This window comes from Micromonospora sp. NPDC047187 (assembly GCF_040643355.1).
In the GTDB taxonomy this organism is placed as follows: Bacteria; Actinomycetota; Actinomycetes; order Mycobacteriales; family Micromonosporaceae; genus Micromonospora; species Micromonospora salmantinae.
In genome coordinates this window covers 1-55,930 of record NZ_JBEYUF010000027.1, presented here as the reverse complement: position 1 = coordinate 55,930, position 55,930 = coordinate 1, and the positions used below count along the sequence as shown (strand labels likewise).

55 protein-coding genes are annotated in these 55,930 nt (G+C 71.2%); 29 read left to right on the top strand and 26 right to left on the bottom strand.

Annotated elements, in window-relative coordinates; translation table 11 throughout:
• Positions 1-81: 81 nt before the first annotated feature.
• The gene (locus ABZ794_RS29205; protein ID WP_357518532.1) at positions 82-891 is read right to left on the bottom strand and encodes a CPBP family intramembrane glutamic endopeptidase; all 810 of its coding nucleotides are present in this window, start codon (positions 889-891) and stop codon (positions 82-84) included.
• Positions 892-928: 37 nt separating this feature from the next.
• Positions 929-1,672, bottom strand: a complete 744-nt coding sequence (locus tag ABZ794_RS29200) for a methyltransferase domain-containing protein (protein ID WP_357518530.1) — start codon at positions 1,670-1,672, stop codon at positions 929-931.
• A gap of 62 nt (positions 1,673-1,734) precedes the next feature.
• On the opposite strand from ABZ794_RS29200, the gene mug reads away from it, so the two are divergent.
• Positions 1,735-2,304 (top strand): G/U mismatch-specific DNA glycosylase, encoded by a 570-nt coding sequence (gene mug / locus ABZ794_RS29195; RefSeq protein ID WP_357518528.1) that lies wholly within the window; start codon positions 1,735-1,737, stop codon positions 2,302-2,304.
• On the opposite strand, the gene ABZ794_RS29190 is transcribed toward mug, so the two are convergent.
• Together ABZ794_RS29190 and ABZ794_RS29185 are read right to left on the bottom strand one after the other, a co-directional pair.
• A complete protein-coding gene (locus ABZ794_RS29190) occupies positions 2,301-2,804 on the bottom strand; it encodes an SRPBCC family protein (RefSeq protein ID WP_210781696.1) in 504 nt (167 codons plus the stop codon). The genes mug and ABZ794_RS29190 overlap by 4 nt on opposite strands.
• Entirely contained in the window at positions 2,801-3,163 is a 363-nt protein-coding gene (locus ABZ794_RS29185) for a metalloregulator ArsR/SmtB family transcription factor (RefSeq protein ID WP_238688832.1), read from the bottom strand. The genes ABZ794_RS29190 and ABZ794_RS29185 overlap by 4 nt, the downstream gene beginning before the upstream one ends.
• A gap of 110 nt (positions 3,164-3,273) precedes the next feature.
• Here ABZ794_RS29185 and ABZ794_RS29180 point away from each other — a divergent pair, with 110 nt between their 5' ends.
• Positions 3,274-4,374 (top strand): ionic transporter y4hA, encoded by a 1,101-nt coding sequence (locus ABZ794_RS29180; RefSeq protein ID WP_210781698.1) that lies wholly within the window; start codon positions 3,274-3,276, stop codon positions 4,372-4,374.
• A gap of 136 nt (positions 4,375-4,510) precedes the next feature.
• On the opposite strand, the gene ABZ794_RS29175 is transcribed toward ABZ794_RS29180, so the two are convergent.
• Positions 4,511-5,794, bottom strand: coding sequence for a DUF6596 domain-containing protein (locus ABZ794_RS29175; RefSeq protein WP_357518525.1), 1,284 nt, complete (start codon positions 5,792-5,794; stop codon positions 4,511-4,513).
• Positions 5,772-6,164: a YciI family protein gene (locus tag ABZ794_RS29170; protein WP_238661275.1), complete on the bottom strand. Its 393-nt coding sequence runs from the start codon at positions 6,162-6,164 to the stop codon at positions 5,772-5,774. Before ABZ794_RS29170 ends, ABZ794_RS29175 begins: the two co-directional genes overlap by 23 nt.
• A gap of 809 nt (positions 6,165-6,973) precedes the next feature.
• On the opposite strand from ABZ794_RS29170, the gene ABZ794_RS29165 reads away from it, so the two are divergent.
• The gene (locus ABZ794_RS29165) at positions 6,974-7,717 is read left to right on the top strand and encodes a neutral zinc metallopeptidase (protein ID WP_238688836.1); all 744 of its coding nucleotides are present in this window, start codon (positions 6,974-6,976) and stop codon (positions 7,715-7,717) included.
• A gap of 121 nt (positions 7,718-7,838) precedes the next feature.
• Complete coding sequence (locus ABZ794_RS29160) at positions 7,839-8,495, top strand: HAD family phosphatase (RefSeq protein ID WP_357518552.1); 657 nt, start codon at positions 7,839-7,841, stop codon at positions 8,493-8,495.
• Between the two features lie 48 nt (positions 8,496-8,543).
• On the opposite strand, the gene ABZ794_RS29155 is transcribed toward ABZ794_RS29160, so the two are convergent.
• From ABZ794_RS29155 to ABZ794_RS29135, 5 genes are all read right to left on the bottom strand, one after another.
• Entirely contained in the window at positions 8,544-8,921 is a 378-nt protein-coding gene (locus ABZ794_RS29155; protein WP_238688837.1) for a carboxymuconolactone decarboxylase family protein, read from the bottom strand.
• 156 nt (positions 8,922-9,077) lie between these two features.
• Positions 9,078-11,633: an FtsX-like permease family protein gene (locus ABZ794_RS29150; protein ID WP_357518522.1), complete on the bottom strand. Its 2,556-nt coding sequence runs from the start codon at positions 11,631-11,633 to the stop codon at positions 9,078-9,080.
• The gene (locus ABZ794_RS29145) at positions 11,633-12,400 is read right to left on the bottom strand and encodes an ABC transporter ATP-binding protein (protein ID WP_210781706.1); all 768 of its coding nucleotides are present in this window, start codon (positions 12,398-12,400) and stop codon (positions 11,633-11,635) included. The genes ABZ794_RS29150 and ABZ794_RS29145 overlap by 1 nt, the downstream gene beginning before the upstream one ends.
• A gap of 355 nt (positions 12,401-12,755) precedes the next feature.
• The gene (locus tag ABZ794_RS29140; protein ID WP_112673568.1) at positions 12,756-13,442 is read right to left on the bottom strand and encodes a response regulator transcription factor; all 687 of its coding nucleotides are present in this window, start codon (positions 13,440-13,442) and stop codon (positions 12,756-12,758) included.
• A 209-nt stretch (positions 13,443-13,651) separates the two neighbouring features.
• Positions 13,652-14,566, bottom strand: a complete 915-nt coding sequence (locus ABZ794_RS29135) for a PD-(D/E)XK nuclease family protein (RefSeq protein ID WP_210781708.1) — start codon at positions 14,564-14,566, stop codon at positions 13,652-13,654.
• Between the two features lie 77 nt (positions 14,567-14,643).
• Here ABZ794_RS29135 and ABZ794_RS29130 point away from each other — a divergent pair, with 77 nt between their 5' ends.
• The 3 genes from ABZ794_RS29130 to ABZ794_RS29120 are packed head-to-tail and all read left to right on the top strand — an operon-like array spanning position 14,644 to position 17,415.
• Complete coding sequence (locus ABZ794_RS29130; protein ID WP_357518519.1) at positions 14,644-15,798, top strand: site-2 protease family protein; 1,155 nt, start codon at positions 14,644-14,646, stop codon at positions 15,796-15,798.
• Positions 15,799-15,842: 44 nt separating this feature from the next.
• The gene (locus ABZ794_RS29125; protein WP_112587916.1) at positions 15,843-16,796 is read left to right on the top strand and encodes a tRNA (adenine-N1)-methyltransferase; all 954 of its coding nucleotides are present in this window, start codon (positions 15,843-15,845) and stop codon (positions 16,794-16,796) included.
• Between the two features lie 46 nt (positions 16,797-16,842).
• Positions 16,843-17,415: a hypothetical protein gene (locus tag ABZ794_RS29120; RefSeq protein ID WP_091408625.1), complete on the top strand. Its 573-nt coding sequence runs from the start codon at positions 16,843-16,845 to the stop codon at positions 17,413-17,415.
• A 48-nt stretch (positions 17,416-17,463) separates the two neighbouring features.
• Here the strand turns inward: ABZ794_RS29120 and ABZ794_RS29115 are convergent, their stop codons facing one another.
• Positions 17,464-17,757 carry a ferredoxin gene (locus ABZ794_RS29115; RefSeq protein ID WP_091408893.1) on the bottom strand — a complete coding sequence of 98 codons (294 nt, stop codon included), beginning with the start codon at positions 17,755-17,757 and terminating at the stop codon, positions 17,464-17,466.
• Between the two features lie 178 nt (positions 17,758-17,935).
• On the opposite strand from ABZ794_RS29115, the gene arc reads away from it, so the two are divergent.
• Positions 17,936-19,720 carry a proteasome ATPase gene (arc, locus tag ABZ794_RS29110; protein ID WP_210781710.1) on the top strand — a complete coding sequence of 595 codons (1,785 nt, stop codon included), beginning with the start codon at positions 17,936-17,938 and terminating at the stop codon, positions 19,718-19,720.
• Positions 19,721-19,785: 65 nt separating this feature from the next.
• On the opposite strand, the gene ABZ794_RS29105 is transcribed toward arc, so the two are convergent.
• Positions 19,786-20,139: a GtrA family protein gene (locus ABZ794_RS29105; protein ID WP_266305161.1), complete on the bottom strand. Its 354-nt coding sequence runs from the start codon at positions 20,137-20,139 to the stop codon at positions 19,786-19,788.
• Positions 20,140-20,349: 210 nt separating this feature from the next.
• Here ABZ794_RS29105 and ABZ794_RS29100 point away from each other — a divergent pair, with 210 nt between their 5' ends.
• From ABZ794_RS29100 to prcA, 7 genes are all read left to right on the top strand, one after another.
• Positions 20,350-21,918 (top strand): DUF2142 domain-containing protein, encoded by a 1,569-nt coding sequence (locus ABZ794_RS29100; protein ID WP_357518517.1) that lies wholly within the window; start codon positions 20,350-20,352, stop codon positions 21,916-21,918.
• 37 nt (positions 21,919-21,955) lie between these two features.
• Positions 21,956-23,473, top strand: coding sequence for a depupylase/deamidase Dop (dop, locus tag ABZ794_RS29095; protein WP_357518515.1), 1,518 nt, complete (start codon positions 21,956-21,958; stop codon positions 23,471-23,473).
• Between the two features lie 225 nt (positions 23,474-23,698).
• Positions 23,699-23,866, top strand: coding sequence for a hypothetical protein (locus ABZ794_RS29090; RefSeq protein ID WP_238688840.1), 168 nt, complete (start codon positions 23,699-23,701; stop codon positions 23,864-23,866).
• Between the two features lie 130 nt (positions 23,867-23,996).
• Entirely contained in the window at positions 23,997-24,212 is a 216-nt protein-coding gene (locus ABZ794_RS29085) for a ubiquitin-like protein Pup (RefSeq protein ID WP_088948111.1), read from the top strand.
• Between the two features lie 7 nt (positions 24,213-24,219).
• On the top strand, positions 24,220-24,921 hold the full coding sequence (locus tag ABZ794_RS29080) for an endonuclease VII domain-containing protein (RefSeq protein WP_238688841.1): 702 nt from the start codon (positions 24,220-24,222) through the stop codon (positions 24,919-24,921).
• Complete coding sequence (prcB, locus tag ABZ794_RS29075) at positions 24,840-25,679, top strand: proteasome subunit beta (RefSeq protein WP_210781714.1); 840 nt, start codon at positions 24,840-24,842, stop codon at positions 25,677-25,679. The genes ABZ794_RS29080 and prcB overlap by 82 nt, the downstream gene beginning before the upstream one ends.
• A gap of 58 nt (positions 25,680-25,737) precedes the next feature.
• Positions 25,738-26,577 carry a proteasome subunit alpha gene (prcA, locus tag ABZ794_RS29070; RefSeq protein ID WP_357518512.1) on the top strand — a complete coding sequence of 280 codons (840 nt, stop codon included), beginning with the start codon at positions 25,738-25,740 and terminating at the stop codon, positions 26,575-26,577.
• A gap of 49 nt (positions 26,578-26,626) precedes the next feature.
• Here prcA and ABZ794_RS29065 read toward each other — a convergent pair whose 3' ends face one another.
• From ABZ794_RS29065 to rfbB, 6 genes are read right to left on the bottom strand one after another with little or no spacing between them, the layout of a single operon-like run.
• Positions 26,627-27,655, bottom strand: coding sequence for a glycosyltransferase family 2 protein (locus tag ABZ794_RS29065; protein WP_210781716.1), 1,029 nt, complete (start codon positions 27,653-27,655; stop codon positions 26,627-26,629).
• Positions 27,652-28,962, bottom strand: a complete 1,311-nt coding sequence (locus ABZ794_RS29060) for a polysaccharide biosynthesis protein (RefSeq protein ID WP_357518510.1) — start codon at positions 28,960-28,962, stop codon at positions 27,652-27,654. Before ABZ794_RS29060 ends, ABZ794_RS29065 begins: the two co-directional genes overlap by 4 nt.
• Positions 28,959-29,660 carry a glycosyltransferase family 2 protein gene (locus tag ABZ794_RS29055; protein WP_210781718.1) on the bottom strand — a complete coding sequence of 234 codons (702 nt, stop codon included), beginning with the start codon at positions 29,658-29,660 and terminating at the stop codon, positions 28,959-28,961. Before ABZ794_RS29055 ends, ABZ794_RS29060 begins: the two co-directional genes overlap by 4 nt.
• Positions 29,653-30,024: a DUF2304 domain-containing protein gene (locus ABZ794_RS29050; RefSeq protein WP_112587313.1), complete on the bottom strand. Its 372-nt coding sequence runs from the start codon at positions 30,022-30,024 to the stop codon at positions 29,653-29,655. The genes ABZ794_RS29055 and ABZ794_RS29050 overlap by 8 nt, the downstream gene beginning before the upstream one ends.
• Complete coding sequence (gene rfbD / locus ABZ794_RS29045) at positions 30,021-30,908, bottom strand: dTDP-4-dehydrorhamnose reductase (protein ID WP_357518508.1); 888 nt, start codon at positions 30,906-30,908, stop codon at positions 30,021-30,023. Before rfbD ends, ABZ794_RS29050 begins: the two co-directional genes overlap by 4 nt.
• A complete protein-coding gene (gene rfbB / locus ABZ794_RS29040) occupies positions 30,905-31,906 on the bottom strand; it encodes a dTDP-glucose 4,6-dehydratase (RefSeq protein WP_357518506.1) in 1,002 nt (333 codons plus the stop codon). Before rfbB ends, rfbD begins: the two co-directional genes overlap by 4 nt.
• 85 nt (positions 31,907-31,991) lie before the next feature.
• Here rfbB and rfbA point away from each other — a divergent pair, with 85 nt between their 5' ends.
• From rfbA to ABZ794_RS29020, 4 genes are all read left to right on the top strand, one after another.
• A complete protein-coding gene (gene rfbA / locus ABZ794_RS29035; protein WP_210781721.1) occupies positions 31,992-32,882 on the top strand; it encodes a glucose-1-phosphate thymidylyltransferase RfbA in 891 nt (296 codons plus the stop codon).
• Positions 32,879-33,502, top strand: a complete 624-nt coding sequence (gene rfbC, locus ABZ794_RS29030) for a dTDP-4-dehydrorhamnose 3,5-epimerase (RefSeq protein ID WP_357518503.1) — start codon at positions 32,879-32,881, stop codon at positions 33,500-33,502. Before rfbA ends, rfbC begins: the two co-directional genes overlap by 4 nt.
• A 68-nt stretch (positions 33,503-33,570) precedes the next feature.
• Positions 33,571-34,929, top strand: a complete 1,359-nt coding sequence (gene pafA / locus ABZ794_RS29025) for a Pup--protein ligase (RefSeq protein WP_210781723.1) — start codon at positions 33,571-33,573, stop codon at positions 34,927-34,929.
• A 78-nt stretch (positions 34,930-35,007) separates the two neighbouring features.
• Positions 35,008-35,211, top strand: a complete 204-nt coding sequence (locus ABZ794_RS29020; RefSeq protein ID WP_210781724.1) for a hypothetical protein — start codon at positions 35,008-35,010, stop codon at positions 35,209-35,211.
• Between the two features lie 130 nt (positions 35,212-35,341).
• Here ABZ794_RS29020 and ABZ794_RS29015 read toward each other — a convergent pair whose 3' ends face one another.
• Positions 35,342-36,427 (bottom strand): DUF3866 family protein, encoded by a 1,086-nt coding sequence (locus tag ABZ794_RS29015; RefSeq protein ID WP_238688846.1) that lies wholly within the window; start codon positions 36,425-36,427, stop codon positions 35,342-35,344.
• Between the two features lie 48 nt (positions 36,428-36,475).
• Positions 36,476-37,480 carry a cation diffusion facilitator family transporter gene (locus tag ABZ794_RS29010; RefSeq protein WP_238688847.1) on the bottom strand — a complete coding sequence of 335 codons (1,005 nt, stop codon included), beginning with the start codon at positions 37,478-37,480 and terminating at the stop codon, positions 36,476-36,478.
• A gap of 117 nt (positions 37,481-37,597) precedes the next feature.
• Here ABZ794_RS29010 and ABZ794_RS29005 point away from each other — a divergent pair, with 117 nt between their 5' ends.
• The 6 genes from ABZ794_RS29005 (at position 37,598) to ABZ794_RS28980 (ending at position 42,411) form a co-directional block, all read left to right on the top strand.
• On the top strand, positions 37,598-38,596 hold the full coding sequence (locus ABZ794_RS29005) for a WYL domain-containing protein (RefSeq protein ID WP_091408906.1): 999 nt from the start codon (positions 37,598-37,600) through the stop codon (positions 38,594-38,596).
• Positions 38,593-39,648, top strand: coding sequence for a YafY family protein (locus tag ABZ794_RS29000; RefSeq protein WP_357518500.1), 1,056 nt, complete (start codon positions 38,593-38,595; stop codon positions 39,646-39,648). The genes ABZ794_RS29005 and ABZ794_RS29000 overlap by 4 nt, the downstream gene beginning before the upstream one ends.
• Positions 39,649-39,658: 10 nt before the next feature.
• Entirely contained in the window at positions 39,659-39,904 is a 246-nt protein-coding gene (locus ABZ794_RS28995; RefSeq protein ID WP_210781729.1) for a hypothetical protein, read from the top strand.
• Between the two features lie 159 nt (positions 39,905-40,063).
• Positions 40,064-40,378: a Sec-independent protein translocase subunit TatA gene (tatA, locus tag ABZ794_RS28990; protein WP_210781730.1), complete on the top strand. Its 315-nt coding sequence runs from the start codon at positions 40,064-40,066 to the stop codon at positions 40,376-40,378.
• A gap of 18 nt (positions 40,379-40,396) precedes the next feature.
• Positions 40,397-41,350: a twin-arginine translocase subunit TatC gene (gene tatC, locus ABZ794_RS28985; protein ID WP_210781731.1), complete on the top strand. Its 954-nt coding sequence runs from the start codon at positions 40,397-40,399 to the stop codon at positions 41,348-41,350.
• 137 nt (positions 41,351-41,487) lie between these two features.
• The gene (locus ABZ794_RS28980; RefSeq protein ID WP_210781732.1) at positions 41,488-42,411 is read left to right on the top strand and encodes a diacylglycerol kinase; all 924 of its coding nucleotides are present in this window, start codon (positions 41,488-41,490) and stop codon (positions 42,409-42,411) included.
• On the opposite strand, the gene ABZ794_RS28975 is transcribed toward ABZ794_RS28980, so the two are convergent.
• Both ABZ794_RS28975 and ABZ794_RS28970 read right to left on the bottom strand, forming a co-directional pair.
• Positions 42,374-43,291, bottom strand: coding sequence for an EamA family transporter (locus tag ABZ794_RS28975; protein WP_238688848.1), 918 nt, complete (start codon positions 43,289-43,291; stop codon positions 42,374-42,376). The genes ABZ794_RS28980 and ABZ794_RS28975 overlap by 38 nt on opposite strands.
• Before the next feature lie 67 nt (positions 43,292-43,358).
• A complete protein-coding gene (locus ABZ794_RS28970; RefSeq protein WP_210781733.1) occupies positions 43,359-44,129 on the bottom strand; it encodes an HAD-IA family hydrolase in 771 nt (256 codons plus the stop codon).
• A gap of 86 nt (positions 44,130-44,215) precedes the next feature.
• Between ABZ794_RS28970 and ABZ794_RS28965 the strand changes: the two genes are divergently transcribed.
• Both ABZ794_RS28965 and ABZ794_RS28960 read left to right on the top strand, forming a co-directional pair.
• On the top strand, positions 44,216-47,017 hold the full coding sequence (locus tag ABZ794_RS28965; RefSeq protein WP_210781734.1) for a DEAD/DEAH box helicase: 2,802 nt from the start codon (positions 44,216-44,218) through the stop codon (positions 47,015-47,017).
• Between the two features lie 166 nt (positions 47,018-47,183).
• Entirely contained in the window at positions 47,184-48,068 is an 885-nt protein-coding gene (locus tag ABZ794_RS28960; protein ID WP_210781735.1) for an MHYT domain-containing protein, read from the top strand.
• Positions 48,069-48,145: 77 nt separating this feature from the next.
• Here ABZ794_RS28960 and ABZ794_RS28955 read toward each other — a convergent pair whose 3' ends face one another.
• The 3 genes from ABZ794_RS28955 to ABZ794_RS28945 all read right to left on the bottom strand — a co-directional run bounded on the left by ABZ794_RS28955 (position 48,146) and on the right by ABZ794_RS28945 (position 52,580).
• Complete coding sequence (locus tag ABZ794_RS28955) at positions 48,146-49,015, bottom strand: endonuclease/exonuclease/phosphatase family protein (RefSeq protein WP_357518496.1); 870 nt, start codon at positions 49,013-49,015, stop codon at positions 48,146-48,148.
• Between the two features lie 133 nt (positions 49,016-49,148).
• On the bottom strand, positions 49,149-50,087 hold the full coding sequence (locus ABZ794_RS28950; RefSeq protein ID WP_238688850.1) for a superoxide dismutase: 939 nt from the start codon (positions 50,085-50,087) through the stop codon (positions 49,149-49,151).
• 159 nt (positions 50,088-50,246) lie between these two features.
• Entirely contained in the window at positions 50,247-52,580 is a 2,334-nt protein-coding gene (locus tag ABZ794_RS28945) for a beta-L-arabinofuranosidase domain-containing protein (RefSeq protein WP_238688851.1), read from the bottom strand.
• Between the two features lie 690 nt (positions 52,581-53,270).
• Here ABZ794_RS28945 and ABZ794_RS28940 point away from each other — a divergent pair.
• Entirely contained in the window at positions 53,271-55,046 is a 1,776-nt protein-coding gene (locus tag ABZ794_RS28940) for a family 43 glycosylhydrolase (protein WP_210781739.1), read from the top strand.
• 339 nt (positions 55,047-55,385) lie between these two features.
• Positions 55,386-55,930: endo-1,4-beta-xylanase (locus tag ABZ794_RS28935; RefSeq protein ID WP_357518493.1), on the top strand; the 545-nt coding region annotated here is incomplete at its 3' end.

Below are 55,930 nucleotides of genomic sequence, written 5' to 3'. Positions count from 1 at the left end.
CGCTCGTCGACGACAGCTCTCGCCCGCCACTCTTCCCCACGCCGGTCGGGGCGGTGGGCCGAACGCCCAGGCTTCAGCCCCTCAACGCACCGTTTCCGGTGCGCGGGCGCGCCAGTTCAGGCGGTCCCGGTAGTGGTGTCGCAGGACCAACCAGCTGACCGAGAACGGGATGGCCCCCATGGCGACGACTCCCAGGACGTTCGCGCCGGCCACGTCGAAGACCGCCCCGACGTCGCCGAACAGCTGAGCGACCGTCTGGAACGCGACGTGCAGGCCGATGCCGGCCCAGATGTCACCGGTGGCGGCACGGAAGGCGCCCAGCAGCAGCGCGAAGACGAGAAAGAGCGCCAGTCGGTCGACGGATCTGGCCGCCCCGATGAGGAACCCGAACACTGTGAACAGCACTGCCTGCCCGACGACGGCCTGCCAGGCGGGCAGCCGGGTGGCGAGGTGGTGTTGCAGGTACCCGCGGAAGACCAGCTCCTCCGGCAGCGCCTCCTTCAAGAAGACGAGCACGACCAGCAGCGCCGCCACCCGCAGCACGTCCCCGACGGACGTCCGGACACTGATCTCGACCCAGCCGAGACCGAGGCAGAGCGCGAACCCCGCCGCGGCGGGAACGAGCCAGCAGGCCATGCCGAACAGCAGACGCCGCCAGCCGGCGCGCAGCGACGGCAACCCGAGGCCGGCCCAGGGCCGTCGGTCCAGGACGCGACGGGCGACGACCACCAGGGGTACGACGACAGCGGTGGTGAGGACCGCCCCGATCGCGTGGGTGGGCCGGTCGTAGTCACTGTCGAGAAGGGCGCCCAGCAACAGCCAGACCAGCACTGCGGCGGTGGTCACGACGAGGATCCGCCAGGGCAGGGCGAGACGAGATCCGGCGCTCACCACGCGCAGCGTAGCCGGCGGCGTCAAGGGCGGACGGTCAGCGCCCCAGGACGAGATAGCCGAGGCCGAGGACACCCCGGTAACCGCCGACGTACTGGCGCAACCTGTCGTCGAGTTCCGCGCGGACCTCGGCCGCACGGGGGTCCTCCGGGTACGCCAGCAGCCACTCCTGCCGTCCGGCGAGCCAGGTGGACTCGAAGTCGTCCCATTCCCGCTGGTCGGCGGTGCTCAGGTGCAGCAACCGCCAGCCCCGCCGGCGGGCGGCCTCGACCAGCCCGGGCAGGGTCGGGACCTCCGGGCCGAAGACCTCGGCGATCTCCGCGGTGGGGGACCGATCCCAGTACGCGTCGCCGAACAGCAGCCGCCCACCGGGCCGGACCACGGCGGCGAGGGCGTCGAGGGCGGCCTCGGTGCCGCCGAAGGCGTGTGCCGAGCCGATGCAGAGGACCCGGTCGGCCGGCTCCTGCCAGGCCGCCGCTTCCCCCATCACGAAGGCGACGTGCCGGTTCAGCGACCGCCCCGCGGCCAGCCGCCGCCCTCGGGCGAGCGATGCCTCGTCGGTGTCGACGCCGACGCCGCGGGTCGCGACCGGGCCGGAGACACCGCCGGCGGCGACCGCCCGCAGCAGCAGCTCACCCCAGCCACAGCCGAGGTCGAGCACCCGCGCGCCGGGGCGGACGTCGAGCCGTTGCAGCAGCAACGCGGCGTGCTCCGGCGAGAGCGGAGTGTTCCAGCGCATCCGCGCGTAACGGCTGGCGGCGAGGTGGTCGGTTGACTGCATCCGTTGAGGGTCCCAAGCCGTGTGTCGGGTCCGGCACCCGGGCGTACGGCAGGATCGGTGGAATGGACGCGGAGCCTGCGGGGCCGGCGCGGCGGCCGACCCCGCAGGAGGTGGCGGCGGCGGCCGGTCGGGGTCTGCCGGACATCATCGGCCCCGGGCTGCGCGTGCTGTTCTGCGGCTACAACCCCGGCCTCTACTCGGCCGCCGTGGGGGAGCCGTTCGCCCGCCGGGGCAGCCGATTCTGGCCGGCCCTGCACGGGGCCGGCCTCACCGACCGCCAGCTGCACTCGTGGGAACGCGACGAACTGCTGCGGCAGGGCCTGGGCATCACCAGCCTGAGCAACCGGGCCACCGCCCGCGCCGACGAGCTGACCTCGGAGGAGTTGGTGGCCGGGGTCACCGGGTTGGCGGTGAAGGTCGAGCGCCACCGGCCGCAGTGGGTGGCGATCCTCGGGGTGACCGCGTACCGGATCGCCTTCGTTCGACCGAAGGCCGGGCTGGGCCCGCGACCGGACCGGCTGGGGCCGGCCCAGGTCTGGGTGCTGCCGAACCCCAGCGGCCTGAACGCGCACTTCCCGCTGCCGGCGTTGACCGCCGAGTTCGCCAAGCTGCGGCGGGCCCTCGACCGCTAGCCGGCCGTGGCGACCAGCCCCTGGTAGTAGGGCTGCATGGCCGGGTGGTACTCGTCGAACTCCGGGCGGGGCGAACCGTCCCGGGAGGCGACCAGCAGGTCCAGGTAGTACTCCCAACCGGCGCCCACCTCGGCGATGCCCTCCACGCTGCTCAGGTGCTGCACGAACCGCAGCTCGGTGGTGCCGTCGGTCTCGGTCAGCGACAGCTCCAGCAGCCAGCTGCCGTAGTCGTCGACCATCGACACGGCGAGACGCCGCTGCGGTTCGCACGCGTCGATGCGTACGTCACACCAGGGCTGCTGCTCCTCGTACGCCATCTGGACCCGGATGGTCCGTCCGGGCCCGGCGTCGCCCTCCCACGGGCCGAACCAGCGGGCCGTACGGTCCGGCTCGGTCAGGCTGGCCCAGACGTCGGCCGCCGGGGCGCGGAAGGTCCGGGTGAGGACGAGATCGTGGCCGGTGTCGGTCTGAAACAGGCGTCCGGCGGGTGTGCGGGTCATGCCGTGTGCTCCCTTCGGTGCTCCGCCGGGCCGCGGCTGCGGCGCTCTCGGCGGGTGCGATAGACCTCGGTCTCCAACGCGTCGAGGTGCCGGCCCCACCGGTCGACTGTGGTGAGCCCGGTGAGCCAGTCGAGCAGCGGGGCGAGCGGGCCCGGGTCGAGCCGGTAGATCCTCCGCCGTCCGACCAGCTCGTCACGGACCAGCCCGCAGTCGCGCAGCACCCGCAGGTGGCGGCTGATGGCGGGCCGGCTGATCGTGAACCGCTGGGCGATGTCGCCGGCGGAGAGGGGTTCGGCGCGCAACATGGTCAGGATGTGCCGGCGTACCGGGTCGGCGATCGCGACGGCCACCTCATCCACCCAGGAAGCGTAACCCATAGGTTACGGGTTTGCCGGTTGTGGACCGTCGACACCGCGGATCAGTGGTCGGTGGTGGGCACATGATCACCTGACCTGGCACTCTTTACGGCATGGCCGCCCTGCTTCGCTCCCGCTGGACCGACTGGACCTTCGTCGTACCCGTGCTCGCCGTCCTGGTATTGATGGTCACCTGGGGGCGGAGCCTGCCCGGCCCGATCATCGTGGTGGTCGCGGTGCTGCTCGGAGGTGCCGTGCTCGCGGCAGTGCACCACGCGGAGGTGGTCGCCCACCGGGTGGGGGAGCCGTACGGGTCGCTGGTGCTCGCCGTCGCGGTCACCGTGATCGAGGTCGCCCTCATCGTCACGCTGATGATCAGCGGCCCGGAGAAGACCCAGTCGCTCGCCCGGGACACCGTCTTCGCCGCCGTCATGATCACCTGTAACGGGATACTCGGCCTGTCCCTGCTGCTCGGGGCGCTGCGCCGTCGTGTCGCGGTGTTCAACCCGGAGGGCACCGGCGGAGCCCTGGCCACCGTGATCACCCTGGCCACCCTGAGTCTGGTCATCCCGACCTTCACCACGGCCCGGCCCGGCCCGGAGTTCAGCCCGGCCCAGCTCGCCTTCGCCGCCGTCGCCTCGCTGGCGCTCTACGGGCTGTTCGTGCTCGTGCAGACCGGCCGGCACCGCGACTACTTCCTGCCGGTCGACAGCCGGGGGCAGGTGATCGACGCGGAGGAGCACGCCAAGCCGCCCACCACCCGCGCGGCGCTGATGAGCCTGGGGCTGCTGCTGGTGGCGCTGGTCGCGGTGGTCGGCGACGCCAAGACCGTCTCGCCGACCATCGAGGCCGGCGTCGCCGCGGCGAACCTCCCGCACGCGTTCGTCGGCGTGATCATCGCCCTGCTCGTGCTGCTGCCGGAGACCCTGGCCGCCGCTCGCGCCGCCCGCCGCGACCGCGTGCAGATCAGCCTGAACCTCGCGCTCGGCTCGGCGATGGCCAGCATCGGTCTGACCATCCCGGCCATCGCGATCGCCTCGATCTGGTTGGACGGCCCGCTGCTGCTCGGCCTCGGCGGCACCCAGCTCGCCCTGCTCGCGCTCACCGCCGTGACCGCCGTCCTCACCGTGGTGCCCGGCCGGGCCAACGTGTTGCAGGGCGGCGTGCACCTGGTGCTGATGGCCGCCTTCGTCTTCCTGGCCGCCAGCCCGTGACCCGCACGGCCCGCCGGCTCGGCCCGTGACCCGCACGGCCCGCCGGCTCGGCCCGTGACCCGCACGGCCCGCCGGCTCGGCCCGTGACCCCGCGTGGCCTGTCGGCTCAGCCCGCGACCCGCACGGCCCGTGCGGGTCAGCCGGTGGGCGGCGGGTCGCCCGCGAGACGCTCCGCGCGGGCGTTCAGGTAGCGCTGCTGCGCCAGGTTCGTCGAGCGCGCCGCTGCCATCCGGTACGCCTCCCGCGCCGCGACCCGCTCACCCTCCAGCTCCCACAGGTGGGCGCGGGCGGCCGGCAGCCGAGGGTCGTCGGCGAGACGGGGGTCGTCGGCCAGGTCGGCGAGCAGCGCCAACCCGGCCGGCGCGCCCCGGCTCATGGCCACCGCCACCGCGTGGTTGAGCGTCACCACCGGGTTGTCGGACATCCCGAGGAGCACCTCGTACAGCGCGGTGATCTGCGCCCAGTCGGTGGCCGCCGCGCTGGGCGCCTCGTCGTGCACGGCCGCGATGGCCGCCTGGAGCTGGTACGCCCCGACCACCCCGTGCGGCAGCGCCCCGGTGATCAGCTCGACCCCCTCGGCGATCTGCTCGGCCCGCCACCGGGAGCGGTCCTGCTCGGCCATCGGCACCAGCTCACCGTGCGGGCCGATCCGCGCCGGCGCGCGGGCATCGGTGAGCAGCATCAACGCGAGCAGCCCGGTGACCTCGGGGTCCTCGGGCACCAGCCGGCGCACCAGCCGGGTCAGTCGGATCGCCTCGGCGGTCAGGTCGGCGCGCAGCAACCCGGGCCCGGCGGTGCGGGCGTACCCCTCCGTGAAGATCAGGTAGAGCACGTGCAGCACGGCGGCGAGCCGGTCGGCACGCTCCGGGCCGGTGGGCGGCGCGAACCGCAGGCCACTGTCACGGATCCGCTGCTTACCCCGACTGATCCGCCGGGTCATCGTCGCCTCCGGCACCAGGAACGCGCGCGCCACCTCGGCGGTGCTCAGCCCGCCCACCGCCCGCAGGGTGAGCGCGATCTGCGACGCCGCCGACAGCGCCGGGTGGCAGCACAGGAACAACAGGATGAGCGTGTCGTCGGCGTCCGCCGCTGGATGGTCGGCGGCGGGGGCGCGCCACTGCTCCGGCAGCACCCAGCGGGCCACCGTGTCCTCCCGCCGCATCCGGGCCTGCTCGCGACGCAGCAGGTCGGTCAGCCGACGGGACGCCACGGTGATCAGCCAGCCACGCGGATTCTCCGGTACGCCGTCGCGCGGCCAACCCTCCGCCGCGGCGATCAGCGCCTCCTGCACCGCGTCCTCGGCCGTGTCGAAGTGCCCGTAGCGGCGGACCAGCGCCCCGAGGACCCGCGGCGCCAGCTCGCGCAGCAGGTCCTCGGCGGGAGTCTCCGGCACCGGGTCAGCCGGCCAGGTCCTCGACACCGTCGAGCACCGGCCGCACGTCCACGTACCCACCGGGGGCGTCCGGGTCGACCAGGCCGGCGGCGATCTCGGTGGCCCGGTCGAAGCTGGCGCACTCCACGATGGTGTAACCGGCGAGGACCTCCTGCGTCTCCGGGTACGGGCCGTCGGTGACCACTGGTGCCCCCTCGCGCACCTGCACCCGGCGGGCGTGCACCGGCTCGCTCAGCCCTCGGGCGTCGACCAACTCCCCGGACTCGGCCAGCGCCTGGTGGAAGGTCTCCATGTGCTTGTGCATCGCCGCGATCTGCTCGGCCGACATCGCCGGCCGGTCGGAAGCCCGCCCGGACAGCACGTCGTAGTCCTGCTGCGACCCATAGAGCAAAATCATGTACTTCACGGTTCTTCCCCTCCTCCTGCCAGAGCACCACCCCGGTGCCCACAGGAAACGTCGAACCCAACCCCCGGTCCCGGACACGCCAACCCCACCTGATCTGTTGATCAAGAGGTTTCTGTCACGACACGCCGGACGGGACGACGCGAACCTCTTGATCACCGGAGCGCAGGGGGTGGTGGGTGGGGCCTAGGTTGGTGGGATGACGGTGGTGTGGGTGGTGGTGGGTGTTTTCGTTCTTGTGGCGGGGGTGGCGTTTGGCGTTGTCGTGCGGCGGGGGCGGGTCGCTGAGGTCGGGGGCGACGACTCTCGGGCTGGGCGGGACGCTCGGGAGCGCCAGCAGCGGTACGAGGCCGAGCGGCACGGTGACCAGGGTGACACGTGGCAGCGCGGTCGGGAGTCGGGCGGATGAGCGACCCTACTGGCCGTACGAGCGGCGCAGCCGGCCGTTGATCAGGTAGTTGAGGCGGGTGGCGTAGGTGGCCGAGGGTGCTCTCGCTCGGCAGCTCCCCGTCGGTGGTGAGCATCCAGCGCAGCGTGCAGTCCCCGCCGGGCAGCCCGGGAGTCACGTCGAAGCGGATCCGGTCCAACGGTCGGTGCGGCCACAGCGACGACGGTGCCCCGCGCCCACCCGGGCCCGCCGCGCGACACCACCCCAGCCCACCCGGGCCCGCCGCGCGACAGCCCATCCGGGCTCAGGGCCGTGAACCGTCCGGCCGTGCCGTACGTGAAACCGGTGACGGGCGTTTCGGTCCTATCGTCGGGGTACTAGTACCAGGCCGAGCACCGATGTCTGGGGAGGCACAGTGGGGGCACGGTTCGGACGCGACGCGCGAGGCCCGGTGGCGGGTCTGCTGATCGCCGCCCTGGTCTCCCTCGCCTGCGCCGGCGGTGGTCTGGCCGAGCCGGAGGCCGAGCGTCCCGGGGCGACCCCGTCGGCAGCGTCACCGGGACCGAGCACCACCCGGGCCGACAGCACCACCAGCGTCGCCGAGTTCGAGCAGGACGTCGCCGACGCGCAGGCGGTCGCCGAGCGGTACTGGGCGGCCCAGTTCAAGGAATCCGGGCAGCGGTTCCGACCGATCCGGCGGATCATCCCGTACCAGCGCGACGGCGAGGTGTCCTGCGGCGGCCAGTCGTTGCCCCGCAACAACGCCGTCTACTGCTCGCAGGGCGACTTCATCGCGTACGACGTCGCCTGGTCGGTGGCGGCGTTCCGCCAGGTCGGCGACGCGTTCGTGTTCTACCTGCTCGGGCACGAGTACGCGCACGCCATCCAGGTGCGGCTCGGCATCAACTACAGCTTCACCATCCAGCAGGAGTTGCAGGCCGACTGCATGGCCGGGGCGTACCTCGGCGACTCGGTGCGCTCGCGGGCCCTGACCCTCGCCGAGGGCGACCTGGACGAGTTCCGCGAGGGGGTGGCGGCGGTCGGCGACGACCCGGACCAGCCGTGGTTTGCGGAAGGGGCGCACGGCACCGCCGAGCAGCGCACCGACATGTTCTTCCGGGGGTACGAGGGTTCCCTGAAGGAGTGCGACCTGGGCTGAACGGGGTTGCCCGGATCACCCTGGCGCCCGTTGCCGCCACCGGCCCCGGCGGCTGCTGGCAGGATCGCCGGTGTCGGTCACGACCCTGGAGGTTCCGCTGAGCAGCCATCACCCCGCCGCTGTGCTCTTCGACATGGACGGCACGTTGGTCGACAGCGAGAAGCTGTGGGACGTCGCGTTGCAGGAACTCGCCAAGGAGTACGGCGGGGAACTCTCCGTCGACGCCCGCCAGTCGATCATCGGCACCGCCATGGCCGAGTCGATGCGCATCCTGCACGACGACCTGGGGCAGCCCGAACGGGATCCGGCGATCAGCGCGGCGTGGATCAACGCCCGGATCCTGGAGCTGTTCCGCACCGGTCTGCGCTGGCGGCCGGGCGCGTTCGACCTGTTGCGCGCGGTCCGCGCGGCGGGAATCCCCACCGCGCTGGTCACCTCCAGCCCTCGGGCGCTGGTCGAGATCGCCCTGGACACCCTCGGTCGGGACAACTTCGACACTGTGGTCGCCGGCGACGAGGTGGTGGCGGCCAAGCCGCACCCCGAGCCGTACCTGACCGCCGCCCGGCTGCTGGGTGTGCCGATCGAGCGTTGTGTGGCGATCGAGGACTCACCGACCGGGGTCGCCAGCGCGCTCGCCTCGGGTGCTGGGGTCCTGGCCGTACCGGCCGAGGTGGCGTTGCCGAGCACTGTCGGCGTACGCCAGGTGGAGAGCCTGACCGGCGTGGACCTGACGCTGCTCGCGTCGCTGCTGACCGACCGGGCCGCGGCGACCGGCTGACCCGCCCGGCGCGGGCCGGCGGCGCTCGGCTGTCCCGACCGGCCGGGTTCAGTGGCGCTCGGCGAAGACCGAGACGACCACCTGGTAGCTGTCGAACGCCCGCGCCGCCCCCGCGTACGCGGCCAGGTGGATGAACAGCTCGACGATCTCCTCCGGGGTCACGCCCGAGGTCAGCGCGATGCGCAGCTGCCCGCGCAGCGGCTCGTGGGTGCCGAGGGCGGCGGCGATCGCCACCGAGACCAGGCACCGGCTGCGCAGGTCAAGGCCCTCCCGGGGCCAGGCCGCGCCGAAGGTCTGCACGGTGGCGAGACGACGGAAGTCGTGCCCCACCGACGGCTCACCCTCGCCGAGCGGCAGGGCCAACGGCTGCCCGAGCAGCCGCTCGGCGTTGTCGAGTGCCCGCTGGTACGCGTCCTGATCGGTCATGTCACCGGCCCCGGCTCTGCGGCCGCCCGCTCGCGGGGCGGGCCGGCGCCCTGCCGGCAGCACCAGCCTGGCAGTCGCGCACGGGCGGCCGAGGGGGAATGGGACAGGCAGAGGCCCCCGGTCGCGGATGGCGACCGGGGGCCTCGGCAGTGCCGATCAGTCGTGGGCGATGGCGCCCAGGACGTTGATCCGGGCCGCCCGGACGGCCGGGAGCACCGCGGCCACCACGCCGATGATGGCGGCGAGACCGAGGAAGACACCCATCTGCCCCCACGGCAGGATCAGGTCGGTGATGCCCTCGTCCTTGAGGGCCTCGACCACGGCCGCGCCGAGCCCGGTGCCCACCACCACGCCGAGCAGCGCGCCGAACACCGAGATCACCACGGCCTCCACGGTGATCATGCCCATGGTCTGGGACCGGCGCAGGCCGATCGCCCGGAGCAGGCCCAACTCGCGGGTCCGCTCCAGCACCGACAGGGCCAGGGTGTTGATGATGCCCAGTACGGCGATCACGATGGCCAGCGCGAGCAGGATCTGGATCATCGTGAGCAGCCCGTCGAGCGAACTGGTCTGCTGCTTGATGAACGCGTCCCGGTCGGCCACCGACACCTCGGGGCTGTCCGCGAGCAACGCCTCCACCTGCGGCTGGACGTCGGACACCCGGGTGCCCGGGTCCAGCTGGATGAAGCCCTGGATGGGCTGCGGAATGGCGAAGTCCTTCGCCGCGGTCGCCGGCAGCGTGACCGGGTTGGTCAGCTGCGACGACTCGTAGATGCCGCTGATCGTGTAGGTGCGTGCCTCGCCCCGGGTCAGCTGCACGTTGACAGTGGAGCCCACCGACCAGCCACGGGACGTGGCAGTGTCCGAGCTGGCGAGCATCTGCGTCGGCCCGAGCCGGTCGATGTCCCCGGCAACCGGCTTCGCCCCGAAGATCTGCCGCAGCGACGCGACGTCGCTACTCGCCGCGACCCAGGTGCTCTCGCCGTCGATCCGCCCCATGTCGCCGTACTCGCCGTCGACCAACCGCACACCGGGCAGGGCCTTGGCCTGGTCCAGCACACCCGGGTCGAAGGTCGGCGGACGCGGGCCGCCCTGCTGGCCGGCGATCACCAGCTCGGCCTTGATGGTGTCCTGGGCGAGCGCGCTGATGCTGCCCTTGGCCGAGTCGAGGATCACCGTGACGCCGGTGACCAGCGCGATGCCGACCATCAGCGCGGCGGCCGTGATCGCCGTACGACGTGGGTTGCGCCCCGAGTTGAGCCGGCCCAGCTTGCCCGGCACCGACCAGGAGAAGATCGCCCCGAGCAGGCTCACCACCGGCCGGCTGATCAGCGGAGTCAGCAGCGCCACCCCGATGAAGGCGAACAGCACCCCACCGAGGATGGTCGACAGCGTCTGACCCCCGGCGTTGCCGCTGAGCCCGAGGAACAGCAGCACCGCGCCGACTCCGGTGACCAGCGACCCGGCCACCGTGATCTTGGTCAACGGCCGGTCCGGGGTGGCCACGTCCTGCATGGCCGCGATCGGCGGGATCCGGGACGCCCGCAGCGCCGGCAGCAACGCCGCCACCACGGTGATCACCAAACCGACGGCGAACGAACCGATCACCGCGGCCGCCGGCACGCCGATGCCGGCCAGTGTGAGCCCACCGGCGAGCTTGCCGAACAGGAACGCCAGCAGCGCGCCCACCCCGATGCCGGCGGCGAGGCCGAGCACCGACGCGATCAACCCCACCGCGATGGCCTCCAGCACCACCGAACCGATGATCTGCCGCCCGCTGGCCCCGATGGCGCGCATCAGCGCCAACTCCCGGGTCCGCTGCGCCACGATGATCGAGAAGGTGTTGAGGATCAGGAAGGTGCCCACCAGCAGCGCCACCGCGGCGAAGCCGAGCAGGATCTTGTTGAAGAAGGACAGGCCCTCCTTCAGGCTGGCCGAGGCGTCCGCGGCCACCTGCTCGCCGGTCTTCACCTCGAAGTCCGCGCCCAGAGTGCGCGCCACGTCGTCGCGCAGCTTCTCGTCGGAGACCCCGTCGGCGGCCTGCACGGTGATGCTGTTGAACACGTCCGGCTCGCCCAGCATCAGCCGCTGCGCCACCGGCGTGGTGAAGAAGACCTCGTTGACCCCGCCGATCGAGTCCCGGTCACCGCTGTAACCGAAGACGCCGACCAGTGTGAAGTCCCGCTTCTTCGACTCGAACGCGGTCAGCACGCCGACCTTCTGGCCGACCTGCACCTTCGCGGCCGTGGCCAACGCCTTGTTGATGACGATCTCGTCCTCGGCCTGCGGCGCGCGCCCCTCACGCAGCTTCAGCAACTCGCTCTCGCCGGTCCAGTTCTCGCCCAACTGCGGCGGACCGAACGAGGTGACGACCTTGCCGTTGCTGCCGATCACCCGGGCGCCGTCGGCGTTGACCACGCCGGTCGCCGAGGCCGCCCCCGGCACCTGCTTCACCCGGTCCACCAGGGCGGCCGGTAGCGGGGCGACGGTCTGCTCGCCCTCCAACTCGTTGACCTGCACCTTCGGCTTCGCCGCGACGTTCACGTCGATCTCGGAGAAACCGTCGGCGAAGACCGAGTCGAAGGAGCGACCCAGCGTGTCGGTGAGCACGAACGCGCCGGAGACGAACATCACCCCGAGCACCACCGCCAGGCCGGACAGGATCAGCCGGACCTTACGGGCCAGCAGACTCTTCAGCGTCGCGCGGAACATCAGTTGCCCACCTCGGCCGCGGTGTCCAGCTTCTTCATGGTGTCCAGCACCGTCTCGGCGGTCGGCTCGATCAGCTCCGAGACGATCTCGCCGTCGGCGAGGAAGACCACCCGGTCGGCGTACGCGGCGGCCGTCGGATCGTGGGTGACCATGACGATGGTCTGGCCGTGCTCCCGAACCGAGTTACGCAGGAAGTTGAGCACCTCCGCGCCGGAGCGCGAGTCCAGGTTGCCGGTCGGCTCGTCCGCGAAGATCACCTCGGGGCGGGAAACCAGCGCCCGGGCGCACGCCACCCGCTGCTGCTGCCCACCGGAGAGCTGCGCCGGCCGGTGGTCCAGCCGGTCCTTCAGACCCACCGTCTCGATCACCGTGTCGTACCAGGCCGGGTCCGGCTTGCGCCCGGCGATCGACAGCGGCAACAGGATGTTCTCCTTGGCCGTCAGCGTCGGCAGCAGGTTGAACTGCTGGAAGATGAAGCCCACCTTGTCGCGGCGCAGCTTCGTCAACCCCGCGTCGCCCAGCCCCGTGACAGTCGTCTCACCGATCGACACCGTCCCCCGGGTCACCGAGTCCAGGCCGGCCAGGCAGTGCATCAGCGTCGACTTACCGGAACCCGACGGGCCCATGATCGCGGTGAAGCGGCCACGTTCGAACTCCGCGCTGACCCCCCGCAGCGCGATGACCTGAGCCTCGCCGCTGCCGTACACCTTCCACACGTCGTTCGCCCGGGCCGCGGCCTGCGCCTGCTGGCCTACCGTCGCGGTCACGTCATCTACCTCTTCCGTCTGTCCGAAAATGCACGCCGCCCCCCGATGGTCCGGCGCGACTGTTCAATCATCGGTGCTGCACCCGCCCGCCCCGTCCAACCCTGGGGGGACCCGGCGCGGATTTCCCGCTGCGGGTGCACCCCCATGTCGCATCAGGGTTGCCCCTGAGTCGACGGCCGGTCGACCGTTTTTTCCCACGGCGGCGGGCGGCAGCACCGACACTTGCACCTGACGCCACAGGAGGGTCAACCGAACCGAGCCATCTCCGGTCACGGTAGGTGACGACGGCAATGGCAGCCGTCCCCCCACGGAGGGATCTTCGAGTACGCCGGGTGAGGTACCCGGGCCGGCGGAACTACGCCCGGGGGCGGACCAGCCCCGACTCGTACGCCAGCACCACCGCCTGCACCCGGTCGCGCAGCCGCAGCTTGGTCAGCACATGCCCGACGTGCGTCTTGATGGTGGTTTCGCTCACCGACAGGACCGTCGCGATCTCGGCGTTGGACAGCCCCCGGGCGACCTGCACGAGCACCTCGCGCTCCCGGTCGGTGAGCGCGTTGAGCGCCGCCGACGGCGTCGCCGCCGGATCGGGCAGCAGTTCGGCGAACCGGTCCAGCAGTCGCCGCAGGATCCGAGGTGTCACCACCGCGTCCCCGCCGGCGACAGTGCGGATCGCCGCGATCAGATCCTCGGCCGGCACGTCCTTGGCCAGGAACCCGCTGGCGCCGGCCCGCAACGCGCCCACCACGTACTCGTCCAGGTCGAAGGTGGTGAGCACCAGCACCCGTACCGGCAGCCGGGCGTCGACGATGGCCCGGGTCGCCGCCACCCCGTCCATCCGGGGCATCCGGATGTCCATCAGTACGACGTCGGGCAGCAGCCGGCGGGACAGCTCCACCGCCTCCACGCCGTCACCGGCCTCCGCCACCACGTCCAGGTCGCTCTCGGCGCCCAGCACCATCCGGAACCCGGTCCGCAGCAGCGGCTGGTCGTCGGCGAGCAGGATCCGCACCGGCCGCGCCGAGGGCGCCTGATCGCTCATCTCGTCCTCCGTCCCGCCGACATCGTGGCGCGCACCGGTCATCCTCGCGTACCGGAGCCGGTGCGTCGCGGATCACCGTAGAGGCCGGCCGGTCGCCCTGTCCCGACCGCAGCGGCACCACTGCGGTCGGGTTTCCGGCGTCGGCGTGCGGCAGGCGGTCCCGGCGGCCTGAATCGCCGTGCCGGGCGTACGCGTCGCTCAGGAGGCCGTCACTCGTCCGCGCCCGGCGCCACCGGGGTGGACCGGGAGTCGCGCAGGGGGTCGGCGCTCACGGCGGCGACCGGGAACGGCGGCGGGGTGCCGCCGAAGCTGGGACAGAGCGCCTGGTGGCTGCACCAGTCGCAGAGCCGGCTCGGCCGGGGGCGGAAATCCTGCCGGGCGGTGGCCTGCTCGATGGCCCGCCACAGCGCCACCACGGTGCGCTCGAAGCGGACCAGCTCGTCGGCGTCAGGGGTGTAGTCCAACACCTCGGCGTCGCGTAGATAGAGCAGCCGCAGCACCCGGGGCACCACGCCCCGGGTGCGCCACAGCACCAGGGCGTAGAACTTCAGCTGGAACAGCGCCCGCGCCTCGAACGCCTCCCGCGGAGCGCCCCCGGTCTTGTAGTCGACCACCCGCAGCGCGCCGTCCGGAGCGACGTCGAGCCGGTCGAGGTAGCCCCGGATCAGCAACTCCTCGTCGACGACCGCGGAGATCAGGCTCTCGCGTTCGGCCGGCTCCAGCCGGGTCGGATCCTCCACCGCGAAGTAACCCTGCAGCAGCCCGGCGGCGGAGCGGAGGAACTCCACCGGGCCGGCCGGCTCCGCGCCGTCGAAGATCCCGGCCAGCTCCGGCTGCTCGGTGACCAGCCGGTCCCACTGGGGGGCCACCAGGTCGCCGGCTGCCTCCGGTGTGCGGCCGGTGGCCGGCAGGTCGAACAGGCGCTCCAGCACCGCGTGCACCAACGTGCCCCGGGCCTGCTCGATGGTGGTGCGCTCGGGCAGCCGGTCGATGCTGCGGAACCGGTAGAGCAGCGGGCAGGTCTTGAAATCCGCCGCCCGTGACGGCGACAGCGAGGCCCGCACCGTCGGCGGCGCCTGCGCCGCGGGGGAGGGCTGGGAGGTGGTGACCGATTCCGCCGTCATGTCGGCAAAGGTTAGGGCACCGGTGTGACACCGACCGCCGCCCGCCCCACACAGCGACGGTCCGTAGCATCGTGGCGATGGAGCAGACAACCAGGCCGCCGCGCCGACCGGACCGACGTCTCGGCCTGAACGTCGGCAAGGTGTTCGGGGTGCCGCTGTACCTCAACGGCTCCATGGTCCTGCTCGCGGTGCTCATCGCGGTGCTGTACGGCGAGTTCGCCCGCCGACAACTGGACCTGCCGCAGGTCAGCGGCTACCTGATCGGCTTCGGGTTCGTCGTGTCGCTGCTCGGCTCGGTGCTGCTGCACGAGCTGGGCCACGCCCTCACCGCCCGGCGGTACGGCATCGGTGTGCGCGGGATCACCCTGGAGCTGCTCGGCGGTTACACCGAGATGGACCGGGACGCCCCGTCGCCCCGCGTCGACCTGCTGGTCTCGCTGGCCGGCCCGGCGGTCTCCGCGGTGCTCGGCGTCCTGGCGGTCGCCGCCACGCTCGCCCTGCCCGAGGGGACCGTGGCCCACCAGCTCGCCTTCCAGCTCGCGGTCAGCAACGTCATCGTGGCGCTGTTCAACAGCCTGCCCGGGCTGCCGCTCGACGGCGGCCGGGCGCTGCGCGCCGCAGTGTGGGGGCTGACCCGCGACCGGCACCTCGGCACCGAGGTCGCCGGGTGGGCCGGCCGGGTCGTCGCCGTCGGCACCGCGGCCCTGGTCCTGCTGCTCACAGTCGAGCGGCGGCTGGCGCCGCTGGCGCTGCCGCTGATGCTGCTGGTCGCCGTCACCCTCTGGCGTGGCGCCGGCCAGTCGATCCGGGCCGCCCGGGTCAGCCGCCGGTTCCCGCTGATCGACCTCGCCCGGCTGGCCCGTCCGGTCTGGCCGGTGGCCACCGGTACGCCACTGGCCGAGGCCCAGCGCCGGCGCGCCGAGAGCGGGCAGCCCGGCGCCGCGCTGCTGGTCACCGACTCCACCGGTCGGCCGGTGGCGCTGGTCGACCCGGCCGCCGCCGACGCGGTGCCGGCTGAGCGCCGACCGTGGCTGGCGGTGGACGCCGTCGCCCGGTCGCTGGGCACCCTTCCCACGTTGTCGGTCGGGTGGGACGGCGAGCGGGTGATGGAGGCCGTACAGACCTACCCGGGCGCACAGTACGTGGTGACGTCAGGCGAAGATGTCGTCGGCATTCTGCACATCGCGGACCTGGCACAGCTCCTCGAACCCAACCGGAAGATGACACCGTGACCGCAACTCCCTCCACCGTCGCCGCCGACCCCGCCAACCGGGCGCTGACACCCGTGCACCGTGGGCCGTTCCGGCCCGGCGACCGGGTCCAGCTGACCGACCCCAAGGGGCGGATGCACACAGTGACGCTGGAGCCCGGCAAGGAGTTCCACACCCACCGCGGCATCCTGGCGCACGACGCGCTGATCGGGCTCCCCGACGGCAGCGTGGTGACCACCGCCGGTGGCGGCACCGCGTTCCTGGCCCTGCGGCCGCTCCTGTCGGACTACGTGCTGTCCATGCCGCGCGGCGCCCAGGTGATCTACCCCAAGGACTCGGCGCAGATCGTGGCGATGGGCGACATCTTCCCCGGCGCGAAGGTCCTCGAGGCCGGCGCCGGTTCCGGCGCGTTGAGCTGCTCCCTGCTGCGCGCCGTCGGCACCGAGGGCGAGCTGCACTCGTTCGAACTGCGCGACGACTTCGCCCAGATCGCCAAGCGCAACGTCGAGGCGTTCTTCAACGGGCCGCACCCCTCGTGGAACCTGCACGTCGGCGACGTCGCGCAGTGCCGGGAGACCGGCTTCGACCGGATCATCCTGGACATGCTGACCCCCTGGGAGACCCTCGACATGGTCGAGCGGGCGCTGGTGCCCGGTGGAGTGTTCATCGGTTACGTCGCCACCACACCGCAGCTCTCCGAGCTGGTGGAGGCGCTGCGCGAGCGCGGCGGCTGGACCGAGCCACGGGCCTGGGAGTCCCTGGTGCGCGACTGGCACGCCGAGGGCCTCGCCGTCCGTCCGGACCACCGGATGATCGCGCACACCGCCTTCCTGGTGTCCGCGCGCAAGCTGGCCCCGGGGGTCACCGCGCCGCCGCGCCGGCGCAAGCCCAGCAAGGGCACCGAGGCGTACGCCCAGCGCCGCCAGGACCTGCGCGAGGCGGAGGCGGCCCGACAGGCCGCCGCCGCGCAGGCCGCGGGCGCGCAACCCAACGGTGCGGGGGAGATGGACAGGCCGTGACCATCGAGCTGGGTGTCGGCAGCGCCGAGCAGGGGGAGACGCTGGCATGAGCCGACCGGGCTACGGCGGTGGGGACCTCCCCGCGGTCTTTCCCGACTGGTCGCCCTACCAGGATCTGGAGTCGGCGGCGCGGGCCTACCTGCGCGACCCGGACGTCGCCCTGGAGGCGCTCGGCGGCGTGCTGCGCGGCGCGTCGGTGCTCGGCTTCACCCTGGAACGCTTCGTCAACGAGGTCAACGGGGTGTGGCAGGAGGTAGTGGTCTGCGACGGCAGCCGGCTCATCCTCTGGCACGGCGAGGACGTACCGCCGGAGGAGGGCCCGCCGGGCTCGATGACGTCGTCGCTGCGGGTGGTGCCGGTCTCCACTGTCACCGAGGTGGGCTGCCGGCGGCGGCTCAACCGTGCCGAGAGCGGCGAGATCCGGGTCGACAGCATCGACGTCTACCTGCTGCTCACCTCGTTGGACGAGGCGCCGCCGAGCGAGGAGATGGCCGGCACCCCTCGGCACGACGCGTTGCGCTTCGGCAAGACCCTCGACGACGGCGGGGCCGGGCAGATCGCCCGGTTGGAGGAGTTCGCGCGGTTGGTCGCCTCGGTGGTCGGCCGTCCGATGCTCTGAGGCGTACCCGAACTGGCCCGGCCGGGCCGTCGCGGCCCGGGCCGTGGGTCAGTCTTCCTCGGCGTCCGGGCCGGCGACCTCGACGCCGTCGCCGCGCACCACGTGGATGCAGTCGCCCGGGCACTCCTTCGCGGAGTCGATCACCTCGAGTCGCAGGTGCGCGGGGACGTCGACCCGGCTGCCCGGTGCCATCCGCAGCTCACCGTCGACGCCCTTGACGTAGGCCAGACCGTCGATGTCGAACTCGAACACCTCCGGCGCGTACTGCACGCAGAGCCCGTCGCCCGTGCAGAGGTCCTGGTCGACCCAGACCTGCAGTTCGTCGGTCGCGACCTCGGCCACCTGTGCACCCCCCATGTTCTCCCGTGCCACGCTCCGACGGTACCCGAACGCCGGTAACGGCCCGTCAGGCCACCCTTGGCGATCAAGGTTCGGTGACGAGGGTGTTGCGTGGGACCGAATCGGCCTCATAGCGGCTAGTGTTAGGGCAGAACGTTCAAGCCCCCCGGGGAGGTGGGACGTGGCAGCACGTAGCGACGACGCGGACTCGCGCGCCGCACGGTGGGAGAAGGAAGCCCACGATCTCTCCACGCAGGTCGCGTTCCTGCAAGAGGAACTCGCCCTGGTGCGGCGCAAGTTGACCGAAAGCCCCCGACACGTCCGGCAGCTCGAAGAGCGGCTGGCGGCCACCCAGGCACAGTTGGCGCGGCTGACCGAGAACAACGACCGGCTGGTGAGCACCCTCAAGGAAGCTCGCACGCAGATCGTGACGCTCAAGGAGGAGATCGACCGGCTCGCGCAACCGCCGAGCGGTTACGGAGTCTTCCTGGCCAAGCACGAGGACGGCACGGTGGACGTCTTCACCGGTGGCCGCAAACTGCGGGTCGCGGTCTCGCCCTCGCTCGACGTGGGTGACCTGCGGCGCGGCCAGGAGGTCCTGCTCAACGACGCGCTCAACATCGTCGACGCGTTCGGTTACGAGCGGGTTGGCGAAGTGGTGATGCTCAAGGAGATCCTGGAGGGGCCGAACGGCGGGCCGGGCGACCGGGCGCTGGTGGTCTCCCACTCCGACGAGGAGCGCATCGTGCATCTCGCCGAGACGCTCATCGGCTCGGCGATCCGGGCCGGCGACTCGCTCATGATCGAGCCCCGCTCGGCGTACGCGTACGAGCGGATCCCGAAGAGCGAGGTCGAGGAGCTGGTCCTGGAGGAGGTGCCCGACGTCGACTACGGCGACATCGGTGGCCTCCAGTCGCAGATCGAACAGATCCGCGACGCGGTGGAGTTGCCGTTCCTGCACGCGGACCTGTTCCGTGAACACCAGCTCCGCCCGCCCAAGGGCATCCTGCTCTACGGCCCGCCCGGCTGTGGCAAGACGCTCATCGCCAAGGCGGTGGCCAACTCGCTGGCCAAGAAGATCGCCGAGCGGCAGGGCAAGGAGAAGCACACCAGCTTCTTCCTCAACATCAAGGGCCCGGAGCTGCTCAACAAGTACGTCGGTGAGACCGAGCGGCACATCCGGCTGATCTTCCAGCGCGCCCGGGAGAAGGCCGGCGAGGGCACGCCGGTGATCGTGTTCTTCGACGAGATGGACTCGATCTTCCGGACCCGCGGCTCCGGTGTCTCCTCCGACGTGGAGAACACCATCGTCCCGCAGCTGCTCAGCGAGATCGACGGCGTGGAGGGGCTGGAGAACGTCATCGTCATCGGCGCCTCCAACCGGGAAGACATGATCGACCCGGCGATCCTGCGCCCCGGTCGCCTCGACGTGAAGATCAAGATCGAGCGACCGGACGCCGAGGCGGCCAAGGACATCTTCTCCAAGTACATCCTCTCCGGGCTGCCCCTGCACCCGGACGACCTGGCCGAACACGGCAGCGACCCCCAGGCCACCGTCGCGGCGATGATCGACGCCGTGGTGCTGCGGATGTACTCGGAAACCGAGGAGAACCGATTCCTCGAGGTCACCTACGCCAACGGTGACAAGGAAGTCCTCTACTTCAAGGACTTCAACTCCGGCGCGATGATCCAGAACATCGTCGACCGGAGCAAGAAGATGGCCATCAAGGAGTTCCTCACCTCGGGTCGCAAGGGGCTGCGCCTGCAGCACCTGCTCGACGCCTGCGTCGACGAGTTCCGCGAGAACGAAGATCTCCCCAACACCACAAACCCCGACGACTGGGCGCGCATCTCCGGCAAGAAGGGTGAGCGGATCGTCTACATCCGCACGCTCGTCTCCGGCGGCAAGGGCGCCGAGGCCGGCCGGTCCATCGAGACCGCCAGCAACACCGGCCAGTACCTCTGACCCCAACAGCGAGGGTGCCCACCATTCCGGTGGGCACCCTCGCTGCGGGTATGTCAGGGCGTCGGTCAGGCAGCGAAGATCCACCGCTTCGACACCACGTAGTTCGCCGCCGACAGCGACGCCGTCACCAGCAGCTTCGCCAGCAGGTACGGCGTGCCCGCCCAGGTCAACGCGGACACCAGCACCACGTTGGCGGTCAGGTTCGCGAGGACCAGCGCGAAGTAGCGCCCCACCTGCGGCACCATCTGCGCGGACGAGCCGAACGACCACGCCCGGTTCAGCCCGAAGTTGACCCAGAACGAGGTCAGGAACGACATGCCGGCCGCAACCGGCAGGACAATCCGGAGAACTCCGTGGTACACGAAGAGTGACCCCGTGTCCACGGCAACGCTCAGACCCCCGACGACCAAGAACCGCACAGCACTGTGTCGGGACAGGTGGCGGACGGAATCGGCAACAGGTGACAGCAAAGAGTTCTCCAAGGGGGGACCCGGAGCGGTGAGGACGACGAGGGAGTCTATCGTCTGTCCATCCACCCAGCGGGGCCTGCCCGCGCGAGCCGCGAGGTTGACGTGCCTGATCCCGGAAGAGTGACGCCGCCGGCCACCGGCGGAAGCCCGGCGGCCACCATGAGCACAGGCCAACGGCACTGGGCCCTCGCCTTCGCCGCATTCTTCCTGATCATCTTCGCCTGGTCGATGGCCGCCCCCTACGACGGCACCCCGGACGAGCGAGAGCACATCGTCCGAGCGGCCGGCGTCGCCGCCGGGCAGATCGCGCCCCCGCCCGCCGAGGCGAAGAAGGGCACCGGCGCCTTCCAGACCGTCCCCGGCGGGCTCGTCCGCGAGCAGTGCTGGCAGTTCAAGAAGGAAGTCTCAGCGGCCTGCGCCCAGCCCCCCGGCAGCGACGACACACCGACCCGCGCCGGCACCGGGGCCGGCCGTTACTTCCCCGCCTACTACGCCCTCGTCGGCGCACCCACAGTGCTCTGGCCCGGCTGGTCCGGCGTCCTGCTCGCCCGCATGATCAGCGCCCTGTGCTGCGCCGCGCTGCTCGCCTGCGCGTACGTCGTGATCCGCAACCGATCCCGCCGCGGCCTCATGATGGGTGCCCTGCTCGTCGTCACCACGCCGATGGCCGTGCACATGGCCAGCGCGGTCAACCCGAACGGCCTGGAAATCGCCGCCGGCATCGCCTTCTTCAGCGCCGTCATCCCCCTGCTACTCGGCCCACCCGGCCCACGACGCGGCCTCATCGTCCTCGTCGGGATCAGCGCGTTGCTCCTCGCGGTCCTGCGCCAGACCGGCCCGCTCTGGCTGGCGACCGCCTTCCTCGCGTTCGCCTTCCCGCTGCGCCGCAGCAACCTCCTCGGCCTGCTGCGCGACCGGGCCGCCCAGCTCTGGGCAGGTGGCATCGTCCTGTCCACCCTCGCCGTGCTCGCCTGGTCCGTCCGCCAACAGACCTCCGACCTCGGCAACTACTCCGCCGACCGGCTCACCTACGGGCAGGCGGCCCTACGCGAGGCCGACCGGTGGCGGGGATACCTCGACCAGATCGTCGGGGTCACCTCCTGGCTGGACACCCGGATGCCCGCCCCGCCGTACCTGATCTGGCAGCTCGTCGCCGGAGCGCTGCTGCTCATCGGGGTCGTCTGGGGCAGCACGCTCGACCGGTGGCGCCTGCTCGTGCTGCTCGGCGGCGGCGTCGCCGTCCCCTCCGTCATGCAGATCGCCCTGGTCAACGAGAGCGGCTTCGTCACCCAGGGCCGCTACATGCTGCCCATGCTGGTCGGCGTCCTGCTCTACGCCGCGTGGATCGCCGAACAACGCGGCTTCGAGGTCGCCCGGGCCCGCTCGTTCACCCGACTCGCCGTGCTGCTCCTCCTGCCGATCCAGCTCTTCTGCCTGGCGTACACGATGGTCCGCTGGCAGAACGGCCTGCCCGCCAACGTCGGGCTGAGCAGCCTCAACCCCCTCGCCGGCGACTGGCACCCGGTGGTCGGCTCGGTGATCCCGCTGCTGAGCGCCAGCGTCGGCCTGGTGCTGTTCGGGTGGCTCGTCTGGACCACCCGCTCCGCCGCGACCGACGACCCGACGCCGCCCGCCGAGTATTCCGACACCGAATCCAGCGAACTGTTCCGGCCCGCCGGCACTCACCTACAGAGTGCAGGTGCTCAGGGCGGACTACGCTCGACCTGACGGGGGACCGGGTCGGGCGAGCGAAGCGGGTAGGTCGATGAGCGTAAGACGGATCATGGGCACCGAGGTCGAATACGGCATCTCCGTGCCCGGGCAGGCCGGAGCCAACCCGATGGTCACCTCATCGCAGGTGGTCAACGCCTACGGGGCACGTCCGGAACTCAACCGGGGCGGCCGGGCCCGGTGGGACTACGAGGAAGAGTCGCCGCTGCGCGACGCCCGGGGCTTCACCTACTCCGGTGCCGCGTACGACCCCGCCGAAGCCCTCGCGGACGAAGACCTCGGCCTGGCCAACGTGATACTCACCAACGGCGCACGGCTCTACGTGGACCACGCTCACCCCGAATACTCCACCCCCGAGGTCACCACCCCCAGGGACATCGTGCGCTGGGACAAGGCCGGCGAGAGGGTGATGGCCGAGGCGTCCCGCCGGGCCGCCACCATCCCGGGCACCCAGCCGATCCACCTCTACAAGAACAACACCGACAACAAGGGCGCCAGCTACGGCGCCCACGAGAACTACCTGATGCGCCGGCAGACGCCGTTCGCCGACATCGTGGCGTACCTGACGCCGTTCTTCGTCACCCGGCAGATCGTCTGCGGCGCCGGCCGGGTCGGCATCGGCCAGGACGGCGGCCAGAGCGGCTTCCAGATCTCCCAGCGCGCCGACTTCTTCGAGGTCGAGGTTGGCCTCGAGACCACCCTCAAGCGGCCGATCATCAACACCCGGGACGAGCCGCACGCCGACGCCGACAAGTACCGCCGGCTGCACGTCATCATCGGCGACGCCAACCTCTCCGAGATCTCCACCTACCTCAAGGTCGGCACCACCGCGCTGATCCTCACCATGATCGAGGAGAAGGCCCTTGGCGCCGACCTCGGCATCGCCGACCCGGTCAGCGAGCTGCGCGCCGTCAGCCACGACCCCGCCCTGACGCACCGCATGCGACTGCGCGACGGCCGTCGGCTCACCGCCCTCGACCTGCAGTGGGCGTACCTGGAGCGGGTCCGGTCCTTTGTCGACGACCGGTACGGCACCGACGCCGACGAGCAGACCATCGACGTGCTCGACCGCTGGGAGAGCGTCCTGGACCGGCTCGGCCGGGATCCGATGCTCTGCGCCGACGAGCTGGACTGGGTGGCCAAGCTGCGGCTGCTGGAGGGCTACCGGGAGCGGGAGAAGCTCGGCTGGGGCTCGCACAAGCTCCAACTCGTCGACCTGCAATATTCCGACGTCCGGCCGGAGAAGGGCCTCTACCACCGGCTGGTCAGCCGGGGGGCGATGAAGACGCTGCTCACCGACGACGAGACGCGCACCGCGATGACCGAGCCACCGGAGGACACCCGGGCCTACTTCCGCGGTCGCTGCCTCGCCCAGTACGCCTCCGAGGTGGTCGCCGCGAGCTGGGACTCGGTGATCTTCGATGTGGGTCGGGAGTCGTTGGTCCGGGTGCCGATGATGGAACCGGAGCGGGGCACCCGTGCGCACGTCGGGGCGCTGTTCGACCGCTGCGCCAGCGCCAAGGACCTGTTGGAGACACTGACCGGGGGCTGAGGTCCGGTGCCTCCACCGGGAATCACTCTGGCATGCCAGGCCGTCCCCGAGCCGTGATCTGGTTCCTGCGGTTCCGCTTCATGTTCGTGGTGGGCGCTGTGGCGGACCTCTACGGTGACAAGCTGCCCATCAGCGACGTCCTCGGCGTGCTCGCTCGTCGTGACCTGCCGCAGATTTGGAGGGTCCCTGTTCGGCCCGGGGGTGCTCGCCCACTTCGCTGTGGTCATGGTCTTCACCGTCGTCCTGGCGTTCCTGTCCCGGCAGCTGGTGGAGAAGCAGGTGTTGCGGTTCAGGGACTGGACGCCCCGCCTGCGGCGCGGGGCACCACTGGCGGAGGCGTGGGAAAAGGGGGCAGCCCGAGCCCGAGCCGGTCCCGGCCCCGGCCCCGGCTGACGCGTCGGCTCCTCGGGGCTGACCGCTTCGGCGCAAACGAACGCCCCCGACCCGAACACGGCGGACGTGAGGGCTTTCTGTCGTCTGCGCGGGGTAGATTTCATCCCAGACGATCGTGGAGGAGACAGCCATGGCCACTCATGACAGCGGCGGCCAGTCGCAGTCCGGCAAGTCCCGTCAGGGCGAGGAAATCGAGGACGTCACCACCGAGGCCAACCCCGAGGTGGCCGAGCGGCACGCCGAGATCACCGAGGACGTCGACGACCTCCTCGACGAGATCGACTCCGTCCTGGAAGAAAACGCAGAGGAATTCGTGAGAGGCTATGTGCAAAAAGGGGGCGAGTAGGGCGTAAATGCCTAAAACGGACATGCCTCGTCCTCTGGATGATCGGGATGGCCACCGCCGCTGCCGCGACTGCGGCGAGTGGCTGCCCCTTGATCAATTTTGCGCCAACAGCAGACGACCGGACGGTCGCGGCAGCTACTGCAAGCCCTGCTTCAACATTCGGTCGAAGGCGAGCTACGCCAAGCGCCTGAAGGAGCAGCAGGGTAGGGACGTGCGTCAACTGCCGCTGGTGCCAGCGGGCCACCGGCGATGCCCCGACTGCGGTGCCACCAAGCCCCTCGATGACTTTCCGCGGAACCGCTCCGGCTGTGGAGGTTACGGCCGATACTGCAAGCCTTGCCACAACGCGAAGGGCAAGGAGAGCAAGCTTCGCCTGCATGGCGGAACTCGCGAGTACCACCTGCGGCGGCGGTACGGCGTGGGTGAGAAGGAGTTTCAGGAGCTCCTGGCCGAGCAGGGCGGGGTCTGCGCGATCTGTGGCGGCACCGACCCGCAACATCTGGACCACGATCATCGCACCGGATGGGTGCGCGGGATACTCTGCTTCAACTGCAACGGTGGTCTTGGCCAGTTCCGTGACAGTCCCATGAGGCTGGCCAGGGCGATCACGTACCTGAGAGGAACCACGTGGCAGCGGGCTTTGATCCATCCGGGCGTCTTCCAGATGTGTTCACCAACGCGGGGACGTCCTCCTTCACGACGTTTCTGAGTCGGGTGGCCCCCGAGATGTTGCCCGGTCGGCGACCGCTGCCGCCGGGCATGGCCGCCGACCTGGCGCCGCACGCGACCACCATCGTGGCCATCGCGGCCGCCGAGGGTGTGGTGATGGCGGGCGACCGACGGGCCACCATGGGCAACCTGATCGCTCAGCGCGACATCGAGAAGGTGCACCCCGCCGACGCGTACTCGCTGGTCGGTATCGCGGGCACCGCCGGTATCGGCATCGAGTTGATGCGACTGTTCCAGGTGGAGCTGGAGCACTACGAGAAGATCGAGGGCGCGATGCTCTCGTTGGACGGTAAGGCCAACCGGTTGGCCTCGATGATCCGGGGCAATCTGGGGGCGGCCATGCAGGGGTTGGCAGTGGTGCCGCTCTTCGCCGGGTTCGACCTGGCCGCCGCCGATCCGGCGCGCGCCGGTCGGATCTTCAGCTTCGACGTGACCGGTGGCCCGTACGAGGAGACCGGCTACGACGCGATCGGGTCCGGGTCGCTGTTCGCGAAGTCCGCGTTGAAGAAGCGGTTCCGGGCCGGGTTGTCGGTGGACGACGCCACGCGGCTGGCGGTCGAGGCGCTCTACGACGCCGCCGACGACGACACCGCGACCGGTGGGCCGGATCTGACCCGCCGGATCTACCCCGTGGTGATGACCGCGACCGCCGAGGGCACCCGCCGGTTGACCGACACCGAGACGGCGGCGATCGCCGAGGGTGTGGTTGCCGGCCGGATGGAGAACCCGGGCGGTTGAGACCCGCACCTCATCAGTCAGCAGTCGTCAGCACAGCGCCGTAAGGAGAACCGCCGACGTGGCCATGCAGTTCTACGCCTCTCCCGAACAGATCATGCGCGACCGCTCCGAGTTGGCCCGCAAGGGCATCGCTCGGGGTCGCAGCGCGGTGGTCCTCAGCTACTCCGGCGGGGTCCTCTTCGTCGCGGAGAACCTTTCCAGCGCCCTGCACAAGGTCAGCGAGATCTACGACCGGATCGGATTCGCCGCGGTCGGCCGGTACAACGAGTTCGAGAACCTACGCCGCGCCGGTGTCCGGATGGCCGACCTGAACGGGCTCAGCTACGACCGGCGTGACGTCACCGGTCGCGCCCTGGCCAACGCGTTCGCGCAAACCCTGGGTGCCATCTTCACCGAGCAGTCGAAGCCGTTCGAGGTGGAGATCTGCGTGGCGGAGGTCGGTGCCACCCCGGAGGCGGACGAGCTGTACCGGCTGACCTATGACGGTTCGGTGAACGACGAGCCGGGGCGGATGGCCATGGGTGGTCAGGCCGAGGCGATCACCGGCGTGTTGAAGTCGCAGCATCGGGCGGACATGTCCCTGGCCGAGGCGGTCAGGGTGGCGGTGCAGGCGTTGAGCACCGTCGGTGGTGAGGGCGGTGCCGCCCGGACGATCGCCGCCAACCAGCTCGAGGTGGCGGTCCTGGACCGTCAGCGGATCGGACGGACGTTCCGGCGGATCACCGGTGCCGCGCTGACGGCTCTGTTGGACGGGGATACGGCGGCCGAGGGGCAGGCGGCGGATGCGGCGGGCGGTCCCGCCGAGCCGGTCGTGCCGACCACGGAGGGGCACAAGCCGACGAGCTCGGCCGGTTCCGCGGACCTGGAGGACCGGCCTGCGGAGGGCGGCGAGCGCTAGGGTTTCGCCCGCTGGTGCCGGGGCCCGTGTTCGGGGCCGGCACCAGCGGTCATCCTCGGCGCAGCAGGGGCCGGGCCAGGGCCCAGTAACCGCCGGCGACGGCGTTGAACGCGCCCAGGCCGGGGGTGGTCGGCACACCGGAGGGCGTGACCCGACCGGTCATCAGCTCCGCGATGACCCCGTCCGGCACCCGGCGTTCGGCCTGTAGCTGCCGTCGACGGCCGCGAACCCAGTCGCGGTTGCGCCACAACCAGCCCCAACCCCGCAGCTTCTGCCGGGACCAGCCGCCGACGACCGCGGCGGTGAGCATGGCGGCCTCGGTGAGTAGCAGCGCCGGGGCGAGCACCACGAGTGTCCGCGCCTCGTAGGCGGTGAGCAGGGTGACCAGTCGGTTCCGCTCGACCAGGTAGAGCTTCAGGGCGTTGCGGGAGAACTCGTAGTGGTGACGCACGACGGCGTCCGGCACGTACTCCAGTCGTAGCCCGCGCTGCCACAGTCGCAGGCTGAGTTCGGTGTCCTCGTGGTACGCGAAGTATTCGGCGGCGAAGCCGTCGAGTTCGCGCCAGAGCTGCCGGCTGATCACGAAGCAGCAGCCGCTGAGGGAGGGTACGGCCCGCCGTTCGGCGTGGTTGCTGGCCGGTTCGCCGTTGCCGCCGGCCCAGGAGAGGCCGGTGAAGTGCAGCGGGTTACCGCTGGTGTTGATCAGCTCGGGGGTGTCGGCCAGCCGGATGGAGGCCATGGCCGCGCCTACGCCCGCTTCGGCGGCTACGGCTGTGGTCTTGGCGAGGGCGTCGGGTGCGACGACGGCGTCGGAGTTGACGAACGCGAGCCAGTCACCGGTGGCCTCGGCCGCGCCGACGCGGCAGCCGCCGGAGTAGCCGGTGTTCTCCTCCGGTCGGATCACCCGTACCCCGGGGAGGCCCTTGACGATGTCGATGCCGTCCCCGGTGCAGCCGTTGTCGACGACGATGAGGTCGATCTCCACGTCGGTGCTGGCCAGCACCGCCTGGGCGGCGTCGACGAGGTAGGGCTCCGGGCCGTAGGCGAGCATGACGGCGCTCACCCGGGGTCGGGTCATCGGATGCCTCCGGAAGCGGCAGGGGCGACGGCCTCGGCGAGCGGCCGGGCGGGGGTGGTGGGTCGGCGGAAGCCGCCGCGCAGCAGCATCGCCATGGTGGCGGCCACGATGACGGAGCCGATGGTGTAGGCCAGTTCGACTCGCAGGGTGACCGGAGCCGGGATCAGCGTCACGGCGATCAGGGCGGCGACGCCGGCGGTCCAGGCGAGGGCCTGGGCGCGGTGCCGGTCGAGGGCGAGGAGGGCCTGACCGAGCACCATCGCCCACAGGTAGGCGAGCGTGGCGGCCGCCAACCAGGCGAAGTCGCCGTGGCCGAGAACGCCGGGTGCGTCGAAGAGGGTGCCGACCAACCATGGGCCGAGCAGCACGGCGCCGAGGGCGCCGGTGAGGCCGAGCGCGGTGACGATGCCGAGCGCCCGGCGCAGCAGGCCGTGGAAGCCGGCCTGGTCGCCGGTGGTGGCGGTGGTGGCCAGGCCAGGCAGCAGTGACGCCTGGAGGGAACCGAAGACGAACAGGGGAATGCGGACCAGCACGAGGGCGGAGAGCAGTGCGCCGGCGGCTGCCGCGTCGGAGGGGGCGAGTAGCTGCACGTTGATCACGCCGATGTTCACCACGACCTGGGAGAGCAGGCTGGAGGCGGTGAGCAGGCCGAGGCCGCGTAGCAGGGTGGCCCAGGCCACCGGCGGGCCTCCGCCGATGGCGCGCAGCACCGGCGGCAGGGTGAGCAGGACGCTGACCAGTGGGGCGGCGACGAGCACGAGCCCGTACCAGACGGGCGACGTCACTCCGGCCAGCCCGAGCAGGGCGACCATGATGATCCGCAGGCCGCCGTCGATCCCGAGTTGAGCGCCGTACCAGGGGAACAGTTGCAGGCCGGAGAGGACGCCGCGGGTGGCGTAGGCGACGGCCATCGCGGCGAGTGCGCCGATCAGCACGGTGACCAGGTTGCCGTCGCCGGCGAAGAGCCTGTCGGCGAGCGGCTGACGGCCGATGGTGACGGCCAGCACCAGCACCGCGAGCATCACGGCGGCGACGGTGACGCCGCGGGCCAGTACCGGCCCGGGCGGCAGCCCCTGGCTGTGTCGGGCGGCGACGACCCGGGCGACCTCCTGCTCGATCGGCATGAACACGCCGATGCCGAGGGTGAACACGATCGACCAGAGCACCGACAGGGACGAGTAGTCGGCCTGGTTGAGGCTGTGGCCGGCGACGGCGAGGTGAACGTAGGAGGCGAGCCCGAGAAGGGCCAGCCCGGCACCGACAGCGACGGTGCCGGGCGGGACCAGGCTCAGTAGCCGTCGGATCACCGGCGGATGAGCGCCAGCGTGAGAACGGCGAACGCGCGGCCGAGGTAGACCATCGCCTTGGCGGGGGAGTGGCTGGGTGTGCCCGCCATCCGCTTGCGCATGGCGACCGGCACCTGGCGGATGCGGTAGCCGCGGCGGGCGGTGTGCACCAGGGTCTCCACCGTGTCGCCGAGGTACTCGGCCGGGTACCAGCCGGCGAACATCTCGATGACCCGCCGGTTGGCGGCCCGGAAGCCGGAGGTGGTGTCGGTGAGCTTGGTGCGGGCGACCCGGGACAGCACGGCGGAGAGCATCACCATCGCCCAGCGGCGGGGGCCGCGGACGTTGTAGTCGCCTTCACCGGCGAAGCGGGCGCCGATGACGAGGTCGTTGTCCTCGAGCAGGTCGACGAGCTTCGGCACGTACCGGGGGTCGTGCTGGCCGTCGGCGTCGATCTGGATGGCGACCTCGTAGTCGTGGTCACGGGCGTAGCGGTAACCGAGGCGCATGGCCCCACCGACACCGAGGTTGTACGGCAGTTTGGCGACCAGGGCGCCGGCGGCCGCGGCGACGGCGGCGGTGCGATCGGTGGAGCCGTCGTCGACGACGAGCACGTCGACGCCGGGCAGTTCGCCACGGACCTCACCGACGACGTCGGCGATCGAGCCCGACTCGTTGAGAGCCGGAATGATGATCAATGTGCGCTTGCCGTTAACCATCGGTCGACACCAGTTCGTCTCGGGCTGCCCGGTCCGCGTCGATCTCAGCGCGGAGCAGGGCGAAGTCTTCGGCCAGGGTGCGGGTCTCTTCTTCCAGGGCGCTGACCTCCCAGCTGAGGTGTACGCACACCAGCAGCAGGAAGACGATGCCGAGGAAGAGCACCAGGCTGACACCGGAGGCGACGCCGAGGAGTTCGGCGACGTTGTCGAGCAGCCGGGGGAAAAGGGACAGCGGAATCACGATGATCAGTACGGCGAGCCAGAGCATGCCGTACTTCTCGCGCAGCTGACGGCGGCGCAACAGCTCGACGATGGTGCCGAGGAGCAGCAGGCCGGTCAGGCCGGTGACGAGGGTGAGCTTCATGCGACCTTCCACGGGGCGGGTGGAGCGGGGGAGTGGAACGCGTCAACCAGGGCGCTGTGCCAGTCTGGAAGCGGGGGTAGACCCACGGCTGCCCAGCGGCTGTGCCCTAGCACACTGTACGCAGGCCGGGGGGCGGGACGCGGATACCGGTCGCTGGTGGTGGGTCGGATCCGGTCCGGGTCCAGTCCGGCCAGGGTGAACGTGGCGCGGGCCAGCCCGTACCAGGTCGTCTGCCCGGCGCAGGTGCCGTGGTAGACGCCGGGTGTCGCGTGACCGGCCAGCGCCGCGTCGGCGAGCGCGACGAGCCGCTCGGCGAGCGCGTACGACCAGGTGGGTTGGCCGTGTTGGTCGTCGACCACGTCGAGGTGTTCGCGCTGGGTGGCGAGTCGGAGCATGGTGGCCACGAAGTTCGGGCCGTGTGCGCCGTAGAGCCAGGCGGTGCGCACGACGTACCCGGTGTCGGGCAGCAGCCGCGCGACGGCCTGTTCGCCGACCAGCTTGCCGCGGCCGTAGGCGTTGACCGGCGCGGTGGGCGCGTCCTCCGGGTACGGGGTGCCCGCGTTGCCGGCGAGGACGTAGTCGGTGGAGACCTGGATGAGCCGGGTTCCGCCGCTGGCGCACGCCGCGGCCAGGTTGGCCACGGCGTGGCCGTTGACGGCGGTCGCCGCGGCCTCGTCGGCCTCGGCGGCGTCGACGTTGGTCCACGCGGCCGCGTTGATCACCAGGTCGTGTCCGGCGACGGCGGCGTGGACCGCCGCCCGGTCGGTGACGTCCAGGTCGGCGCGGGTGGCGGCGGTCACCTTGAGGTCGGGCCGGGCGCCCAGCACGGTGACCAGGTCCCGGCCGAGCATCCCGCCCGCGCCGGTGACGAGGAGTCGGGTCATGCGGTCGGCGCGGACTTGAGGGGTTCCCACCAGTTGCGGTTGTCCCGGTACCAGCGGACGGTGTCAGCGAGGCCCTGGTCCAGGGCGATGCTGGGGTGGTAGCCGAGCTCTTCGCTGATCTTGGTGATGTCGAGGGAGTACCGGCGGTCGTGGCCCTTGCGGTCGGTGACCGGGACGACCCGGTCCCACCCGGCGCCGCAGGCGTCCAGGAGCAGGCCGGTGAGTTCCTTGTTGGTCAACTCGGTGCCGCCGCCGATGTTGTAGACCTCACCGGCGCGGCCCTTCTGCTGGACGAGGGCGATGCCCCGGCAGTGGTCGTGCACGTGCAGCCAGTCACGGATGTTGCCGCCGTCGCCGTAGAGGGGGACGGTGCCACCGTCGAGCAGGTTGCTGACGAACAGCGGGATGACCTTCTCGGGGAACTGGTACGGGCCGTAGTTGTTGGAGCAGCGGGTGACGACCACGTCCATGCCGTGGGTGCGGTGGTACGACAGCGCGAGCAGGTCGGAGCCGGCCTTGGATGCCGAGTACGGCGAGTTGGGGGCGAGCGGCCAGGTCTCGGTCCAGGAGCCCTCGTCGATCGAGCCGTAGACCTCGTCGGTGGAGACGTGCACGAACCGGCCGGTGCCGTGGCGCAGCGCCGCGTCGAGCAGCGTCTGGGTGCCCAGCACGTTGGTGGTGACGAACGGCGCGGCGCCGGCGATCGAGCGGTCGACGTGTGACTCGGCGGCGAAGTGCACGATCACGTCGTGCTCGGCCACCACCTCGTCGACCACCACCGGGTCGCAGATGTCGCCCTGCACGAACCGCAGTCGCGGGTCGTCGCGGACGGGCTCGAGGTTGGCCAGGTTGCCCGAGTAGGTCAGCTTGTCCAGCACGGTCACGACGGCCGGCTCGAGCGGCGGCACGCCGTCCGCACTGCCGAGGGGCTTGCCCAGCAGTAGGCGAACGTACTCCGACCCGATGAATCCGGCTCCGCCGGTGACGAGGATCCTCACGGGTCCGGAAGTATACGCGACGGGCGGCGCGGCCCCTGGTACGCGACCCCCGCACACGTTGTCCGGGTGCGGTTAGGCTTCCCCGATGCGCGGAATCCTACTTGCCGGCGGCACCGGGTCCCGGCTCTGGCCGATCACCCGGGCGGTCTCGAAGCAGCTGATGCCGGTCTTCGACAAGCCGATGATCTATTACCCGCTCTCCACCCTGGTGATGTCCGGGGTCCGGGAGATCCTGGTGATCACGACTCCGGACGACCAGGACCAGTTCCGTCGGCTGCTCGGCGACGGCAGCCAGTTCGGGCTGCGGCTGGAGTACGTCAGTCAGGAGCGCCCGGAGGGCATCGCGCAGGCGTTCATCCTCGGCGCGGACTTCATCGGCACCGAGTCGGTGGCGTTGGTCCTCGGCGACAACATCTTCCACGGCGTGGGTCTGGGTCGGCAGCTCGCCGACCACGGTGACCCGGTCGGCGGGCGGGTCTTCGCCTATCAGGTGGCCAACCCGCAGGAGTACGGCGTCGTCGACTTCGACGCCGATGGCCGGGTGCTCTCGATCGAGGAGAAGCCGGCCCGGCCGAAGTCCCGCTACGCGGTGCCCGGCCTCTACTTCTACGACAACCGGGTGGTGGACATCGCCCGCAAGCTCACCCCGAGCGCGCGCGGCGAGCTGGAGATCACGGCGGTCAACGAGGTGTACCGGGAGACCGGAGAGCTGGCGGTCACGGTGCTGGATCGGGGCACCGCCTGGCTGGACACCGGCACGTTCACCTCGATGATGCAGGCCGCCGAGTTCGTCCGGGTGGTCGAGGAGCGGCAGGGTCTCAAGATCGGTTGCGTCGAGGAGGTCGCCTGGCGGGCTGGCCTGATCGACGACGCGCAACTGCGCGCGCTCGCCGAGCCGCTGACCAAGAGCGGTTACGGCAACTACCTGCTCGGTCTGCTCAGCGACAAGGCCGGCGACGATCGGGGTTCCTGGTGAAGATCCGGGAGCTGAGCATCGAGGGCGCCTGGGAGATCACCCCCCAGCAGCACGGCGACCCGCGCGGCATGTTCATGGAGTGGTACCGCTTCGACACGCTCGCCGAGGTGGTGGGGCATCCGCTGCGACTGGCCCAGGCCAACCTGTCGGTGTCCGCGCGTGGCGTGGTGCGCGGCGTCCACTTCGCCGACGTCCCGCCCGGGCAGGCCAAGTACGTCACCTGTGTGCGGGGCGCGGTCCTCGACGTGATCGTGGACCTGCGGGTGGGCTCGCCGACCTTCGGTCGTTGGGAGGGCGTCCGGCTGGACGACACCGACCGTCGGGCGGTCTACCTCAGCGAAGGGCTGGGGCACGGGTTCTGCGCGTTGACCGACGACGCGACGTTGAGCTATCTCTGCTCGGCCACCTACAACCCGACCGGCGAGCACGCGGTGCACCCGCTGGACGAGGAGTTGGGCATCGAGTGGCCCGCCGACGTTCCATTGCTGTCCGCGCGCGACGACGCGGCGCCGACTCTGGCGCAGGCCCGCGAGCGGGGCCTGCTTCCGGAGTACGACAGCTGCCGGCGGTTCGTGGCGAGTCTCGGTCCGTACGGAATGTCGCACTCAACCGGTATGTGACCGCGCTCGGGGCACGACCTGTGGTCTGACAGTGACGAACCGGGCCTCCGGGCGGCTAATGTCACACCATGGAGCGGCGAATCTTCGGCCTCGAGACCGAGTACGGCGTCACCTGCACCTATCGCGGGCAGCGGCGGCTGTCCCCGGACGAGGTCGCGCGGTATCTGTTCCGTCGCGTGGTGTCCTGGGGCCGGTCGAGCAATGTCTTCCTGCGCAATGGGGCCCGGCTCTACCTGGACGTCGGGTCGCATCCGGAGTACGCGACACCGGAGTGCGACTCGGTGACCGATCTCGTCGCCCACGACCGGGCCGGCGAGCGGATCCTGGAGGGGCTGCTCGTCGACGCGGAGAAGCGGCTGCACGACGAGGGCATCGCGGGTGAGATCTACCTGTTCAAGAACAACACCGATTCGGCCGGCAACTCGTACGGCTGCCACGAGAACTACCTGGTCTCCCGGCACGGCGAGTTCGGCCGGCTCGCCGACGTGCTCATCCCGTTCCTGGTCACCCGGCAGTTGATCTGCGGGGCCGGCAAGGTTCTGCAAACCCCACGCGGCGCGGTCTACTGCCTCTCGCAGCGGGCCGAGCACATCTGGGAGGGCGTCTCCTCGGCGACCACCCGCAGCCGCCCGATCATCAACACCCGCGACGAGCCGCACGCTGACGCCGAACGCTACCGGCGGCTGCACGTGATCGTCGGCGACTCCAACATGAACGAGGTCACCACGCTGCTCAAGGTCGGCACCGCCGACATCGTGCTGCGGATGATCGAGGCCGGGGTGGTGATGCGCGACCTGTCCCTGGAGAACCCGATCCGGGCCATCCGGGAGGTGTCGCACGACATCACCGGCCGGCGCAAGGTGCGGCTGGCCAACGGCAAGGAGGTCAGCGCCCTGGACATCCAGCAGGAGTACCTCGCCAAGGCCACCGAGTTCGTCGAGCGACGCGGCGGCGACCAGGCCGCCAAGCGGGTCGTCGAGCTGTGGGGCCGGGTGCTCAACGCGGTGGAGAGCGGCGATCTGGAGCCGGTCTCCCGGGAGATCGACTGGGTCAGCAAGCTGCGGCTGATCGAGCGCTACCAGCGCAAGCACGACCTGCCGCTGTCGCACCCCCGGGTGGCGCAGATGGATCTGGCCTACCACGACGTGCGCCGCGGCCGGGGCCTCTACGGGCTCCTGGAGCGCCGCGGCGACGTCGACCGGGTGGCCACCGATCCGGAGATCTTCGAGGCCAAGGAGACCCCGCCGCAGACCACCCGGGCCCGGCTGCGGGGCGAGTTCATCAGGCACGCCCAGGAGAAGCGCCGCGACTTCACAGTCGACTGGGTGCACCTGAAGCTCAACGACCAGGCGCAGCGCACAGTGCTCTGCAAGGACCCGTTCCGGGCGTACGACGAGCGGGTGGAGCGACTGATCGCCAGCATGTGACCGGTTCCGGCCCCGTCGGTGCGCTGCGCCGACGGGGCCGGTCAGCCCGGCGCACCGAGCGGTTAAGCTGAGCGCGCCATGACGACTTCTGGACCATCCGACCGCTCCGAGCGCTCCGAGCGCGGCACCGAGCGGCAGAACTGGATCGAACGCCGGCGGGAGAAGATCCGCGCCGAGATCGACCGTAACCGGCGCGGTGAATACACGGTGCCGACGTGGGTGCTGGCCCTGGCGCTGGTGCTCATCGTGGGCGGCTGGCTAGCCCTGATCTTCCTGGCCTAACCCACCCCAGCACCCCCACCCCACCCCAGCTCGCGTTGATCATGAAGTTATTGCCATGACACGCCGAGGCGGCGGGCAATAACTTCATGATCAACCGGGTGAGGGCCCGGCCCGAGGGCTGGGTCGGGGGTTAGGGGAGGAGGGTTACCGCGTGGCGGCCGGCGGCGGCTGCCGCCAGGAAGTACGCGTGGTCGGCGTCGAGGCCACGGCCCATGGTGGACAGGGGTACGGCGCTGGCCCGCAGCGCGGCGTCGAGACCGCCGGTGGGCACCCGGACGATCCGGTGCCGGGTCGCCAGGGGCACCAGCGCCGCGTGCACCTCGGCCGCGAGGGGCGGCGCCAGGTCCTCGGGCACCACCAGCTCCGCCGGGGCGAGCGCCACCCGGCCGTACGCGGTGAGGCTGTGGTGTGACACGCCCCGGTGTCGGGGGCGGGGGTCGGCCTCGGAGATGCGCAACGAGCCGACCGGCTTCCCGCCCAGCGTGGCGATCGCGTTGACGGCCTCGCCGACGGCGACGCCGGAGAAGCCCCATCGGGTTCCGGTGCCCAGGTTGCCCGGTCCCTGAGCCACGATCGCCACGTCCGCGTGGAGCACGTACCGGGCGGCGAGCAGACCACCGTGCAGGGTGGTGGCCTCCAGGTCGCCACCGAACGCCTGCCCGACGGTGACCGTGCCGGCCAGTTCGGCCCGCAGCCCGTCGAGGGTGCGGGAGAACCAGGCGGGCAGCGCCCCGCCGTCGGTGAGCAGGTACGCCACCCGCGCCTGCGGGGCGTCGGCCCGGATGCCGGCCAGGATCGCCGGGAGCGCCGAGTGCAGGTCGGCGGTGACCACCGGCAGGCCGCCCAGGTCGTCCGCGTCGGCCAGCACGTCGCGGTGCGGAGAGGCCTCCTCGTCGACGCCGAGGAGGATCGGCTGCAACGGCGTGTAGCGGGCCTTGACGAGGTGCCCGGCGTCGCGGGTGTCGGCGACGTCCGGCGGGTCCGGCGGCAGCCGGTCCGGCAGGGCGACCACCAGGGCGTACCCGCCGGTGCCCAACCCCATCAGCAGCGCGCCGGCGTTGAGCAGCACCCGGTCGCCGGGCTCGGGCGTGCCGACCAGCTCCGGGTAGGCCAGCGCCCGCATCCGCGTGCCGTCGGGCAGGTCGACGTCCAGCTCCACCGCCCCGGTCCACTGCCGTCGCAGCGTCGCCACCGTCCCCGTACGCCATCGCACCATGACGGGCACGCTAGCCGCGCGGGCGTGGCGGCCCGCGCCCGGGTGTGGTCAGGTCGGCTCGGGGCCACCGGCGTCCGGGCTCGGCCCGGCCTGGGTGTGCCGGGCGGTGCCGGTGGCGCCCGGCATCGAACGGGTCGGGTCGAGGAAGACGAAGCGGATCTCCGGGTACCGGTCGGTGAGCCGCCGCTCGGCCTCGTCGGCGCTGGCCTCGATCTGCGCGCCGGTGGCCTCGTCGCGGAAGTCGACCTTCGCGGCGACCAGGATGTCCTGTGGGCCGAGCTGCATGGTCAACAGGGTGTCGATGCGCTCCACCTCGGGCAGCCCGGCCAGATCCCGCTCGATCTCGTGGCGCAGCCGCTCCGGGACGGCCCGGCCGACCAGCAGCGACAGGTTGTTGCCGGCGAGGACCCCGGCGACGGTCAGCAGCAGGAGCCCGATCAGGATCGACGCGACGCCGTCCCACACCTCGTCGCCGGTGGCGTGCGACAGGCCGACGCCGAGCCCGGCCAGCACCAGGCCGATCAGGGCCGCGCTGTCCTCCAGGAAGACCGCCTTGACCGTGGTGTCGGCGGTCAGCCGCAGGAACCGCCGGGGCGTGGTCCGCCAGCGTCGCGACTCGCGGCGGACCTGCCGCACCGCCCGGGACAGTGAGATCGACTCGATGACGAACGACACCCCGAGCACGATGTACGAGATGAGGTAGTCGCCGCTGTGCTCGTGCACCAGGATCGTGGTGACGCCGTGGGTGACGGCGAAACCGGCGCCGGCGACGAACGTGAACATGGCGGCGAAGAACGCCCAGACGTAGCTTTCCTTGCCGTACCCGAAGGGGTGTCGCTGGTCGGCCGGGCGGGCGCCGCGGCGCAGCGCCTGGAAGAGCAGCACCTCGGTGGTCGTGTCGGCGATCGAGTGCGCCGCCTCGGAGAGCATCGCGGCTGATCCGGAGATCAGCCCGGCGATCAGCTTGGCGACCGCGATGGCGAGGTTGGCGGCGCCGGCGACGACGACCGTGCCGACGCTCTCACTCTCGGGCCTGGCCTCCGCCTGCGACATGAGGATCACCCTATGACCGCCGACGGCGACGCGCCGGAGGAGGCCCGATCCGAACAAGTGTGCGGCACGCCCGCGTGGGTGCACGGTGTGGGCGGGTCGGCTGCTAGCGTCTACCGCGTGTCGCGGACCCGCACCGAACGCCTGGTCAACCTGGTGATCTGCCTCCTGTCCACGCGACGGTTCCTGACCGCCGCGCAGATCGCCGCGACCGTGCCCGGTTACGAGCACGATCCGGACGACGCGCGCGACCACGAGGCGTTCCAGCGCAAGTTCGAGCGGGACAAGGCCGAGCTGCGTGAGCTGGGTGTGCCACTGGAGACCGGCACGGCGAGCGCCTTCGACGCCGAGCCCGGCTACCGGATCGCCCACCGCGAGTACGCGCTGCCCGACATCCTCCTCGAACCGGACGAGGCAGCAGCGGTCGGCATCGCCGCCCGGCTGTGGCAGCACGCCGGGTTGGCCGCCGCCGCGTCGTCCGGGCTGGCCAAGCTGCGTGCCGCCGGGGTGGACGTGGACCCGCAGGCGACCCTCGGCCTGGAGCCGATGGTCACTGTCGACCCGGCGTTCGCGCCGCTGACCGCCGCCGCCCGGGACCGCCGCGAGGTGGGGTTCGACTACCGGGTGCCCGACCGCGACGCGCCCAGCCGGCGGCGGCTGCAACCGTGGGGCGTGGTCTGCTGGCGCGGACGGTGGTATGTGGTCGGCCACGACCAGGACCGGGAGGCGACCCGCTGCTTCCGGTTGTCCCGGGTCGTCGGCGCGGTCCGGGTGACCGGCGCCCCCGGCGCGTACGAGCCGCCGGCCAACGTCGACCTGATCAGCCACGTGGCCCGCTGGTCGGGTCCGGTGGAGCGCACCGGTCGGGCCACAGTGCTGGCCGCGCCCGGGCGGGCCGCCGGGCTGCGCCGCTGGGCGGTGGAGGTGACCGCCGGGCCGGACGGCGACCGCCTGGTCCTGCCGTACGCCGACCCGGACGGGCTGGCCGGTCATCTCGTCGGCTACGGCCCGGACGTGCGGGTCCTCGACCCACCGGAGGTCCGCGAGGCGGTCATCCAACGACTCAAGGAGATCGCCGTGCGCCACGACGAGCTGGCCGTCAGCGGGGGTGCCCGGTGACCCGCCCGGCCGCCCGTAACGGTTCCCGCGCGTCCGCCGACCGGCTGGCCCGACTGCTCAACCTGGTGCCCTACCTGCTGGCCCGGCCCGGCATCGAGATCGCCGAGGCGGCCGGTGACCTGGGCGTCACCGAGCGCCAGCTCCGGGAGGACCTGGAGCTGCTCTGGGTGTGCGGGCTGCCCGGGTACGGCCCCGGTGACCTGATCGACATGGCGTTCGACGGTGACCGGGTGACCATCACCTACGACGCCGGTATCGACCGGCCGTTGCGGCTGACCCCCGACGAGGCCCTCGCGCTGGTGGTGGCGCTGCGGATGTTGGCCGAGACGCCCGGGGTGGCCAACCGGGAGGCCGTCGAGCGGGCCCTCGCCAAGATCGAGGCCGCGGGCGACCTGGTGGGCGCGCCGGTGGCGGTCCGGTTGCCCGGGGACACCCGGCGGGTCGAGGCGCTGCGCGCCGCCGTGGAGGGCGGCAAGGCCCTGCGGATCACCTACTACACCGCCGCCCGGGACGAGACCACCGAACGCGTCATCGACCCGCTGCGGATGCTCATGGTCGGCGGCCGGGCGTACGTGGAGGCGTGGTGTCGGCGTGCGGAGGCCGTCCGGCTGTTCCGCGCCGACCGCATCGACGCGGTCACCGAGTTGGACGAGCCGGCCACGGTGCCGCCGCAGGCCGTCCCGCACGACCTCACCGAGGGCGTGTTCCGCCCCTCGGCCGACCTGCCGTTGATCACCCTGCGCATCGGCCGGGGCGAGCGGTGGATCACCGAGTACTACCCGTGCGAGCGGGTGGAGGCCGGCGACGGCGACCAGTGGCTGGTCTCCCTGCGGGTCACCGACCTGGGGTGGGCCCGCCGGTTCGTGCTGGGCCTCGGCCCGGAGGTGACTGTGGTCGCCCCGGTCGAGTTGGCCGAGCAGGTGCGGGCGACGGCGGCCGCCGCGCTGGACGCGTACGCCGTGCCCGCGTCCACGGCCGTGCCCCGGCCGCCCGCGGTCGACCCGGCGCGCGCGCCGTCGGGTGACCCGGCGGTGGCCGGCCGCACCCAGTAGGCTGACCGCCGTGCTGATCTGGATCGTGCTCGCGGTGGTGCTGCTACCCCTCGTGGCGCTCGCGTTGGCCGTGCGCCCGGTGCTCGCCCGGCTGCCCCGACTGCGCCGCGCCGCCGTGGCGTTGCAGCGGCGGGCCGTCGAGGCCGAGGCGCTGCGGGACACCGCCGAGGCGCTGCAACAGCGTGCCGAGGAAGTCCAACGTCGGCTCGACACCACCTCCCGGCGACTCGCGGTGATCAAGGCCAAGCGCGGCTGATCGGGCACGCACCCGGCGGCGGTTGACGGATCATCGCGGGTTGGTCAAGACTTCACCCTCCCGCCCAGACCACCACCACCCAGTGGGTGGCGGGCAGCCGATCCGCACGTACGATGGGCTGCGTACCACCCCCCGGACACAGAGCGACTGGAGCTTCTCATGGGTGCCCTCAAGCCGTGGCACATCGCTGTTCTCGTGGTTGTGCTGATCCTGCTCTTCGGTGCGAAGCGGCTCCCCGACGCGGCCCGTTCGCTGGGTCGGTCGCTGCGGATCATCAAGGCCGAGACCAAGAGCCTGCAGGACGACGACCGCGACCTCGCCGAGAAGGCCGACGCGCAGGCCGGCTACCAGCCGCTGCCGCCGCACGCCGGGCAGCAGGCGCCGCACGCTGGCCAGCCGCAGCAGGCCCCGTACCAGCAGGCGCCGCCGCAGCAGCCGGTCGTCGACCCGGTGCACCGCGTCCGCGACAACTGACCGAAGGGCCCCACTCCCGTGGCCTTCGCACTGCGTAAACGCGGCTCGAGCACCTTCGAGCGGGCCGCCGACGGCTCGATGACGCTCATCGAGCACGTCCGTGAGCTGCGCAACCGTCTCTTCCGCGCGTCGCTGGCGATCATGATCGGCTTCGGCTTCGGCATCTGGTTGGCCGAGCCGGTCCGGATCCTGCTGTCGAAGCCGTACTGCGACCTGCCGGGGTCGGTCGACCCGGAGACCAACAAGTGCCTCTTCGTTCAGCTCGGCCCGGCCGACCTGTTCCTGCTGAACCTGAAGATCGGCCTGTGGGTGGGCCTGATCATCGCGGCGCCGATCTGGCTCTATCAACTCTGGGCGTTCATCGCGCCTGGTCTGCACCGGCACGAGCGGCGCTACGCCTACGCCTTCACCGCCTTGGCGGCGCCGCTCTTCGCGGCCGGCGCGGTGCTGGCGTTCTTCGTCACCGCCAAGGGCCTCGAGTTCCTGATGAACGTGTCCGGCGATGACATTTCGACCACCCTGGAAGTCACCCGGTACATCTCCTTCGTCACCAACCTGATCCTGTTGTTCGGGGTGGCCTTCGAGTTCCCGTTGATCGTGCTGATGCTCAACTTCGTGGGCATCGCCAGCGCGAAACGGTTGCTCAGCTGGTGGCGGGTGGCGATCTTCGTGTTCTTCGCCTTCGCCGCCGTGGTCACTCCCACCCCTGATCCGTTCGGGATGACCGCTCTGGCGCTCTGCCTGTCCGCGCTCTACTTCGCCGCGGTCGGTGTCGCGTTCCTCAACGATCGGCGGCGTGGGCGGGGCAAGGAGGTCTACGCCGGCATCGACGACGACGAGGTGTCGCCGTTGGAGTTCGACGCGGACCCGGTCGTGGCCGGGCAGCGGGTCGACTCGGCAGCGCCGATCGGCGTACCCGAACCGGTCGCCCCACCGGCGCCGATCGAACGCCGCTACGACGACATGACCTGACGGCCCCGCGCCGACCGGTCCACCGACGCCGTCCCCGTTCACCGGGGGCGGCGTCGTCGCGTCACCTGGCGCGTCGGCGGCGCAACTGATGGTGACGGCACCTGCCCCTGGTGAACGGCGGGTGTCCGACCGGTACGGTGCTGCCCGTGACCGCAGACGATCACCTGCCCGGCCCGGTCGCCGTGCTCGCCAACCCGACCGCCGGCCGTGGACGGCACCGCGCGTTGCTGCCCCGGTTGCTGGACGGCTTGGCCGCCGCCGGGCGGCCGATCCGGTTGCTGCCGGCGTCGAGCCCCGCCGAGGCGGAGGCGGCGTGCCGGACCGCCGTCGCCGACGGTGCTGGCGCGCTCGTGGCGGTCGGTGGGGACGGCACCGTGCACCGGGCGTTGCAGGCGGTCGCCGGGACCGCCGTGCCGTTCGGCCCGATCCCGGCCGGCACCGGCAACGACTTCGCTCTGGACACCGGCTTCCCGGCCGACCCTCTCGCCGCGGCGGCGGTGATCGCCGAGGCGGTGCGTGACGGCCGCAGTCAACCGGTCGACCTGGCCCGGATGGTCGGGGTCGACGGCGTCGAGCGCTGGTACGGGGCGGTCCTCGCGGCCGGGTTCGACGCGATCGTCAACGAGCGGGCCAACCGGATGCGCTGGCCCCGTGGCCCGCGCCGATACGACCTGGCGATCCTGGTCGAGCTGGCCCGGCTGCGCCCACGCCGCTACACGCTGCGCCTCGACGGGGTGTCACACGACCTGGACGCGGTGCTCGTGGCGGTGGGCAACTGTCCCACGTACGGCGGTGGGATGCGGATCTGCCCCGACGCGGACCCGACCGACGGACTGCTCGACGTGGTGGTGGCGGGTCGGGTCAACCGGCGGACCCTGGTCCGGGTGAAGCCGCGCATCTACCAGGGCACCCACGTCAGCCACCCGCTGGTGCGCAGTTTCCGGGCCCGCACCGTGGAGTTGGCCGCCGAGGGCATCACCTCGTACGCCGACGGGGAACGCTCCCTGAGGCTGCCGGTGACGATCAGCGCGGTTCCGGGTGCCCTGCGGCTGCTGCGTTGACCCGTACCGCGCCGATGCTGGCGGCGATGACCAGCACGATGGCGGCGCATTCCAGCACTGTCAGCGCCTGCCGCAGCACCAGCCACCCGGCGAGCGTGGCGACGGCCGGGCCGAGGCTCATCAGCACCGCGAAGGTGGCGGTGGGCATCCGCCGTAGCGCCAGCAGTTCCAGGGTGTAGGGCAGCCCGGAGGCGAGCACCGCGAGGGCGGCGCCGAGCGCCAGCACCGGCGGGTCGAGCAGTACCGCGCCGCCGTCGACGATGCCCAGCGGCAGGGTGACCAGCGCGGCGACGGCCAGCGCCAGGGCCAGCCCGTCCGCGCCGGGGAAGCGGCCGCCGACCCGGGCGCTCAGCACGATGTACGCGGCCCACATGGCGCCCGCGCCGAACGCGAAGGCCACTCCGACCGGGTCCAGCCGGTCGAAGCCGCCCTGCCCGAGCAGCGCCACCCCGGCCAGTGCGAGACCCGCCCAGCCCCAGCTGGCCAGTCGGCGGGCGGAGAACACCGACAGGGCGAGGGGGCCGAGCACCTCGAGCGTCACCGCCGGGCCCAACGGGATGCGTTCGATGGCCTGGTAGAACAGCGAGTTCATGCCGGCCAGCGCGAGCCCGAACGCGCCGGCCGCGAGCCAGGCCGACCGGTCGTGTCCGCGCAGTCGGGGCCGGCACACGACGAGTAACAGCACCGCCGAGATGGTCAGCCGCAGGGTCACCGCGCCGGCCACCCCGGTACGCGGGAAGAGCAACGCGGCCACGGCGGAGCCGAACTGCACCGACAGGGCCCCGCCGAGCACCAGCCCCACGGCGGTGACGCCACCGCGTCGGGCGGGTGGCGTGTCGGCCGGCGCCGTGGTGGGCAGCAGGATCTCGGTCACGGGCACGACGGTAGGGCGTCCGCCCTGGCCAACCTGCGGCGGTGTCCACCGGCGTGGCCGAGGCAACCGCCGGTCAGCCTGGCAGGGCGAGGTCGAGCACAGCGCCCAGCCCGTTCTCCCGGCCCGGCTCGGCCGCCGGGAGCACCAGCACCGAGCAGCCGGCGGCCACCGCGCCCGCGTCCGCCGGGGAGTCACCGACCATCAGGGTCTGCTCCGGGTCGACGCCCAGCATGCCGCAGGCACGCCAGAAGATCGCCGGGTCGGGTTTGCAGCGCCCCACCTCGTAGGAGAGCACGAACGCGCCGACCAGGTCGGTCAGCCCCCAGGTGTCGAAGTGCGGCCGCAGGTCGAAGCCGATGTTGCTGACCACCGCCACCGGCACCCCGGCGTCGCGCAGCGCGGTCAGCGTGGGCGCGGTGTCGGCGTACGGCAGCCAACCCTCCGTGGTCAGCAGCCGCTCGTAGAGCGCGTCGGCGAAGCCGTCGATGCCGGCGTCGACGGTCTCGGCCAGCCCGGTGTACGCGCCCCGGTGGGCGTGTTGGTAGAGGTCCCGGTCGGCCCACAGTTCGGCGAGTCGGGGCGGCACCCGTGCCGGCAGTGGCCCGCCGGCGCGGCCGGCGGTCAGCAGGCGGTCGGCCAGCGAGGTGGCGCGGACCCGGTCCAGGGTGACGCCGCAGGCCGCCGCGGCCTCCAGCACCCACCGCTGGGGGTCCTCCACCTGGGCGAGGGTGCCGTGGAAGTCGAAGAGCACCGCCTTGACAGGGCGTCGGGACGCCCGGCGGGCGGCGGGCGCCTCAGCGGTGCCCGGCGGACTGGTCTGGGGCGGTTCGGCATGGTCCGGCACGCCGTGCACCCTACCGACCGCCCCCGACCGTGCCTCCGGACGGCCTTGTGGGGTGACATGACTCGGCACGCACTAATCTTGGTGCCATGTCGAGCCCCGCCGAGCGGTACGCAGCGGCGCGCCGCAAGGCCGCACAAGCCGCACAGTTTCCGGCGTTGGACGAGTTCGCCCTCGAGTTGGGGTTCGACCTCGACGACTTCCAGCGGGAGGCGTGCCAGTCGTTGGAGCGGGGCAGCGGTGTGCTGGTCTGCGCTCCCACCGGCGCCGGTAAGACGGTGGTGGGGGAGTTCGCCGTCCACCTGGCGTTGCGGGGGCGGCCCGACGACCCGGTGCCCGACGTCGACGCGACGACCCCACCGGCGCGGCGCAAGTGCTTCTACACCACGCCGATCAAGGCGCTGTCCAACCAGAAGTACCACGATCTGGTCGCCCGGTACGGCGCCGAGCAGGTCGGCCTGCTGACCGGCGACAACGCGATCAACGGCGACGCGCCGGTGGTGGTGATGACCACCGAGGTGCTGCGCAACATGCTCTACGCGGGCTCGAGCACGCTGCAGGGCCTCGCGTACGTGGTGATGGACGAGGTGCACTACCTGGCCGACCGGTTCCGCGGTGGGGTCTGGGAAGAGGTGATCATTCACCTGCCCGCCTCTGTCACCCTGGTCTCGTTGTCGGCGACCGTCTCCAACGCCGAGGAGTTCGCCGACTGGCTGGTCACCGTGCGCGGCGAGACCGCCGTGGTGGTCAGCGAGCACCGGCCGGTGCCGTTGTGGCAGCACATGCTGGTCGGCAAGCGGATGTTCGACCTGTTCCACGACGCCGACGCCGCCCGTAAGCACGACGTGCACCCGGAGTTGCTGCGCTACACCCGGGAGACCGCGCGGCGGCTGGAGTTGGGTGAGGGGCGCAGCGCGGGGCCCGGTGCCGGCCGGCGTGGCCCGCGCTGGCGTGGCCCGTTGCGCCCGGACATCGTCGACCGGCTGGACCGGGAGGGTCTGCTACCGGCGATCCTGTTCATCTTCAGCCGGGCCGGTTGCGCCGCCGCGGTGCAGCAGTGTCTCGCCGCCGGGCTGCGGCTCACCTCGGCGGAGGAGCGGGCCGAGATCCGACGGGTCGTCGAGTCGCGGGTCACCGCCATTCCCGGCGAGGACCTGTCGGTCCTGGGCTACTGGGAGTGGCTGGACGGCCTGGAACGCGGCCTGGCCGCCCACCACGCCGGCATGCTGCCCGTGTTCAAGGAGATCGTCGAGGAGTTGTTCGTCCGCGGCCTGGTCAAGGCGGTCTTCGCCACCGAGACGCTGGCGTTGGGCATCAACATGCCGGCCCGCTGCGTGGTGCTGGAACGGCTGGTCAAGTACAACGGCGAGGCGCACGTCGACCTGACCCCGGGGGAGTACACCCAGCTCACCGGGCGTGCCGGCCGCCGAGGCATCGATGTGGAGGGGCACGCCGTCGTGGTGTGGTCCCCGGAGACCGACCCACGGCAGGTGGCCGGGCTGGCGTCCACCCGCACCTATCCGCTGCGCTCCAGTTTCCGGCCGTCGTACAACATGGCGGTGAACCTGGTCGGCACCGTCGGCGCGGAGCCGGCTCGGGCGCTGCTGGAGTCCTCGTTCGCCCAGTTCCAGGCGGACCGGTCGGTGGTCGGCCTGGCCCGGCAGGTGCAGCGCAACACCGAGACCATCGAGGCGTACGGCGCGGAGGCCGCCTGCCATCACGGCGACTTCGACGAGTACTTCGCGCTGCGGGTGGCGATCGCCGACCGGGAGAAGGCGATCGCCCGGCAGGGGCAGACCCAGCGCAAGGCCGCGGCGGTGGCGTCGTTGGAGCGGCTGCGGGTCGGCGACGTGATCCGGGTGCCGTCGGGCCGGCGGGCCGGGCTGGCCGTGGTGCTGGACCCGGCGACCGGTGGGTTCGGTGAGCCCCGGCCGCTGGTGCTCACCCAGGACCGGTGGGCCGGGCGGGTCAGCCCCGGTGACTTCACCACCCCGGCCGAGGTGTTGGCCCGGATCCGGGTGCCCAAGCACTTCAACCACCGGTCTCCGGGTGCCCGGCGGGATCTCGCCGCCGAGGTCAGCGGCACCGGTCTGGATCGGCACGGTGGCCGACGCGGGGGCCGTTCCCGGCAGGTGACCGGCGAGGACCACCAGATCACCCAGCTCCGCACCGAGCTGCGTCACCACCCCTGCCACGCCTGCCCGGAGCGGGAGGAGCACGCCCGCTGGGCGGAGCGGCGTCGGCGGCTGGAGCGCGACACCGAGGAGCTGCGCGAGCGCGTCAGTGGTCGTACGGGTTCCCTCGCGCGAACGTTCGACCGGATCGTGGCGCTGCTGACCGAGCGTGGCTACCTCGCCCGCGACGGCGCGGTCACCGACGCCGGTCGGATGCTGGGCCGGATCTGGACCGAGGCGGATCTGCTGGTCGCCGAGTGCCTGCGCCGGGGGGTGTGGAACGGGTTGTCCCCGGCCGAGTTGGCCGCCGCGGTGTCAGTGGTGGTGTTCGAGGCGCGCCGCGATGTCGACGAGCGGGCGTCGCTGCCGCGCGGGCCGGTGGCCGACGCGGTGGACGAGACGTTGAAGCTGTGGGGGGAGATCGAGGCCGACGAGGCGGCGCGGGGGCTGACGGCGACCCGGGAGCCGGATCTCGGTTTCGCCTGGCCCGTCTACCGGTGGGCCAGGGGCGAGGCGCTGGCCAAGGTGCTCGGCAGCGGTCACGAGATCGATGGTGAGATGCCCGCCGGTGACTTCGTCCGGTGGGCCCGACAGGTCGTCGACCTGCTCGGTCAGATTGCCGACTCTGGCGGTGCCACAACGGAGCTGCGGTCGACGGCCCGACAGGCTATAGCGGCAGTCAATCGAGGTGTTCTCGCGTACCACACGTCAGCCTGACAATTACGCTCAGTCATTTTTGGCGGCCGAATCGACGCAGCGGACGGTCACCGCCGCGGCACCCCGCGATTAGCCCGGGGGGCACTGTTGCGCCTGATCACAGCACCCCTGATCATTGCCGAGGCGTCTTGTTGACGCGTCGGTAACGAATGGGGAGAAAGCCGCCGTGGCGGAGATCAATCACTTTGAGTACGGTTGGATCACGCCCGCGCTGAGCTACGCGCTGTCCGTGCTCGGTTCGATCCTCGGTCTGGTCTGCGCCGGGCGCATCCGCACGGCCCGCACGAACGGCCAGCGGGCGTGGTGGGGTCTGCTGTCGGCCTGGGCGCTGGGCGGCACCGCCATCTGGGCGATGCACTTCATGGCCATGCTCGGCTTCGCCGTGGAGAACACCCGGATCCGTTACGACGTGCCGCTGACCGCGGCCAGCACGGCCATCGCCGTGGTGGCGGTCGGTATCGGCCTGGCCATCGTGGGCACCGGCCGGCTGAATCCGGTACGCCTGATCGCCGCAGGTATCTTCACCGGCGCCGGCGTGGCCTCCATGCACTACACCGGCATGGCCGCCATGCGCCTCAACGGCAGCCTCGGCTACGACACGGGCCGGGTCGTGCTCTCGGTGGTCATCGCCGTGGTGGCGTCCACCGTCGCGCTGTGGCTCGCGATGACCGTCCGGCGGGGGTTGGCGATCTTCGCCTCCGCGCTGGTCATGGGGATCGCCGTGAACGGGATGCACTTCACCGGCATGAGCGCCCTGTCGGTGCATCGCCACGAACGGACGGGTGAGGTGACCGGCGCCGGGGTGAGCACCCTGCTGGTGCCGATCGTGCTGGCGGTGGTCTTCGGGGTCGTCGGTCTGCTCTACGCGCTGCTCGCCGCTCCGACCGATGACGACCGGGCCGCCACCGCGTACCTGGACGAGCGGCGGCTCTCGGAGCCGGCGGCCCCGGCGCCCACCGCTGCTCCCGACCCGGTCGGGTTGCGCGCCCGCTCCACCCTCGGCCAGCCCGGCACTCCGTTCCCGTCCCGCCGGGACACGCCGCCGCGCTGACGCCGTGCGGTCGGCCCGCGCCGCGTTGCTGGTGGCCTCGTAGATCCGGCCGCCTCCGCGCCCGCTGAGGAGGCGGATCAGGCCGGCGGCCGGCCGGGTCGGCTCCTGTCGATCGCGAGGGTGACCAGCAGCCCGGGGTGGTCGGTCGTCCCGTGCATGGGCACCAGTCTGCGGCAGCAGAGCGTGATGTCGGTGGTCGCCGTGACGTGTTGCAGTCGGCCGTCGTCGACCCGCTGATGGCCCGCCGGGGTGCAGGACCGCACGTCGGGGTCATGGCCGGCGCGCAGGTTGAGGTCGCCACCCAGCACCGTGGGCTCGTATCCGGCGTCGCGGCCGATCGTCGGCAGGATGGTGTCGAGCAGGTGCGCGCACTGGGTGAGCGCGACGCGGTAGCCGGTGGCCGACAGGTGCGTGGTGCAGGCGAGCAGGGCGCCGTCGACGTCGACGCAGAGCCAGGCTCGTTCCTCGGGGTCCGCGAGGTCCTGCGTCGGGTGGGTTCCGGCGTACACGGTGTTCGGGGTGGCCGGCGTCCGCAGGTGGGTCAGCAGCCCGATGCCGAACCGTTGGCCGTTGCGACAGCGGGTGTCGTCGCCGCTCGGGCGGTCGCCGGCGGCCTGGAACGCGGCCACGACGGTCCGCCCAGGGTGGACGGTTTGAAAGACGCCGTGCAGGGCGGACAGGTCACCCGCGCAGACCTCGTTGAGGGTCACCAGGTCGGGTGCCTCGATGCTGATCACCTCGGCGGCCCTGGTCATCGCTCGGCCGGTGTAGCAGCCGGCGCGGCCACTGTTGCAGAGGTTCAGCTGGAGCATCCGTAGGACCGTCGGCTGCGTGGCGTCCGCGGCGACCGGCGATGCGGCCGGCCGGTTGGCCGGCAGTGCGGCGGCGACGAGCAGGCAGACCACGGCCAGGGTTCGGCGCAGGAACCGGTACGGACGGGTGGCCACACGGACTCCGGGGTGCATGAGGCGACAGTCATCGCCGGGGTGCCAGTGATCCTAGTGCCGGCCGAATCGGCGATTCAGATCCAGAGCGGTGGGCCGAGGGGGCACCCGCGCGGCGCGTACCCCCTCGGGTCGCTCAGTGTGCGCGGACCGCGACGGCCGTGTAGGGCGTGGTGGGGGTCGGCGGTGTGGTGAACCGGGCGTTGGGCAGGTAGAGCCGACCCAGCGCCTTGGCCACTGTGGTGGGCACGTCGAAGTTCGGATCGGTGATGATGCTGGTGAGCGCTCCGGCGGTGCCGGCGTGGTTCAGCCGGACCACCGCGATCTGGTTGAGGCGGTTCTGCACGACGTAGAGGGTGCGGCCGAGCAGGAGGAGGCCATCGCCGTTGGTGAAGGTGTGGCCCGGCACGTCCACGACGGTGCTCGCCCCGGTCGCCGGGTCGACCCGGTACAGCGTGCCGGTGGTGGACTGGACGACGATCAGCGCCCGGCCGTCCGGTGTGGTGGCGATGCCGTTGAGATTCACCCCCGTGCCGACCTGCTCGTACGCGCCGGTCAACGTGATCGTGGTGAAGGCGTCGGCGGGCGGCAGCGCCCCACGGCGACCGAGCGGCAGCCGGTAGAGCACCGGCCGGTTCGAGTCGGTGAAGTACGCCGCGTCGCGGGTCAGCACGACGTCGTTGACGAACGTCGGGGCGGTGGCGAACTGGTAGCGGGCCAGCACCTCGCCGGTGCGGGTGTCGAGCACCCGAGCGTCGCCAGCCGTGCCACCGGAGACGAAGAGCCGGCCACGTGGGTCGACCTTGAGGCCGAGCGACGGCGTGCCGGTGGCCGCGCCGATCGTCGTGCCCCGGCCGGTGACCAGGTCGACGCGCTGGATGGCACCGGTTGCGCGGGAGCCGAAGTAGGCGTACCGGCCGGCGGTGGCGATGCCCTCGGGCTGGAACCCGTCGGGGAGGGCGAGGACGGTCGGCGGCCGGTTCGCGGGGTGCGCCTGCGCCGGCGCGACGGCGACGGTGGCCAGCATGACGGCGGTCAACGCGCCGCCGAGCGTGGTGCGGAGGGGGCGGTTCACTGTGCTCCTTCCGGGCGGAAGCGGCACGAGCCGACACGTCCGCCACGTTCACTGGGGCCAGGACCCTCCCCACTGTACGACCGCTGGCGGGCGCCCGCTCGGCGTCACCGGCGCGGCCTTCGGGTGACCGCGCCGGTGAGCCCGTCGAGCGGGGCGGAATCAGGCGTTGCGGACCAGCCTCCACCGGTTGTCCGCGCTGCCGTTGTCCGGATCCTGTACGGCCTGCGCTCCCCAGGCGGTCGACCCGTTCAGGATCCCGAGCAGTTTGTTGCTGTTGACGTTGCGGATCTTGTAGGTGCCGTCGCCGTTGTCCACCAGGATCCAGCGGTGATCGGCGGTGCCGTTGTCGGCCCACTGCAGGACCCGGGCGTTGTCGGCGGTGGACATGTTCTCCACGCCCAGGACCTTGCCGCTGTGGACGTTGCGGAACCGGACCGCGTTGCCGTCGGTGATGACCACCCAGTTGTGGTCCGCCGTGCCGCTGTCGCCCCACTGCACGGCCAGACCACCGTCGGCGGTGGACATGTTCTGGACACCGAGGACCAGCCCGGTGCCGACGTTGACCAGGCGGTAGCTGCCGGTGGGGCCGCCGCTGCCGGTGGTGTTCCAGTAGACCGTGTAGTTGTAGCCGTGGGCGTCGTAGAAGGGGGCGAGGTTCACGGTGGACCCGTTGGCGCTGGCGGTGAATGCGAGCGAGCTGGTGCTGGTCCGGGTGACCGAGGAGGCGGTGAGGGTGGGCAGGGTGCTCAGGGCCGTGTTGCCGTAGTTGCCGGCCAGCACCGTCGGGCCGTACGTGACCGCGCCGACGTTGGCGTTGTCGTTGGCGGCCTTGACGGCGACCTGCATCGGCAGCCGCACGGTGATGGTGTCGCCCGCGGCCCAGGTGCGCGTGACAGTGGCGTAGCTGCCCGGTGTGGTGGCGACGTTCTCCACAGTGCCGTTGACGGCGATCGTCGCGCCGCTGGTCCAGGACGGGATCCGCACCCGGATGCTCCACGACCCGCTCATCGAGCCGGACAGGGTCAGCGTTGTGGTGTCACTGACCGGGAAGCTGGTGGTCTGGGTGACAGTGATGCCGCGCTGCGTCCAGTTCAGCACTGACGGCGTGAACAGGTTCACGCTCAGTGTGGTGCCGTTGTAGAAGTAGATGGAGTCCATCAACCTCGTGTTGATCTCCAGGCCGGTGCCCTGGCAGCACCAGAACGAGTTGTAGTCGGTGCTCCAGGTGCCGCCACCCCACGCCGGGCCCACACCACGGCGTCCGCCCGGCCGCAGCGGGGTGAAGTAGGTGATGTGACCGTGGCTGTCGGCCGGGTTCTGCCCGCCGATCAGGTGGTTGATCAGCGCGCGCTCGTAGAAGTCGAAGTAGTCCGCCCGGTTCGGGTCGAGCAGCCACAGCTCGCGCGTCAGCTTGAGCATGTTGAACGTGTTGCACTGCTCGCAGGTGTCGTTGCTGAGGTAGCCGGCGATGGCGTTCGGCGGCCGGAAGTGCTCGGCCTGACTGTTGCCGCCGATGACGTAGGTGTGCGCGCCGACGGTGATGTTCCACGCGTTGCTGGCGATGTTCCGGTAACGGGTGGTCCCGGTGGCCTTGAACTCCCGGGCCGCGCCAATCCACTTGGGCACCTGCGTGTTGGCGTGCCGGCCGTTGAGCTGGTCCTGGTTGTTGGCCAGCGGGTCGAACACGGCGGCGTGGTCGAACCGCTGGGCGGCGGTGAGCCAGCGGGAGTCACCGGTCTGCTGGTAGATGTCGGTGAGCACGTCGTTCATGCCCCCGAACTCGGTGCCCAGCATCGACTGCATCTGGCTGGAGCTCAGCCGGCTCGTCCGGGTGTCGACCCAGCCGGCGAGGGACAGCAGCACCGTACGGGCCTGGGTGTTTCCGGTGTAGCGCCAGACGTCGAGCAGACCGGCGAGGGTCTTGTGGATGCAGTAGTAGGGCACGTTGCCGTTGGAGAGCGTCCGTGCCTCGAGCGCTGTGAAGTCGGACTCCGGGAAACCGGAGAGGTAACCCGCGCCGAACCCGGCGGCGGAGTTGTTGGCCTGGCACTTGGCCAACTCGGCCACCATGTAGTTGGCCTTGTCCCGGCAGGTGGTGTCGCCCAGCACCGCGTACGCGTACGCCCACGCGCTCAGGAAGTGGCCCTGCATGTGGGTCCGGAACGGGAAGTTCGGCGCGTCCCAGCCCCCGTTGGTGGCGGCGCCGTTGGTGGACAGCCGGTGGTTGGCGCGGAAGTTGTAGAGCATCCGGTCGACGTCGACGAACCGCAGGTAGTTCAGCGTCCGGGTCTGGTTGTCCATCCAACGGCCGGAGCTGAGTCGTACCTGACCCGGGTCGAATGCGTACGCCGAGACGCCGATGTCGGACCGGGCGGGGGGCACGACGGCCGCGGAGGCGCTCCCGGGGGCGACGGCGACGCCGGTCGCGGAGACCACCACGGTGGCTCCGGCGGCCTGAAGCAGGTGGCGGCGGCTGAGGGGCAGGGGTGGCATGGGGAACCTCCAGGTGGCCGGGTACGTCGGGGCCGCCATCGACGGCGGTGGGTCGTCGGCGCAAGGGGGCCGACGCCGGGTGCGGTGTGGTGGGTGGGACGTGGTCGCCGTGGACGCCGGGTGCCCACCCCTGCGCTTATCGCGGCACATCGATGTGATCGCTAACATAGTTCGTCGTTAACATGCCCGCAACCCCCGGGGCACCTCGCCGACCCGTTCCCGCGACGAGCTGGCCCGGGCCCACCGGGTCCGGTGGCGGCCGTGGTCCGACAAGGACATCACCGGGCTCGCCATCACCGAGTCATTACCGTGCGTGACGGTTGGCGGCAACTTCCCCTCCGTTGACGCCCCTCCGGTCGCTCAGTACCGTGCATCGTAAATCTTCGATGTCATAGTCGATACCTCAATGCTGCGACGTGGTTACGACTGTCATCCCGCGCCTCACAAAATTCCAGGTCAGAAGGGGGAGGGGGCATTCACGGAAAGCTGTTAGCGCTAACACGGCCGCCGGCCGTGCTGCCCGCGAGCGAACGACAAAGCCCGTTCGAGTGGCCGCCAGGACGGCGGTGGCACGCCCAGTCAAACATCGCGCACGGCGCACTCTCTGTGGGAGTAATCGTGAACGTGAAGGATCGGACCACAACCCGGGCCGCTCGCCGGACCAGGCGCGCCATCGCCTGGCTGGCAAGCATGGCCTGTCTATTCGCACTGATCCCGGGTACGGCCAAGGCCGACAACCCCATCGTCCAGAACATCTACACCGCCGACCCGGCGCCGATGGTGCACAACGGCAGGGTCTACCTCTACACCGGACACGACGAGGACGGTTCCACCTATTTCACAATGCGCGAGTGGCGGGTCTACTCGTCCGCCGACATGGTGAACTGGACCGATCACGGATCGCCGATGAATCTGGCGACGTTCGCGTGGGCGGACGCCAACGCGTGGGCCGGGCACGTCGTTCCGCGTAACGGGAAGTTCTACTGGTACGTGCCGGTGCGCCAGCGCTCCAACGGGCAGATGGTCATCGGCGTCGGGGTGGCCGACAGCCCGACCGGACCGTTCCGCGACGCGCTCGGTCGACCATTGGTCGGCAACAACGAAATCGACCCGCACGCGTTCATCGACGACGACGGACAGGCGTATCTGTACTGGGGTAACCCGGGTCTGTGGTACGTGAAGTTGAACCCGGACATGATTTCGTTCTCCGGCAGCGCGACACGTATTCCACTCACGACGGCGGGGTTCGGTACCCGTAACGGTAATGCGAGTCGGCCGACCCTGTATGAGGAGGGGCCGTGGGTTTTCAAGCGCAACGGGTTGTACTACAACGTGTTCGCGGCGGAGTGCTGCTCGGAGTTCATCGCGTACTCCACGGCCACCGGGCCGACGGGGCCGTGGACATATCGGGGAACGATCATGCCGCGGCAGGGTGCCAGCTTCACCAATCACGCGGGTGTGATTGATTTCCAAGGTGGTTCGTATTTCTTCTACCACAACGGAGCATTGCCGGGTGGTAGTGGTTACACCCGCTCGGTCGCGGTGGAGAAGTTCAGTTACACCAGCAATGGCCTGTTCCCGACGATCACGATGACGAACGCCGGTGCGCCACAGGTGGGCACGCTGAACCCGTACGTGCGACAGGAGGCCGAGACGATCGCGTGGGGCTCGGGGATCGAGACCGAGGCGTCCAGCGAGGGCGGGATGAACGTCGGTTGGATCGAGAACGGCGACTACATCAAGGTCAAGGGCGTCGCCTTCGGCGCGGGTGCGACCTCGTTCAGCGCCCGGGTCGCGTCGGCCACCAGCGGCGGCCGGATCGAGGTACGCCTCGACAGCGCCAACGGCCCGACCGTGGGCACCTGCACCGTGGGTGGCACCGGCGGCTGGCAGACCTGGACCACCAGCACCTGCGCGGTGAGCGGAGCGACCGGCACCCATGATCTCTACCTGCGGTTCGCCGGCGGCAGCGGCAACCTGCTCAACATCAACTGGTGGCAGTTCGGCGGCACCGGCGGCGGCAGCGCCAACCTGATCACCAACGGCGACGTGGAGAACGGCACGACGGGCTGGGGTGTGCACGGCAGCGGAACGCTCGCCAGGAACACCGCGGTCGCGCACGGTGGCAGCGGATCGCTGTCGATCACCGGCCGGACCGGTGCCTGGAACGGCCCCAGTCAGGACGTGACCAGCAAACTCACCAATGGCAAGAGCTACACCACAAACGTCTGGGTACGAGCGCAGAGCGGCACCCCGTCGGCGAAGGCGACGCTGTCGCTGACCGCGAACGGCACGACGAACTACCTCCAGCTGACCCCGGCGGTGGGGGTGAACGTCAACGGCTGGACAGTGCTCACCGGCACCACGACCGTTTCGTGGAGCGGCACCCTGACCAGCGCCGCCTTCTACGTGGAGACGGCTGAGGGCACCGACAGCCTCCTCGTCGACGACGCCTCGTTCCAGTGACGGTTGCTGCCGGAGCCGTGCTCGGCGCGGCTCCGGCAGCACGGCGACGTGCCCCACCACTGCGACGGAGCGACAGGTTGCCCGGCGCGGTTGGTTACGACTTGACGAACGGCATGTTATCGCTCACAGTCGATGGTTGAGGGCAGCCGCACCTGTGGTTCACCGGGCGAACCTGCTGTGGCACCTCGACCCGCGACGTCCGCCCAGGGCATGCCGGACGTCGGGTCAGGACTCCCCGCATCGCTGCCGCGACGGCGACCGTTGCTGACGTCCCCATGTCGCAGGAGCGGATTCGGGCGTGCGTCTCCATCGCTGCACCACCACAGAGAAGGAATCCGCATGAATCACAGAAGAGCCCTGCGAGCGGCGGTGACCGTCGCCGTTACCGGCGCCCTTGCCGCCGCTATGACGATGACCCTGACCTCCACGGCCAGCGCCGGCACGACCCTGCGGGCATCGGCGGCCGAGAAGGGCCGTTACTTCGGCGCGGCCGTGGCAACCGGCAAGCTCTCCACCAGCGTGTACGCGACGATTCTGAACCGTGAGTTCAACAGTGTCGTGGCCGAGAACGAGATGAAGTGGGACGCCACCGAGCCGCAGCAGGGTCGGTTCAGCTACACCGGTGGTGATCGTCTGGTCAGTCACGCGCAGGCCAACGGGATGAGCGTGCGGGGCCATGCGTTGCTGTGGCATCAGCAGCAGCCGGGCTGGGCGCAGGGCATGTCGGGCAGCGCGTTGCGTAACGCGGCCATCAACCACGTCACCCAGGTGGCGACGCATTTCCGAGGGAAGATCCACTCGTGGGATGTGGTGAACGAGGCGTTCGCCGACGGTGGTAGCGGTGGGCGTCGTGACTCGAACCTGCAGCGCACCGGCAACGACTG

What these genes read in the sequence shown, in the direction of transcription:
- ABZ794_RS29190 (WP_210781696.1), bottom strand. Translation starts at nt 2,804, where the DNA reads ATGACCCGCACACCCGCCGGACGCCTGTTTCAGACCGACACCGGCCAC.
- ABZ794_RS29010 (WP_238688847.1), bottom strand. Translation starts at nt 37,480, where the DNA reads ATGTCGCAGGCGGAGGCCAGGCCCGAGAGTGAGAGCGTCGGCACGGTC.
- ABZ794_RS29150 (WP_357518522.1), bottom strand. Translation starts at nt 11,633, where the DNA reads ATGTTCCGCGCGACGCTGAAGAGTCTGCTGGCCCGTAAGGTCCGGCTG.
- ABZ794_RS29170 (WP_238661275.1), bottom strand. Translation starts at nt 6,164, where the DNA reads ATGATTTTGCTCTATGGGTCGCAGCAGGACTACGACGTGCTGTCCGGG.
- rfbA (WP_210781721.1), top strand. Translation starts at nt 31,992, where the DNA reads ATGCGCGGAATCCTACTTGCCGGCGGCACCGGGTCCCGGCTCTGGCCG.
- ABZ794_RS29055 (WP_210781718.1), bottom strand. Translation starts at nt 29,660, where the DNA reads ATGGTTAACGGCAAGCGCACATTGATCATCATTCCGGCTCTCAACGAG.
- ABZ794_RS28940 (WP_210781739.1), top strand. Translation starts at nt 53,271, where the DNA reads ATGGCCTGTCTATTCGCACTGATCCCGGGTACGGCCAAGGCCGACAAC.
- ABZ794_RS29015 (WP_238688846.1), bottom strand. Translation starts at nt 36,427, where the DNA reads ATGGTGCGATGGCGTACGGGGACGGTGGCGACGCTGCGACGGCAGTGG.
- mug (WP_357518528.1), top strand. Translation starts at nt 1,735, where the DNA reads ATGGACGCGGAGCCTGCGGGGCCGGCGCGGCGGCCGACCCCGCAGGAG.
- ABZ794_RS29100 (WP_357518517.1), top strand. Translation starts at nt 20,350, where the DNA reads ATGAGCACAGGCCAACGGCACTGGGCCCTCGCCTTCGCCGCATTCTTC.
- ABZ794_RS29200 (WP_357518530.1), bottom strand. Translation starts at nt 1,672, where the DNA reads ATGCAGTCAACCGACCACCTCGCCGCCAGCCGTTACGCGCGGATGCGC.
- ABZ794_RS29050 (WP_112587313.1), bottom strand. Translation starts at nt 30,024, where the DNA reads ATGAAGCTCACCCTCGTCACCGGCCTGACCGGCCTGCTGCTCCTCGGC.
- ABZ794_RS29155 (WP_238688837.1), bottom strand. Translation starts at nt 8,921, where the DNA reads ATGACCGATCAGGACGCGTACCAGCGGGCACTCGACAACGCCGAGCGG.
- ABZ794_RS28945 (WP_238688851.1), bottom strand. Translation starts at nt 52,580, where the DNA reads ATGCCACCCCTGCCCCTCAGCCGCCGCCACCTGCTTCAGGCCGCCGGA.
- ABZ794_RS28965 (WP_210781734.1), top strand. Translation starts at nt 44,216, where the DNA reads ATGTCGAGCCCCGCCGAGCGGTACGCAGCGGCGCGCCGCAAGGCCGCA.
- ABZ794_RS29090 (WP_238688840.1), top strand. Translation starts at nt 23,699, where the DNA reads ATGGTCTTCACCGTCGTCCTGGCGTTCCTGTCCCGGCAGCTGGTGGAG.
- tatA (WP_210781730.1), top strand. Translation starts at nt 40,064, where the DNA reads ATGGGTGCCCTCAAGCCGTGGCACATCGCTGTTCTCGTGGTTGTGCTG.
- ABZ794_RS29120 (WP_091408625.1), top strand. Translation starts at nt 16,843, where the DNA reads ATGAGCCGACCGGGCTACGGCGGTGGGGACCTCCCCGCGGTCTTTCCC.
- ABZ794_RS29085 (WP_088948111.1), top strand. Translation starts at nt 23,997, where the DNA reads ATGGCCACTCATGACAGCGGCGGCCAGTCGCAGTCCGGCAAGTCCCGT.
- ABZ794_RS29065 (WP_210781716.1), bottom strand. Translation starts at nt 27,655, where the DNA reads ATGACCCGACCCCGGGTGAGCGCCGTCATGCTCGCCTACGGCCCGGAG.
- ABZ794_RS29080 (WP_238688841.1), top strand. Translation starts at nt 24,220, where the DNA reads ATGCCTAAAACGGACATGCCTCGTCCTCTGGATGATCGGGATGGCCAC.
- ABZ794_RS29180 (WP_210781698.1), top strand. Translation starts at nt 3,274, where the DNA reads ATGGCCGCCCTGCTTCGCTCCCGCTGGACCGACTGGACCTTCGTCGTA.
- ABZ794_RS29020 (WP_210781724.1), top strand. Translation starts at nt 35,008, where the DNA reads ATGACGACTTCTGGACCATCCGACCGCTCCGAGCGCTCCGAGCGCGGC.
- rfbD (WP_357518508.1), bottom strand. Translation starts at nt 30,908, where the DNA reads ATGACCCGACTCCTCGTCACCGGCGCGGGCGGGATGCTCGGCCGGGAC.
- ABZ794_RS29135 (WP_210781708.1), bottom strand. Translation starts at nt 14,566, where the DNA reads ATGACGGCGGAATCGGTCACCACCTCCCAGCCCTCCCCCGCGGCGCAG.
- ABZ794_RS29130 (WP_357518519.1), top strand. Translation starts at nt 14,644, where the DNA reads ATGGAGCAGACAACCAGGCCGCCGCGCCGACCGGACCGACGTCTCGGC.
- ABZ794_RS29140 (WP_112673568.1), bottom strand. Translation starts at nt 13,442, where the DNA reads ATGAGCGATCAGGCGCCCTCGGCGCGGCCGGTGCGGATCCTGCTCGCC.
- dop (WP_357518515.1), top strand. Translation starts at nt 21,956, where the DNA reads ATGAGCGTAAGACGGATCATGGGCACCGAGGTCGAATACGGCATCTCC.
- pafA (WP_210781723.1), top strand. Translation starts at nt 33,571, where the DNA reads ATGGAGCGGCGAATCTTCGGCCTCGAGACCGAGTACGGCGTCACCTGC.